The 57,671-nt window shown below is 47.2% G+C and carries 42 protein-coding genes (1 of these 42 running past the window's edge); 27 read left to right on the forward strand and 15 right to left on the reverse strand.

Going from position 1 to position 57,671, the window contains the following annotated elements; all coding sequences use genetic code 11:
* Positions 1-159 precede the first annotated feature (159 nt).
* The 4 genes from D9Y29_RS20245 to D9Y29_RS20260 all read left to right on the forward strand — a co-directional run bounded on the left by D9Y29_RS20245 (position 160) and on the right by D9Y29_RS20260 (position 7,138).
* On the forward strand, positions 160-744 hold the full coding sequence (locus tag D9Y29_RS20245) for a sigma-70 family RNA polymerase sigma factor (RefSeq protein WP_127131670.1): 585 nt from the start codon (positions 160-162) through the stop codon (positions 742-744).
* Between the two features lie 65 nt (positions 745-809).
* Entirely contained in the window at positions 810-2,024 is a 1,215-nt protein-coding gene (locus tag D9Y29_RS20250) for a FecR family protein (protein ID WP_127131672.1), read from the forward strand.
* A 35-nt stretch (positions 2,025-2,059) separates the two neighbouring features.
* Positions 2,060-5,449, forward strand: a complete 3,390-nt coding sequence (locus D9Y29_RS20255) for a TonB-dependent receptor (protein ID WP_127131674.1) — start codon at positions 2,060-2,062, stop codon at positions 5,447-5,449.
* Positions 5,450-5,467: 18 nt separating this feature from the next.
* A complete protein-coding gene (locus D9Y29_RS20260; protein ID WP_127131676.1) occupies positions 5,468-7,138 on the forward strand; it encodes a RagB/SusD family nutrient uptake outer membrane protein in 1,671 nt (556 codons plus the stop codon).
* Positions 7,139-7,192: 54 nt separating this feature from the next.
* Here the strand turns inward: D9Y29_RS20260 and D9Y29_RS20265 are convergent, their stop codons facing one another.
* Positions 7,193-8,317, reverse strand: coding sequence for a glycoside hydrolase family 88 protein (locus tag D9Y29_RS20265; protein ID WP_241237996.1), 1,125 nt, complete (start codon positions 8,315-8,317; stop codon positions 7,193-7,195).
* A gap of 181 nt (positions 8,318-8,498) precedes the next feature.
* Between D9Y29_RS20265 and D9Y29_RS20270 the strand changes: the two genes are divergently transcribed.
* The 5 genes from D9Y29_RS20270 to D9Y29_RS20290 all read left to right on the forward strand — a co-directional run bounded on the left by D9Y29_RS20270 (position 8,499) and on the right by D9Y29_RS20290 (position 17,464).
* Positions 8,499-9,113 (forward strand): DUF6252 domain-containing protein, encoded by a 615-nt coding sequence (locus tag D9Y29_RS20270; protein ID WP_127131680.1) that lies wholly within the window; start codon positions 8,499-8,501, stop codon positions 9,111-9,113.
* Between the two features lie 132 nt (positions 9,114-9,245).
* A complete protein-coding gene (locus D9Y29_RS20275) occupies positions 9,246-12,155 on the forward strand; it encodes a triple tyrosine motif-containing protein (protein ID WP_127131682.1) in 2,910 nt (969 codons plus the stop codon).
* A gap of 245 nt (positions 12,156-12,400) precedes the next feature.
* Complete coding sequence (locus tag D9Y29_RS20280) at positions 12,401-15,466, forward strand: SusC/RagA family TonB-linked outer membrane protein (protein ID WP_164735495.1); 3,066 nt, start codon at positions 12,401-12,403, stop codon at positions 15,464-15,466.
* Positions 15,467-15,492: 26 nt separating this feature from the next.
* Positions 15,493-16,899 (forward strand): RagB/SusD family nutrient uptake outer membrane protein, encoded by a 1,407-nt coding sequence (locus D9Y29_RS20285; protein ID WP_127131686.1) that lies wholly within the window; start codon positions 15,493-15,495, stop codon positions 16,897-16,899.
* Between the two features lie 154 nt (positions 16,900-17,053).
* On the forward strand, positions 17,054-17,464 hold the full coding sequence (locus tag D9Y29_RS20290) for a hypothetical protein (protein ID WP_127131688.1): 411 nt from the start codon (positions 17,054-17,056) through the stop codon (positions 17,462-17,464).
* 87 nt (positions 17,465-17,551) lie between these two features.
* Here D9Y29_RS20290 and D9Y29_RS20295 read toward each other — a convergent pair whose 3' ends face one another.
* Positions 17,552-19,354, reverse strand: a complete 1,803-nt coding sequence (locus D9Y29_RS20295; RefSeq protein WP_164735496.1) for a hypothetical protein — start codon at positions 19,352-19,354, stop codon at positions 17,552-17,554.
* Between D9Y29_RS20295 and D9Y29_RS20300 the strand changes: the two genes are divergently transcribed.
* The 6 genes from D9Y29_RS20300 to D9Y29_RS20325 all read left to right on the forward strand — a co-directional run bounded on the left by D9Y29_RS20300 (position 19,338) and on the right by D9Y29_RS20325 (position 25,741).
* On the forward strand, positions 19,338-19,541 hold the full coding sequence (locus D9Y29_RS20300) for a hypothetical protein (protein ID WP_127131692.1): 204 nt from the start codon (positions 19,338-19,340) through the stop codon (positions 19,539-19,541). The two genes, D9Y29_RS20295 and D9Y29_RS20300, sit on opposite strands and share 17 nt — an antisense overlap.
* A gap of 82 nt (positions 19,542-19,623) precedes the next feature.
* Positions 19,624-20,586: a DUF2157 domain-containing protein gene (locus D9Y29_RS20305; protein WP_127131694.1), complete on the forward strand. Its 963-nt coding sequence runs from the start codon at positions 19,624-19,626 to the stop codon at positions 20,584-20,586.
* Positions 20,570-21,643: a DUF4401 domain-containing protein gene (locus D9Y29_RS20310; protein WP_127131696.1), complete on the forward strand. Its 1,074-nt coding sequence runs from the start codon at positions 20,570-20,572 to the stop codon at positions 21,641-21,643. Before D9Y29_RS20305 ends, D9Y29_RS20310 begins: the two co-directional genes overlap by 17 nt.
* Positions 21,640-22,122, forward strand: a complete 483-nt coding sequence (locus D9Y29_RS20315) for a GDYXXLXY domain-containing protein (protein ID WP_127131698.1) — start codon at positions 21,640-21,642, stop codon at positions 22,120-22,122. The genes D9Y29_RS20310 and D9Y29_RS20315 overlap by 4 nt, the downstream gene beginning before the upstream one ends.
* A gap of 48 nt (positions 22,123-22,170) precedes the next feature.
* Positions 22,171-23,247, forward strand: coding sequence for a helix-turn-helix domain-containing protein (locus D9Y29_RS20320; protein ID WP_127131700.1), 1,077 nt, complete (start codon positions 22,171-22,173; stop codon positions 23,245-23,247).
* Positions 23,248-23,359: 112 nt separating this feature from the next.
* Entirely contained in the window at positions 23,360-25,741 is a 2,382-nt protein-coding gene (locus D9Y29_RS20325) for a TonB dependent receptor (RefSeq protein WP_127131702.1), read from the forward strand.
* Positions 25,742-25,748: 7 nt separating this feature from the next.
* Here the strand turns inward: D9Y29_RS20325 and D9Y29_RS20330 are convergent, their stop codons facing one another.
* Positions 25,749-26,660: a PLP-dependent cysteine synthase family protein gene (locus D9Y29_RS20330; RefSeq protein ID WP_127131704.1), complete on the reverse strand. Its 912-nt coding sequence runs from the start codon at positions 26,658-26,660 to the stop codon at positions 25,749-25,751.
* A gap of 243 nt (positions 26,661-26,903) precedes the next feature.
* On the opposite strand from D9Y29_RS20330, the gene D9Y29_RS20335 reads away from it, so the two are divergent.
* Complete coding sequence (locus D9Y29_RS20335) at positions 26,904-27,515, forward strand: peptidylprolyl isomerase (RefSeq protein ID WP_164735497.1); 612 nt, start codon at positions 26,904-26,906, stop codon at positions 27,513-27,515.
* A gap of 40 nt (positions 27,516-27,555) precedes the next feature.
* The gene (locus tag D9Y29_RS20340) at positions 27,556-27,741 is read left to right on the forward strand and encodes a hypothetical protein (RefSeq protein ID WP_127131708.1); all 186 of its coding nucleotides are present in this window, start codon (positions 27,556-27,558) and stop codon (positions 27,739-27,741) included.
* Here the strand turns inward: D9Y29_RS20340 and D9Y29_RS20345 are convergent.
* A complete protein-coding gene (locus D9Y29_RS20345) occupies positions 27,738-28,268 on the reverse strand; it encodes an STM3941 family protein (protein ID WP_127131710.1) in 531 nt (176 codons plus the stop codon). The genes D9Y29_RS20340 and D9Y29_RS20345 overlap by 4 nt on opposite strands.
* A gap of 156 nt (positions 28,269-28,424) precedes the next feature.
* Positions 28,425-30,434 (reverse strand): serine hydrolase, encoded by a 2,010-nt coding sequence (locus D9Y29_RS20350; RefSeq protein WP_241237997.1) that lies wholly within the window; start codon positions 30,432-30,434, stop codon positions 28,425-28,427.
* A gap of 148 nt (positions 30,435-30,582) precedes the next feature.
* Between D9Y29_RS20350 and D9Y29_RS20355 the strand changes: the two genes are divergently transcribed.
* The 10 genes from D9Y29_RS20355 (at position 30,583) to D9Y29_RS20400 (ending at position 44,200) form a co-directional block, all read left to right on the forward strand.
* Positions 30,583-31,173: an RNA polymerase sigma factor gene (locus D9Y29_RS20355; protein ID WP_127131711.1), complete on the forward strand. Its 591-nt coding sequence runs from the start codon at positions 30,583-30,585 to the stop codon at positions 31,171-31,173.
* Between the two features lie 84 nt (positions 31,174-31,257).
* On the forward strand, positions 31,258-32,442 hold the full coding sequence (locus D9Y29_RS20360) for a FecR family protein (RefSeq protein WP_127131713.1): 1,185 nt from the start codon (positions 31,258-31,260) through the stop codon (positions 32,440-32,442).
* 159 nt (positions 32,443-32,601) lie between these two features.
* Positions 32,602-36,234 (forward strand): SusC/RagA family TonB-linked outer membrane protein, encoded by a 3,633-nt coding sequence (locus D9Y29_RS20365; RefSeq protein ID WP_127131716.1) that lies wholly within the window; start codon positions 32,602-32,604, stop codon positions 36,232-36,234.
* 11 nt (positions 36,235-36,245) lie between these two features.
* Complete coding sequence (locus D9Y29_RS20370) at positions 36,246-37,682, forward strand: RagB/SusD family nutrient uptake outer membrane protein (RefSeq protein ID WP_127131718.1); 1,437 nt, start codon at positions 36,246-36,248, stop codon at positions 37,680-37,682.
* 86 nt (positions 37,683-37,768) lie between these two features.
* Positions 37,769-38,710, forward strand: a complete 942-nt coding sequence (locus tag D9Y29_RS20375; protein WP_127131720.1) for an ABC transporter ATP-binding protein — start codon at positions 37,769-37,771, stop codon at positions 38,708-38,710.
* Positions 38,707-40,911, forward strand: a complete 2,205-nt coding sequence (locus tag D9Y29_RS20380; protein WP_127131722.1) for a Gldg family protein — start codon at positions 38,707-38,709, stop codon at positions 40,909-40,911. The genes D9Y29_RS20375 and D9Y29_RS20380 overlap by 4 nt, the downstream gene beginning before the upstream one ends.
* 237 nt (positions 40,912-41,148) lie before the next feature.
* On the forward strand, positions 41,149-41,514 hold the full coding sequence (locus tag D9Y29_RS20385) for a phosphoribosylpyrophosphate synthetase (RefSeq protein WP_127131724.1): 366 nt from the start codon (positions 41,149-41,151) through the stop codon (positions 41,512-41,514).
* 40 nt (positions 41,515-41,554) lie between these two features.
* Complete coding sequence (locus D9Y29_RS20390; protein WP_241237998.1) at positions 41,555-42,130, forward strand: redoxin domain-containing protein; 576 nt, start codon at positions 41,555-41,557, stop codon at positions 42,128-42,130.
* A complete protein-coding gene (locus tag D9Y29_RS20395; protein WP_127131726.1) occupies positions 42,127-42,666 on the forward strand; it encodes a DsbA family protein in 540 nt (179 codons plus the stop codon). Before D9Y29_RS20390 ends, D9Y29_RS20395 begins: the two co-directional genes overlap by 4 nt.
* 118 nt (positions 42,667-42,784) lie before the next feature.
* Positions 42,785-44,200, forward strand: a complete 1,416-nt coding sequence (locus D9Y29_RS20400; protein WP_127131728.1) for an MDR family MFS transporter — start codon at positions 42,785-42,787, stop codon at positions 44,198-44,200.
* On the opposite strand, the gene D9Y29_RS20405 is transcribed toward D9Y29_RS20400, so the two are convergent.
* From D9Y29_RS20405 to D9Y29_RS20450, 10 genes are all read right to left on the reverse strand, one after another.
* Positions 44,201-44,686: an energy transducer TonB gene (locus tag D9Y29_RS20405; protein ID WP_127131730.1), complete on the reverse strand. Its 486-nt coding sequence runs from the start codon at positions 44,684-44,686 to the stop codon at positions 44,201-44,203.
* Between the two features lie 120 nt (positions 44,687-44,806).
* Complete coding sequence (locus tag D9Y29_RS20410; RefSeq protein WP_127131732.1) at positions 44,807-47,125, reverse strand: Gldg family protein; 2,319 nt, start codon at positions 47,123-47,125, stop codon at positions 44,807-44,809.
* A 16-nt stretch (positions 47,126-47,141) separates the two neighbouring features.
* Positions 47,142-48,074, reverse strand: coding sequence for an ABC transporter ATP-binding protein (locus D9Y29_RS20415; protein ID WP_127131734.1), 933 nt, complete (start codon positions 48,072-48,074; stop codon positions 47,142-47,144).
* A gap of 7 nt (positions 48,075-48,081) precedes the next feature.
* Positions 48,082-49,611, reverse strand: coding sequence for a PKD-like family lipoprotein (locus D9Y29_RS20420; protein ID WP_164735498.1), 1,530 nt, complete (start codon positions 49,609-49,611; stop codon positions 48,082-48,084).
* Positions 49,612-49,630: 19 nt separating this feature from the next.
* Positions 49,631-50,335 (reverse strand): DUF4843 domain-containing protein, encoded by a 705-nt coding sequence (locus D9Y29_RS20425; protein ID WP_127131738.1) that lies wholly within the window; start codon positions 50,333-50,335, stop codon positions 49,631-49,633.
* Between the two features lie 23 nt (positions 50,336-50,358).
* A complete protein-coding gene (locus D9Y29_RS20430; RefSeq protein ID WP_127131740.1) occupies positions 50,359-51,762 on the reverse strand; it encodes a RagB/SusD family nutrient uptake outer membrane protein in 1,404 nt (467 codons plus the stop codon).
* Between the two features lie 18 nt (positions 51,763-51,780).
* Entirely contained in the window at positions 51,781-55,128 is a 3,348-nt protein-coding gene (locus tag D9Y29_RS20435) for a SusC/RagA family TonB-linked outer membrane protein (protein ID WP_164735499.1), read from the reverse strand.
* 109 nt (positions 55,129-55,237) lie between these two features.
* Positions 55,238-56,455 carry a FecR family protein gene (locus D9Y29_RS20440; RefSeq protein WP_127131744.1) on the reverse strand — a complete coding sequence of 406 codons (1,218 nt, stop codon included), beginning with the start codon at positions 56,453-56,455 and terminating at the stop codon, positions 55,238-55,240.
* A 104-nt stretch (positions 56,456-56,559) separates the two neighbouring features.
* On the reverse strand, positions 56,560-57,150 hold the full coding sequence (locus tag D9Y29_RS20445; protein ID WP_127131746.1) for an RNA polymerase sigma factor: 591 nt from the start codon (positions 57,148-57,150) through the stop codon (positions 56,560-56,562).
* A gap of 11 nt (positions 57,151-57,161) precedes the next feature.
* Positions 57,162-57,671, reverse strand: partial view of a MutS-related protein gene (locus D9Y29_RS20450; protein ID WP_127131748.1) — the 3' end only. Its footprint extends 804 nt past the window's final position; the window shows 510 of its 1,314 coding nt (coding positions 805-1,314); its start codon lies beyond the right edge, outside the window; the stop codon is at positions 57,162-57,164.

The following is a 57,671-nucleotide window of genomic DNA, read 5'->3' on the forward strand; positions in this document are numbered from 1 at the left end:
AATGACATTGCTCGCCGGGAGGCGAGCGACTGGCCGCACCCTGCTACAATCCAGCATATCACTATGCTCAAATAGCTGAATGATTGGTAAACAGATATTGACCCCGTCCATTTGCTATTCCCTAATTTTCTGGTTGCTTAGTAACCGTCAGTAAATACCTTGTTGCTTGAACTCCCATATGATGAAAAAATCCTGCTGCAAAGGATCGCAACAGGTGATGAAACTGCTTTTACCACTGTATTCAATCACTGGCATCAGCAACTGGGAGATTATGTTTTCAGACTTACCGGCTCCGTCTCAATTGCCGAAGAAATTGTGCAGGAGGCCTTCGTTACACTCTGGACAAAAAGGGAATTACTAAGGGAAGTGGATAATATCGGCGCTTATATTTACCGGCTTTGCAAGAACAGGACCCTGAACCAGCTTCGCAACCTGGCCAGGGAAAGACTACGAAACGCAAGCTGGGTGAATATTACAGAACAATCATCCGGCGGACCGGACCTGGAGCCCTTTTTCCAACTTATCGAGGAAGCCGTGAACAAACTCCCTCCACAACAACAAAAAGCCTGGATCCTCAGCCGTCGCGAAGGTCTTATGTATGAAGAAGTGGCCAGGCAAATGCAACTGAGCCGCGAAACAGTCAAAAGACATATCCAGCTCTCCGGCCGCTTCATCAGTAATTACGTGAAACAACATGCGGAACTACATACGGCTACCGCAGTAGTGCTTTACACCCTTCTCTGATTTTTTTTCGAAACTGATTGACCCTTTCTTTCAATGGCGGTGTCTGTTACCTATACGATTGCCATATGACACCGGAAAGACAAACATATCTTTTCAATCGATACTTCCTGAAAACTGCCACAGAAGCGGAAGAACATGAGCTCATGCAATGGCTGGCAAGCCAGGCCCGGGACAAAGAGATCGGAACATTGATGGACGAGGCCTGGGAAGAATTTCAAACCAGTCGTCAGCTCTTCACAGAACAGCAGTCCGGCAGGATGCTCAGGCAGATCCTTCAATCAGGCCCCACAGAAGATAATATCATACCGCTACAAAAAAGGAAACCCTGGCTCCGCTTTGCGGCCGCTGCGGCAATACTGGTATTGCTCAGTGCAACCATTGGCTGGCTTTTTATAAGGGAGGAAAAAGTCTTAAACACCCAGGCCCAAAATGCCGTTGTCCCAATTCCTCCCATTGTTGAACCGGCAAACGATAAAGCCATCCTCACTCTCGCAAACGGAGAACAGATCGTACTGGATGATGCCGCCAATGGTAATATCAGCAACCAGTCAGGCATCACCGTTATCAAACTCAACGGACAATTGAATTACAATACACCGGGCAGCAATGATTCAAAAGAAATCGTTTACAACACCATCACCACTGCAAAAGGAAAACAATACAAACTGGTGCTGGAAGATGGAAGCTGCGTTTGGTTGAATGCAGCCAGCTCACTCCGGTTCCCAGTCAGCTTTCCCGGCAACGAGCGCCGGGTGGAACTTAATGGCGAAGGTTATTTTGAAATTGCCAAAGACATCAAACGCCCATTCCATGTTGGGCTCCGCAGCAGCAATGATACAGATAAAGGAACTGTAACAGCGCTGGGAACCAGCTTCAATATCAACAGCTACGACAATGAAAGTAATATCAAAACCACCCTGCTCAGCGGAAGTGTGGGAGTCAGCAATCAGTCGGGCAAATCCATTGTGCTGAAACCCGGACAGCAGGCCAGTTTCAACAGTACGCAACTCCGAATGAATCCCGAAGCCAATACAGAGCAGGTACTCGCCTGGAAGAACAATCTTTTCAATTTCGATAATGAGAACATCGAAGATATCATGAGAGAACTGACGAGATGGTACAATATCGATGTGAGATTTGAAGGCCCGGTCCCTGACAAACATTATTTCGGCTCCATCCGCAGACAGGTAAAACTCACTGAAATTCTCGATATGCTTGGGATAGCAGGAGATATCGGTTTTACCCTCGAAGGAAGGACCCTGTTCATCAAACGCAGATAGTAAATCCCCAATAAACATCAAACATTGCAAGGCTTATGAAATTGACAGCCAACATTTTTGTTCGCGCAGGAACCCCGCTGCGCTTACTAACCAAAACAGTTTTCTTTTTTTCCATTTGTGCAGCATTGCAATCTTTTGCAGGAGGCTATGCACAAAAAGTGAGCATCAACCTGAAAGAAGTTTACCTGGACAAAGTATTCAAAGAGATCCAGCGGCAGACGGACTACCTCTTCCTTTACACCGGAGAAGAGATCAAAAAAGCGGGAAAGATCTCCGTAAACGTGAAGGATGTGAGCGTTGAAGAGGCGCTGAAACAAAGTTTACGATCAACAGGTTTCAAGTTCCGAATTGTAGACAAGACCATCGTGCTGGATGCTAATCCACAGCAGGCAGCGCCGCAAAAACAGGTATCCATCGAAAGAACAAAGATCAGGGGCATAGTCAGTAACCAGGCCACCAAAGAACCCATGCGAGGCGTGAGTGTTGGTGTGAAAGGGAAAAAAACTGTAGTGGTGACCAATGATCTGGGAGAATTCGAGATCGAAGCAGATCCTGGTCAAACGCTGGTGTTCACCTATATTGGATTCGGCACCAGGGAGGTGCTGGTGGGTGCAGACAATGATCTTTCCGTACAACTAACGGAAAAACCAAAAGATATGTCGGAAATAGTGGTGATTGGATATGGCACCAGCCGGAAAGCAGACCTGACAGGCGCTGTAGGGACCGTAAATTCCGCCGCATTGGGTAAGGTTAGTTCCACCAACCTCGGCCAGGCCATCCAGGGCAGGATGAGCGGTGTACAGGTAACTCAGTCATCCGGACAACCCGGATCAGGCGCAGAGGTAAAAGTTCGTGGAGTCGGCTCCGTTAAATCAGGCAACAGTCCGCTCGTGCTCGTTGACGGTTTTGTTGGAAGCTTGAATGAGCTCGATGCTGACGATGTGGAAAGCATCACTGTATTGAAAGATGCATCCGCCGCCTCCATCTACGGATCGAGAGCAGCCAATGGTGTACTGCTGGTAACCACCCGGAAAGGCAAAGCCGGTAAAACAAATGTGGAATTCAAAACAGAATACGGCTGGCAAAGCCTCACCAAACAACCCAATTACCTCAATGGTCCGGAATGGGCCGAACACCAGAACGAAGCAAGGTCATTCAATGGCAAATCGCCTTTCTGGACCGGCGCTCAGGCTCCTGAAACCATTACCGAATGGACAGACTGGAGTGATTTCGTTTTCCGTACCGCACCTTTCCAGGACTATCACCTTGGGATCACTGCCGGCTCAGAAAAAACAAAAATGGCGATGGGGCTTGGTTATACAGACCAGACAGGAACCATCATCGGAACAAAATATAACCGGATCAATGCGCGTATCAACCTGCAACACGATATCAGCAAACGAATCCGCGCAGGTATCAACATGAGTTATATCCGCACCAATTACTATACAACCATCACTCCCTTCTCTTCATCGGGACCGGCAGCATTGAATGGCATTACGGCTGCACCGCCTACCATTCCCGCGTACAACCCGGATGGCCTGCCCGGCGCCCCCAGGCCCGGCTTTCCCGGAGAAGCCTATATCACCAACACAACCTGGAAAACTCCCAGCATCGCCCACAATATTCTTGATAACAGGAATCGCTACAACAAAACTTTCGGCAACCTGTTTGGAGAAGTGGACATCATCGACGGCCTCAAATACAAACTGGTAGTGAACGGTTCACTCGCCACCATCCTCAACGATGAATGGCAGGGCAAATGGGCCATTTATTCACCCACTGACCTGGATCACACTACACCACTGGCACAGGGAGCAACCGCTTCACTGAACAATGTGGCCCGCGAATCATATATTTGGGAAGTACAGAACCTCCTGACTTATTCCAAATCATTTGGCAAGCACAATATCGATGTACTGGCTGGCGCTTCATTTGAAGAAGGCGATGGCTACCAGTTCAATGCCTCCAAGAACGACTTTCCGAATAATGATCTCCGCGCTATCGGGGCAGGAAATACAATGGCCAGTATTGGCGGCGGGTTCGTTGATCCTTATTCGTTAGTATCGCAGTTTGGCAGGATCAACTATGCTTATGATAGCAGGTACCTGCTGCAGGCCAATATCCGCAGGGATGGTTCCTCTGTGTTTGCTCCCGGCAGGCAGTATGGTGTATTCCCATCGTTCTCCGCTGGCTGGAGGATATCAGAAGAAAAATTCTTTGAGCGCTTTACCGGCACCGTTAGTACACTGAAACTCCGTGCCAGCTGGGGGCAACTGGGCAACGCCAATATCCCGGCCTACTCCTGGATCAGCACCATCGATGTTACAGGAGGCGCTGTATTCGGCAATCCGCAGACAAGGTTGCCAGCCTATTATCCCACACAGATGTCGAATGAAAAAGTGAAATGGGAAACCACTACCACCAGCAACTTCGGTATCGATCTCGGCCTGTTCAACGACAAACTCACAGTGGAAGCAGATATCTACAACAAACGCACTACAGATATGCTCCTGGATGCCACCATTCCTTACACGGCCGGGTATACTGCAGGTCCCGTAGTGAATATCGGCGAAGTAAGGAACAAGGGATGGGAGCTGAATCTCCGCTACCAGAACAAATGGAATGATCTTCGCTACAGCGCGTCTTTCAATATCTCTGAGAACAAGAATGAGCTCACCGATCTTGGGGGCGTAAAACCCATCATCAATGGTCCGCTCAAGTCAGATGTAGGGCTTCCCCTCTACGCCTACTGGGGCTTCCAGACCAATGGCATCTGGAAAAGCACAGAAGAGATCAACAGCAATCCCCACAGAACAGGCGACAGGCCCGGTATGATCAGGTATGTTGACCGAACCGGCGACAAACAGATCACAGATGCCGACAAAACCATGATCGGCAGCAACCTGCCCAAAACTGTTTTCGGTTTCAATATCGAACTCGGCTGGAGAGGCTTCGATTTCTCCATGCTCATCCAGGGAGAAAGAGGGAAAGATATGCTGGTTGAATCCGTGTTCGGAGGCAATGGTGAAGGTGAAGACAATAATATCGATCGATACTACTGGGACAATCGTGCTATCCTGGACAACAATGGCAATGTGATCAGCGGCACCACTCCCGCAGCAGGCGCCGTGAAAGGCGATATGACCTGGAGCAGCTACCTGGTGCAGGATGCTTCCTATACCCGGATCAAGAACATGCAATTCGGTTATACATTGCCGAAATCCTGGACCAGCAGGGTGAAAGTACAATCATTGAGGCTGTATGTAAATGCCACTAACCTGGTTACCTGGACGGACTTCATCGGTTATGATCCCGAAATGCGTCCTTCCGAACCATCGGGCATCAATGCCTACTCAAGGGGTGGTGTGGATGCCTATCCCGTTGCCAAAACCGTAACCATGGGCATCAGGCTCGTTTTCTAATCTTCAAATCTGTGTAACATGAAAAAGTTACTTTCCATAATCGCGCTCCTTTCTTTGTCGGGCATGTATAGTTCCTGTAAAAAAGACTTTCTGAAATCACTTCCCAAAAACAATTTATCGGAAGGTTCCTATTACAAAACAGAAGCAGATTTTACCAGCGCCGTCAACGCTATTTACGATGCCTTACAGGCCGACCGTGAGCTGAGCTTCTTCCCGATGTCTGATATTGCCACACCATTCGCCGGGTTTGGATCAAGCCGCTTCGGCCAGTATAACGATGGTATCTTTGGCATCACGGATGGCTGGACGATGGGGCAAACCATCTGGGCCGCCTGGTACAAAGTGGTGTTCCGCGCCAATCTCGTACTTGATCATATCGATCAGCCCGGAGTTACCATCAGTCAGAAAGCACATGACAGGCTGAAAGGCGAAGCACTCTTCCTTCGTTCCCTTTCCTATTTTTATCTGACCTATCTCTACGGCGATGTACCTCTCATCACCAGGGTGTTGAAATACGATGAACAACAGATACCGCGTGACGGGCACGATAAAGTGATAGCACAACTGATAGAGGACCTCAAACAGGCAGAATTATTATTACCCTCCGTAACCGAATACAGGAATGCAAAAGCATTGCTGGGAAGAGCAAGTCGCGGCGCCGCCAAATCACTGCTCGGCAAGATCTATGTATACGAAAAAAGATGGCCCGAAGCGGAAGCCAAGCTCAACGAAGTGGTGAACGTGGATAAGGATTATGATCTCGAAGGGAAATTCCTCGACCTGTTCTGGCCCACCAACGAAAATGGTAAAGAATCCATTTTCGAGATCCAGTATCACAGCGGCGTGAAAGAGGGCAATTCCTTTGTCCGTTTCTGCTCTCCCAATACACTATCACAGATCCAAACCGCAGGTTTCGGGTATATCACGCCCACAGAATACTACCTGGACCAGTTTGAAACAGTGAATGGTTTTCCTGTGACCAGTAATTTCGTAAGCCGCGCTTCAGCAGGTAGTGCTTACCGTTATACTTTCACTTATTCATCCCCAGATCCGGCCTATGATCCCGCACAACCTTACAATTTGCGTGATCCACGCCTGGCCTGGACTGCCTGGTACGAAAACACGCCATATATCACCGAGTTCCAGAACCGTACCGGTCAAACCGGCGTTAACTACCTGCAACAGTACTCCAACGAGAACGGCCACAATACCGTGAAATACATCATCGGAAAGCTGGACCCAACGGCAGGGGACAGCCCCGGCAATATGATCCTGATCCGTTTTGCAGATGTACTTCTACTTTATGCCGAAGCATTATTGCACAACAATAAGCTCTCCGATGCAACCACCGTTATCAACCGCGTTCGCCAGCGACCCAGCGTGAACATGCCAACCGTACAGGCAGTGGAAACGGCAAGAGGAATCAATATCTCAAACGACAAAGACGCTCTCTTCCGTTACCTGCAAAAAGAAAGATACCGCGAGCTCGCATTTGAATGGGGGCATATGTATATGGACCAGATCCGCTGGGATGTATTTGCCGATGAAATTGTGAACTACTGGACCGCTCAAAAATACGGACATAATAATCCTGCACTCGGTTCATTCGATAAAGACCATTATCTCTGGCCTATTCCCGCAGAAGAAAGGAACAGGAACCCACAGCTGGGACAGAATGATGGATATTGATCCACGAAGTTAGTTAGCATCGCAATCATACAGCAGTCACCAACCAGATACTGCTCATGGCTGGCCAACAAGGCCGGCCATTTCCTTATATCTCTTTAGCGCCTCCACATAATAATAATCCGCATAACTGATACCTACATCAATCTCCGACTTCGCCGGCAGATGCCCTACACTATGCATCAAAATAAATCCGCCATTGGCGCCTGGCGCAGCTTTATATGCAGGCGTAGATAAAGATTTCAAGATTTTTTCCGCAGCCTTATGATATTTTTTTGCCTCCGCCGCATCCACATAGGTGCAAAGCTCCAGCAAACCAGCCGCCATCACAGCTCCTGCGGAAGCATCGCGCGGAGCATTTGGAATATCAGGCGCATTGTAATCCCAGTAAGGGATCAAGTCGGCAGGAAGGTTCGGGTGGTCCAGCATATAAGCAGCGATCTTCTCCGCCATTTGCAGGTAACGCGAATCCTTCGTTTCGCGGTAGGTCATGGTATACCCATATAACCCCCATGCCTGACCGCGGGACCATGCTGACCCATCTGCATAACCCTGCGCCGTTCTCCGCTGTATCACTTCCCCGGTATGTTTATTATAATTAACAACATGATAGGAGCTGTTATCATTTCTGAAATGATGTTGCATGGTGGTATTGGCATGCGTCACGGCGATCTTGTAGAAAGATGAATCGCCGGTGACCTTCGTGGCATAGAATAATAATTCCAGGTTCATCATATTATCGATGATCACAAGAAACTCCGATGGATCAGGGGAATTCCAGGATTTGATACAACCAACAGCAGGATTGAACCGGGTACTGAGTGATGCTGCACTTTTCACCAGTACATCCCTTGTACTGTCAGATGATTGCAACCTTTGCAAATTGCCGAAACTGCAATACATCATAAAACCCAGATCATGTGTGCCGGTATTGAACTGTTGTGATTTCAACAGCCCCAGCATGCGCTCCGATTCATTCCAGAGCTGCTTGTCTTTGGTCTGCTCCCAGAGATAAAGCAAAGTGCCGGGATAGAATCCACTGCACCACCAACCCGGTCCGCTCGCTTCAAACTTCATTGCCGAAGGATCATAGTTGCGGGGAAATTTTCCGGAGGGCAGCTCCTTCATCATCACTTTATATTGTGAACCGGCATTGGCAAACTCAGCATCGATCTGCTTCAAAAACTTTCTATCAGCAGTGAACCTTGCTTGAGCGGAGGAATGGAAAGCAAGCAGGAAAATCAGGCATGAGGCTAGAAGCAGGCGATAAAATGAAGATCTCATGTAAATTGAATTATAGTGTTGAAAGATAATTTTTTCTTTTTTAAATATCTTTACCTGTCAAATAAAAAATTATTCAGCAATGCATATTATGAAAGCGGCGAAAGGCTTACTACCAGCGGTGTTCATCACCATGATGATGGCATGTAACAACAATACAAACCCTAAAGAACAGACGAAAAATGCAGACAGTCTTACAGCAACCGGGGCAGTAACTACCCCTACAGATAGCAGCAATACCAGCACTGCTGCTGCATCTCCTGCCCCTACAACCGACTGTATGATCAGGGCCACACTCGGCACCCGCGAGTGGAAGGCTTCAGGAGTAACGGTGAACCGGGTGAATGAACATTTGACCATTAGCCATGACGGCGACTATACCGATACTACCGATATTCACAATATGCAGATCGTCATCAATAATTATAATGGCCCCGGCACTTATACTTTCGATGGCAGTGGCAGCGTCACCTTCTCCTTCGGCTTCACACAAACAGACAATTACCTCACTTCATCGCAGGGCAGCACAGGTTCCATTGTTGTTACAGAGCACACCAGGACCAGTTTCAAGGCCAGTTTCAATTTCACCGCCGGAAATTCTGACGGCGATGGGAAAACGATTGAAGTCACCAACGGAGAAGTCAGCGCCAAAGACGGCGATAATTGCCGTGTACAGGAATATGTGAATCCCTCATAAGCATACCAGGTAAAAAAATTAAAGGCCCCGGTAATTGCCGGGGCTTTTGCGCAAATAGTGTTTTTATACTAAATTCATTCTCCAACTAACGGGCATCCCTGTTTCGTTCACTGAGAAAAATGTATCATTCCGATGAAGACGCTGCTGTGTGCTCTCTTTTGCTTGCTGCTGACCCATCTCCGCGGTCAGAATCAGATCGGATTACCCCAGATCGTCAATTACCATAGTTATGATTATAAAGCAGGGGTACAGAACTGGGCTATCGGCCAGGATGTGAATGGTATGCTGTATTTCGGCAACAGCGAGGGACTGCTCTGCTTCGATGGCAAATTCTGGAAACGATACAAACTGCCCAATCAGACAGTGGTCCGTTCTTTAAAAATCGATGCCGCCGGCCGGATCTTTATCGGCGGCCAGGCAGAGATCGGTTATTTCTTTCCCGATGCCTCCGGCAAACTCAGGTATACCAGTATGAATGCATTACTTCCCGAAGATGAAAGAAGGTTCGCTGATATCTGGAACCTTGTAGTAGTGGATGATCAGGTATTCTTCCGCTCGCGCGCCAAAATCATTCAGTACAAAGACGGATTGATGAATGTGTTCAAACCCGGCACTACATGGGATTTCATGGGAGAAGCCGGCAACCGCGTGTACGCGCAGGAAAGCGGAAAAGGCATTCTGATGTACGACAATGGCGTATGGCGCCCCATTTGCAACCACCCCGTACTGGACCAAACTCCCATTACATCAATGATGGAATACGGGAAAGATACAATACTGGTAGCCACCATGCGCAATGGTCTCTTTCTCCTTTATAATAATACGCTCGTTCCCAAAAAAACAATGGCCGATGATGTATTTCATAACGATCGACTCTACTGCACCGCCAAAGTGAACAGCAACTGGTTCGCCTTCGGCACCAACTCCGCCGGCGTGGTGATCCTCAACAAAGAAGGCGAACATATCCAAACCTATTCTTATCGCGAAGGCCTGCAGAAGAATAATGTGCGCAGCCTTATGCTGGACCGCAACCGGAATCTTTGGATCGGATTGGATGATGGCATCGATCAGTTAGCCATCAACAGCGCTGTCAAGTTCATCTATCCCGACAAAACCAAACAGGTCACCGGCTACGCTACACGACTCTACCAGAACAAGCTCTACATCGGAACCTCAAACGGACTTTATGTTGCCCCCGTAAATCCCGGCATCAGTGATTTCAGCCAGGCCGCTGGCGCTTTCACAGAAGTGCAGAATACCACCGGACAGGTCTGGAATCTTGACGAGATCAATGATCATCTTTTTATCGGGCATGAGGACGGTGGCATGATCGTGAAGAACAACGGCGCAAAAAAAATTTACAAAACAGCGGGGTCCTGGCTCTTCAAACCCACTTCTGCTGTTTATCCTACATCGAATATCATTGCAGGAACTTATACGGGACTTAGACTGATCAGTTTCGTGAATGATCAGTTCAGGGACCGCGGAAATATACAGGGACTGATGGAATCCCTGCGCTTTATGTCGTTCGACAACAATACACGCACACTCTGGGCATCACATCCCAACAGGGGCATCTTCAGGTTACTGCTAACGCCCGACTTCGCCAGCATTGCACAGATGAAATTGTATGGAAGCAGGGACGGGCTGCCAGATGATAACGGCAATTATATATTTCGTGTAAAGAACCGCGTGGTATGTACTTCCGTGGATGGTATCTACGAATTCGATCCGGCCAGGAACAGGTTCCAGGTTTCGCCCGCTCTCAATGTCATCTTTAAAGGAATGAACATCCAGTATCTCCACGAAGACAATAAAGGCAATCTCTGGTTCATCTCCAATAAACGACTGGGTATCGTGGATTTTCAAAAGCCGGTCAATGGCAGGGATTACAGCATTCAATATTTCCCCGAGCTGGATGGTCTTGTTCTGGCAGGTTATGAATCCATTTACCCGCTGAATGAAGAGAATATTTTCATCGCCGCCAATAAAGGGATCATACACCTCAATTATAAGAAGTACTGCGAACAACCGACCAAGCCCGATATATTGCTTAGCCAGGTGAAGGCTGAAGGCAAAAGAGACAGTATCCTGTTCGGCGGCCATGCGCTGGAAGGCGGAACAGTAGTACCTTTCAAGGCAAATTCCGTGCAATCACTGCCCGCCCATCTCAATTCACTTCACTTTGAATATTCCAGTACACTCTTTGAACAACTCCGCAATATCGAATTCTCATATATCCTCCGTGGATTCGATAAAGAGTGGAGCCATTGGAGCAGCAGAAGTGAAAAAGATTATACCAACCTTCCTCCCGGCAGTTACACATTTTCCGTAAAGGCGCGCAACAACAAGCGGAACGAATCAGGCATCGTCAATTATAATTTCGAAGTGAAGAGGGCCTGGTACAATAGCTACTGGATCTTTACACTTTACGCATTGCTGGCCCTGAGCATCGTGTACCAAATGCTGCGCTGGCAGCAAAGGAAACACCAGAAAGAACGGGAACACCAGCGATACCTCCACCAACTGGAACTGGACCGCAATGAAAAAGAGATTGTGGAACTGAAGAACAGGAAACTGGAAACCGATCTCAATTTCAAGAACAGGGAGCTGCTTACCATGACCATCAACCTTGTGCAGCGCGGCGAAGTACTTAAAAAGATCAGGGAGATCATTTCCTCGCTAATTAAAAAAGAATCCCCTGCTGACAATGCGGCTTCCCACAAGAATCTTCTTCGGTTAATACGTGAAGTGGAAAAGAGCAATGAAGACTGGGACAAGTTTGCCATTCATTTCAATAGCGTGAACATGGATTTCTTCAATACGCTGAAATCCATGTATCCAATCCTCACTCCCAATGAGCTCAAGCTATGTGCATACCTTCGCATGAACCTCAGCTCAAAGGAAATTGCGCAATTGCTCAACATCACTGCCAAAGGCGTGGAGGTGGCCAGGTACCGCCTGAGAAGAAAATTAGGGCTTCAACCTGATGTAAACCTCGCAGACTTCCTTGCCGGCGTTTCATCTTCCAAATCCATCTAAGTTTTTACCAATCAGCAAATTGATTACTTGTTGTAGGGGCATTGTAGTGCTCAGGCAAAGTAGTATTCCATGAAATTTCTACCTGTAGGGTTTAAGTAGTGCCCTACTCTTTCGCGGCCATATTGGACCGTGTATATTTTTATGCTGCACCAACCATCCAGGTAATTTTTTAACGATTAAGACTAATTGCCATGCTTCAACCATTTAGCCTATTAAATCATGTTGCAATCCGTAAGCGTCCCCGCTTGCAGGTTGTATTCCGGCATCTTTCGATTGTTTGGCTGCTGACCATTTTTTTTGCCGGTTCGCTGTCTGCACAGGAAACAGTTATTTCAGGAACAGTTAAAGACGCTAAGGGAGCGCCACTAGCCTGGGTAACCGTGCAGGTGAAAAGCACCAGTGTCAGTACCAGTACCAATGCACAGGGAAAATTCCAGATCAATGCCGCTGCCAATGCAACACTTGTATTTTCCCACGCTGGTTTTGCCAACCAGGAGATCGCGCTGAACAACAGAACGTCGATCAATGTAACACTGTCCCTGTCTGACCAAGATCTCGACCAGGTGGTGGTAATCGGTTATGGAACCGCCCGTAAGGGAGATATCACAGGGGCCATTTCCTCTGTAAGCGGGAAGGATCTCAAGGCAGTGCCTGCTGCATCCTTATCGCAGGCATTGGCCGGTCGCGCTGCCGGTGTAAGAGTGAGTACTTCCTCCAATATGCCCGGTGGTGGTATCTCCATCCGGATCCGTGGCGGCAACTCCATCCAGGGTGGTAATGAGCCGCTCTACGTAGTGGATGGATATCCGTTATACAATGAGAACGGACCAGCCATCAACCCCAACGATATCGAATCCGTGGAGATCCTCAAAGACGCCTCCGCTACTGCTATCTATGGTTCACGCGGCGCCAACGGAGTGGTGATCATCACTACAAAAAGAGGAAAGGCAGGCAGGAACCAGATCCAGTTCGAATCATACTATGGCATTCAGAAAGTAAGGAAGAAGATCCCCATGCTCAATGCAGAACAACTGGCCACAGTGATCAATGAAGGCGTTGCCAATGTAAACAAAGACAACCAGGGTAATGCCGGCTATCCCAAACCGTTACCCTTCACCGGAGAACAGATCAAAAGCCTTGGCGCAGGAACAGATTGGCAGGATGAGATCTTTCGCGAAGCACCTATACAGAACTATCAGCTAACCTTTTCAGGCGGTACTGATAAATCACAGTATGCTGTATCCGGTAACTATTTCGATCAGCAAGGCATCGTGATCAATACCGGTTTCTCCAGGGGATCGGTCCGTCTCAATCTCGACCAGGAGATCAATAAGCGTTTAAAGCTCGGCGTGAGTGCCACTATTTCGCGCACCAAGGGTACGCTCGTGAACACCGATGGCGATGGTGGTGCAGGGGCAGGTGTGGTATACGGTGCGCTGAACTTTTCACCCACCGTACCCGTTCGGAATCCCGATGGCACTTACACCCTCAACAACAGGTCCGGTGGTATCCTCATCAGTAATCCTGTGGCCATGGCCAATGAGACCTGGAATACGAATGTGGCCACCCGCGCTATCGGTAATGCCACACTCGAATTCAAGATCATGGAAGGGTTGTACATCAAAACCCTCCTGGGTACCAATATGAGATATGAAAAGAGTAGTACCTATCTCCCCAGAACTATTTACTCCGGTGTTGCCAATAACGGAACAGCCAGCATTTACAACGCACAAAATGCAGAATGGCTGAACGAGAACACGATCTCGTATCGAAAAACAATTGCAGATGTCCATCGCATCAACGCTGTGATAGGTTATACTTTCCAGAATGGCAATTATGAAGATGTGCGCGCCAACGCACAGAATTTCGCCAATGATATCCTGCTGTACAACAACCTCGGCACAGCGCAACAAACCAATACCGGCGCTTCCAACAAGAATGAATGGATGTTGCAATCCTGGATTGCCCGTATCAACTATGATTACGATGGAAAATACCTGCTTACACTCACAGGCCGCCGTGACGGATCATCACGTTTTGGTACAGGTAACAAATATGCATTCTTCCCTTCAGGCTCCGTGGCCTGGAGGATCTCCAATGAAAATTTCATGAGCGGTATCAACGCCATCAACGATCTGAAGATCCGGGCAAGCTATGGCCTTACAGGTAACCAGGAGATCGGTCAGTTCCAGTCCCTCGGTGCATTGGGGACTCAGAACTACAATTTTGGAAATACACTGTCTGTTGGGTATGCACCCAATCGCGTAGGCAATCCCAATCTGAAATGGGAATCTACTGCGCAGATGGACTTCGGTCTTGACCTCAGTCTTTTCAGGAACCGCATCCAGATTACTGCAGACTGGTATGAGAAAAGGACCCGGGACCTGCTCTATAATGTAAGCCTGCCGATCACTACCGGCTTTTCCACCTCTTTGCAGAATGTAGGTAAAGTGAAGAATTCAGGTGTTGAGCTTACGCTGAACACCATCAACTTTGCCGGAAAGGATTTTGAATGGAGCACCAGCTTCAATATCGCCTGGAACAAGAACGAGATCCTGGACCTCGGCAATGTAACCGGCGATATTCCGGTTGGTGGTGCCAGTGGCCACCTGCAACTCGCCAACTCCGGGATACTTCGCGTAGGCTCCCCCGTTGGCGTATTCTTTGGATTGATCACAGATGGTATCTTCCAGAATACTGAAGAGATCGCCAAATCTGCACAAAAGAATGCCAAACCCGGCGAACGCCGCTACAAGGATGTGAAAGCTGATGGGGTGATCAACTCTTCAGATCGCGTGATCCTCGGTAAAGCACAGCCAGACTATATCTATGGCTTCACCAATAATTTTTCTTACAAGGGCATTGACCTGGCCGTATTTTTCCAGGGTGTATATGGCAACAGCATTTTCAACATCAACAGGTTTGAACAGGAATCCATGACCGGCGTGAGCAATCAATCAACAGCCGTGCTGGACCGCTGGACCCCCACCAACCCAAGTCAGACCATACCCCGCGCCGCTTCTGTAGGGCAGCCCTACCAGGTTACCAGCAGACAGGTAGAAGATGGCTCCTACCTCCGCCTGCGAAATATCCAGCTCGGTTATAACCTGCCGGGAAAATGGCTGAAACCTGCAGGACTTACTGCCGTGAGATTGTACCTGAGCGGACAAAACCTCTGGACCAAAACCGACTATTCCGGTTATGATCCGGAAGTGAGCCGATTCAACCAGGAAACGCTGAGCCAGGGAATCGACTATGGCAGCTACCCTGCCAACAAAGCCATCCTGGTTGGACTGAACATCACACTTTAATTGCTCACAGCATCAAAACTATTATCATGAAACGCATTTTATTCATTTTCGGAATGTTGCTGGTAGCGTTTACAGGTTGCCGTAAGCTCAACGAGAACCCTGCCAATTTCATCTCTCCCGAAAACTTCTATCGTACCCGCAGCGATGCCATTGCAGCTGTAACTGCAGCCTATGCACCCGTACGCACCAACGGCTTCGTCACCAGGAACTATGTCATTCTCGGAGAGATCACAACAGACAATATGTTCCCGCTGCCCAACAACAACGATCGTGTGCAGCTCGACAACTATGTTCATACACCCACCAATGGCATCCTCCGCGAAACCTGGACTATTTTCTACCAGGGTATCGCTTATGCCAATAACGTGATAGACCGGGTGCCCGCCATCAATATGGATGAGAACCTGCGCGCAAGACTGGTAGGTGAAGCGCATTTCCTCCGCGCTTTCTATTATTTCCATCTTGTCCGTTTATTCGGCGATCTCCCGCTGGTGACCAAAGCATTGAAATCCCTGGCAGAACTGGAGTATCCCAAACGCAGTCCTAAAGCCGATGTGTACAAAGTGATCATCGACGACCTCAAGGCAGCAGAGAGCGTGCTTCCTCCTACCTATTCTGGTGCAGACCGTGGGCGCGCCACCAAAGGTGCTGCCAGCGCTTTCCTTGCGAGTGTGTACCTCACGCTGAAACAATACCAGCTCGCTGCGGATAAAGCAGCGGAAGTGATGGCGCCGGCATCGGGATTCGGATATGGCCTCTGGGATGATTATGTGGATGTGTTCGATATCAAAAATGAATTCGGCAAAGAAGCCATCTTCGATGCACAATTCATGAGCGGCCCCGGTGGACAGGGAGGAAACCTCATCGCCTTCTTTGCACAGGAGAACAATTCAGTGGGTGGTCGTGGTTTCGGATCTTTCCAACCTACACAGGAACTCTATGATGCTTTCCAGGTGAATGACAAACGCAAAGCCATCTTCTTTACAAAAGGAACAGACAATAAATACTATTGCAACAAATGGATCGATGCGGATGCAAAAACGGAAAACCAGTCGGACAACAATTATCCGCTCATGCGTTATGCTACAGTGGTGCTCACTTTCGCAGAAGCTTACAATGAAGTACATGCGCCAGCTGACGACAATGATGCTTACAAAGCCATCAACAGTATCCGCCAGCGCGCAGGACTTCCTCTATTCTCCGGGCTAACGCAGGAACAGCTCCGCGATTCCATCCGAAATGAACGCAGGCTGGAACTTTGTTTTGAAGGAGAACGCTGGTTCGATCTTGTAAGAACAGGACTACTTGAATCCACGCTGAAAGCAAAGGGAACAGCCAATATCAAGCCCTATCATGTTTTGTTTCCCGTTCCGCAATTCGAGATCGATCTCAATCAAAATCTCAAACCACAGAACACGGGTTACCCGGATTAAGCGAGCAATCAGTTATAGTTTCAATGAAGAAGGGAGAGAATAGACATAAATATTTTCCCCTACTCCAACTACAGATTTTCTGGTAATTCTCCAATTGCCAATAAGATCGCTGAACTATAGTCTTGCGTCCTTCGTTAGTGAAAAAAACTTAACTATGAAATTTCTGTTTCTTATTACACTTTTGGCAACTACGATTGCACCAGGTATTCAGGCTGCAACTTTCCCAACTTCTATTTGCAATAAAAAAGCACCGGATCCAATCCCGCTGGTAACCTGGGGAAGCAGCTCTGTCACATACATACCCAACCCATCTGCACAAGCCGTTCAATTTAGCTTTACAACTACGTTTGAGTTCGATGTGGAAATTTTTGAGATTCAGCGCTACCACTGGGCAACCGGCTGGCAAACCATTGGTTTTGTTTTTGCAGGAAGTGGAAGTTATAGCTACACTGATGTAGGATTGGTCTTAGGAGAAACTTATCAGTACCGGGCCGCAGGTGTTTCCCTTGATGAAAGCAGAACGCCATGGTCCTACCCTTTAACAATCACCCTTCCGGTTGAATAGGGATATATCAAATTTACCTGGGGAGTGGTAGTTGCTCTCCAGGTAAATTCGAATCCCTGTTACCGGGCTTTTGCGTAAGGAGTGAATTTATTTTATTTGCCATTGGCAATAAGCTTTCCAGTTGGCGGCTGTTACCTGCAATTGATACCTCTTGTTCAGTTTTTCAATTTCCTGTTGCAATTCCATTTCAGGCAAATGCTTTGCCAGCGCCTGCAGATCGATGCGCATCAATGCTTCTTTGGTGAAGGTCCTTTTAGCATCGCAAAAAGTGATGCTTTCCAGGAAACCCTTTGCAGCAGCGGAATTCAGCAATATCAAAGTATAAACAGCATAGTCCTGTTCATCGAATCCCAACATATAACAGGTATCGTCCAGCATGAGAGGTTTTCCATTTTGTGGTAATACCAGCGCAAAACGGAAAGACTTATACAATCCAGATATTGCCACCTTGTAAGGCTTGAAAGAATAATCGCCAATTCCGAAAATGGAAAATGCTGGTTTGTTTTTGTAGATCGATGAACGGCGGTTCAGGAATAACTGGCGGTGCTGTTGCAGGTAATCCCAGGTGGCCGGGTACTGCCGGATGAAATCCGTATCAGCTCCGGGCCTTTGCTGAGTAACGATGGTGAATTTCCGGGCGGAATCCACCAGGTCCTGCTGCAGGTCGGAGCTTTTGAGCAATCCGAAAACCAACTCATCTTCCAGCCGGATGGTTTGTTGCAGGGCATTCCGGTAATCCTTTCCGTTTTTCTCTAATTCCATCACCAGTGTGCAATCATGCTTCAGGCCCTGCCGCCATTCCAGTGGTGATCTGCCATCTATATAACGATGCTGAATATACGAAACTGTATTTGAAACGAATTTATCCTCCACCCACCCGAATGCAAGCGCTGCTTCTTCCGGCCTGTAGAAACTCCTTTGAGTACAGGTAAAGTCTGCTTCACTGTTCAGTTTACAGGAAAACAAAGAAGCTTCTGCTTTCACTTCAAATTCCTTCAGGCAGTTGATCTGGTATTGCCGCATCTCCCCGATACTGAACCGTAACCTGAATTGCTCCAATAGGATATTCCTGATCACGGAATTTTTCACCAGCATTGTCATCTCCCCGGAAAAACCGTGAAAAGCCTTCAGTAGCATCAGCGTGATATTCTCGGCAATATCGAAATTGCCCTTGCCCGTAACGGCTGCAATCCCTTCGTGCTGTTTGAAATTGGATTTCTCCGGCAGGTTGGAAGACGCCAGGCTGCCAAGCATTGAATTGGTTACCCATGGAGGATTACCGATGATCAGCAAAGACTGTTGCTCATCAGGCGCCAGGGTTTCGAAGCTGAAATCGAAAACATTTGCATGATGTAAATGAATGACTGGTTTGTTCAATGAAGGGTTTTCAAGATAAAGTTCGATGAGAGAGAATTTTGTTTGCCAGAGATATGGCAGGTGAATATCCAGACCATGTACTTCCCGGATGCTTGGAAAGATTCGAAGAGCGGCCATGATGAAATGCCCCTTGCCACAGGTGGGCTCTATCAACGTTCCGGGAAGGCTACCATTCCTGGATACTAACTTCGTGATCTTTTCAGCCAGTTCAGGGGGCGTTTGAAAGTCCCCGAATTCAGCCCGATCAGTTTCAGTCTTCATTTCCCCTTCAGAATGCAGGGCAGACCTGAATTGTAACCACTCCTCTTCATCTTTGAAACAATCCCGTATGCCAGTAATTGCTTCCAGCTCCTCATTCACTTTGTGAAAAGAAGCCATTTGCTGCATCCTGAGAAAGAAAGCCAGCACAGCCGGAGACATATGGGCGCCAAAGACGTTCAATTGCGAACCTGACTGGTTTTTTATATTTTTATCGGCACCATTCAATTCACCCTGTATGAGAGCCTGCATCATTTATCTTTTCCCTTTAATCCTGACGAGCTGCATCACCAGCTCTGTACTTGAAAAAGCCGCCACAGACCGGAAGCCACAACAGATCCATCAGATCAGGGATGCCTGGAAGGATACCTCAGGCAATATTATAGTAAACTTCACTGCAAAACTATCGGGAACAAAAAGAAAATTACAGCCGGGTATATGAGGTGCTGGCATGGGCTATGCGCTTTTGAGCCTGTCCTTGTAAATATTGCCTTTAATAGATAACTTCATTAAAACTACCACTGATGACTACTCCTGACAGGGAAGACATTCATCTTTTGAGCAGGCATAGCAACCTGCCTGTTGCTTCGATCCGGTCTGCATTGCGCGATTTCGTATACAGCGGAAAGGATGCCTGGCAACAGTTCCTTAAAATCTTATTCCTGAGCCTGGGCGCCGGCTTCATGCTGGCAGGCGTGATCTTTTTCTTTGCTTATAACTGGGATGGTCTGCACAAGTTTGTGAAACTCGGTATCATTGAAGGGTTGGTGGTCCTGTTTACACTAACAGCACTGCTCATGCGAAACAATTTACTGGTCCGGAATATACTGCTCACTGCAGCATCTGTAATGATCGGCGTTTTGTTTGCCGTATTCGGACAGGTATACCAGACAGGCGCCGATGCATACGACCTCTTCCTTAACTGGACGCTCTGCACTATCCTTTGGGTGATCGTTTCGGGCTTCGCGCCACTCTGGCTGATCTGGATTGCATTGGTGAACATCACTGTCCAGTTATATCTCCGTCAAACAGGTTCAGACCTTTCTGAAATGACGGGCCCGCTCCTGCTCTTCCTGGTAAATGCCATCAGCCTGGCAGTGACGCTGTTGCTGAAACATTCCGGATCGCGAACAATCCCGCATTGGTTCATCATTGTTCTGGCGCTCGCCGCAGCAACGGTGGCCACCATTGGCGTATGCACAGGCATCTTTGGCAGGATGAGTCTTGCTTTTACATTTTTACTGGCTGCCGTGATCATCAGTTATGCCGGCATCATATTTTATGCTTTCAAACAACAGAGCGTTTTTTTCATTGCCGTGACCGGCTTCAGCATAATGATCATCCTCTGTGCAGGCATCCTGGAAATAGCTAATCCCACTACCGGCTCTGTATTGCTGGTTTGTATTTTCCTCGGAGCCGGCACCACGATGCTCATCAAATCATTGCTCACCCTTCAAAAACAATGGAGCCATGAAAAAGCAGCCTGAGATCAATGCAGTCCTGGAAGTATTCCGCGCACGTGAAGGAGCGACCTTACAGATAGATGAACCGGCGCTTCTCACCGCTTACGAAAAAGCAAACGTCAACAGGTCTGGTATTGCCATTAAAGTACTTACTGTTGTTGGAGGCTTCCTTGTTACCTGTGCATTTTTGGGTTTCCTCTTTTTAGCGGAACTGTACAATTCCGGTATTGGTATGGCCATTAGCGGTTTCATCTTCGTGGCAGGCTCCCTGATCGTAAAAAGAGTGTATGACATATTAATACTGGACACATTTGCCGTTTCCTTTTTTATTTGTGGTTGCCTGCTGATCCTGCTGGGAGCCTTGGAAAGCAGGATGGACGAAACAGCTGTATCCCTGATGTTCATCATCATAGCGCTCATCTCGATGCTGTTTGTTCAGAACTACATGATGTCCTTCGCTGCCACCTGTATCCTGCATGCAGCTGTCATCGGGCTCACCTTAACCTTCCGTTACAATTATTCTCTTCCCATACAATTGTATACCGGGCTGGTGATCCTTTTTTTCACTTTCTGGATTTTAGAAGAGTCACGCATCACTGCCGGCAATACCAGGCTTTCCCGGTTGTACAACCCTGTTAGATTGGGATCGCTTGCAGCCATACTGTTTTCAGGGATCTATCTATCCGGCAATGGCTGGCTGCTCCGGCTATGGCATCCCGGTTGGATATCTGCACTTATTGCCATTGCCTGTATCCTGTTACTGATCCCGAAAATCCTGAAGAAGCTGGAGTTGCATCAGCCTGCTGCGTTTGTTATTGCTTTCACTGCGGCTATCCTCACCCTGGTCCCTGCCATCTGGGCGCCCAGCATTGCCATTTCACTGCTGATCATCCTGCTTAGTTTTTATGTGAATTATATAACAGGGACCGTGGCCGGAATCCTGGCGCTGATCTGGTTTGTAAGTGAATTCTATTATTCGCTCAGCTTTACCCTGCTTACGAAGTCGCTCATGATGATGGGTACAGGCTTCTTCTTCCTGCTGCTCTATTTGATCACCCATAAGAAACTGCAATCAAAATGAAAAGATACCAGCTCATCATCATCCTGTTGAACCTTGTACTGGCGCTCGGTATCTACCATTTCTCCGTTATGGAAAAGGAGAAAACACTGGCAACAGGCAAACTGGTTTTACTGGAACTGGCGCCTGTGGACCCCCGCTCACTCATGCAGGGAGATTACATAAGTCTCCGCTACGCCATTGCCGGTGAGATCAATGAGAACGTTCCGCGCAAAGGCTACTATGTGATCACCCTCGATTCCGGCCTGGTAGCACACAGACAGCGAATTCAGGCAGGGCGTCAACCGCTGAACTCCGGGGAATACCTGATCCAATATCATTCTGTTTCCTGGCGGCATTCCCTGGGCGCGGAGGATTATTTTTTTCAGGAAGGACGCGCCGATACGTTTGCTCTCGCCCGGTATGGCGGCCTCCGGATAGATGATAAAGGAAACAGTATACTTGTTGGCCTATACGATGAAAAAAAGAATCTCATTCAATAGCATCGTTGGTAAATGCAAGCAATAAATTGCTAGTTTTATGATATAGCCATGAACATCGGACAACAGATATTATTCTTCATCAGCGCCCTCGGGGCTTTCAATGGCATTTTGCTGAGCCTGTATTTGTTCTTCAACCCAAAAAGAAGAACGGTCCCGGCCTTTCTTCTTGCTTGTCTGTTACTGGCCATCAGCATCCGCACAGTGAAATCTGTGTTTGTGGTTTTCAATCCCGATCTCCCGAAGATCTTTCTGCAGATTGGGCTCAGCGCCTGTTTCCTCATCGGCCCCTCGCTTTACTATTTCATCAGATCGGGCATTAGTCCTGTAACAAAAATTCCTTTATCCTGGAAGATCATCCTGAGCAGCTGGCTGTTCCTGCTGATCATTGGAGGAATCATTGTTCCCTATGACACCAATCGATTCGCCTGGAACAATTACATTGCCCAGGGCATTTACCTGCAATGGATGGTATATGTGCTGGCAAGCGGCTATTTGCTGGTCCCAACCATAGTGAAGTTCTTCAGGAAAGACCCAATTACGTCCGGCAGCAAATTCCTGTTGTTGGTTTACTTCGCTGTTTCCTTCATCTTTATCGTTTACCTGCTGGCGCTCACCGGATGGGTAACAGGCATTTATCTCAGTGGTCCTATCTCGTTTTCCTTCTTCCTGTACCTTACTATTTTCTATTATTTTTATAATCGAAAAGTGGACAGCCTGCTGAGCGCCGTTCCGGTTGATAGTCCCGCAAAAACAGAAAAGAAGAAAATTGCACAGGAAGATGCCGATCTGCTGATGGAAAAACTAAACAAGGTGATCCGCGACAAAGCGCTTTTCAAAGACCCCAACCTGAAGCTCAACCACCTGGCATCACATGTGAACATAACACCTCATCTTTTATCCCAGCTACTGAACGATAATGCCGGTAAAAGTTTCTCCACCTACATCAACGAGTTCCGCATTGAGGAAGCCTGTTACCTGATCAGCACCAACCACCGGCTTACATTTGAAGCCATCGGGTACGAAGTGGGCTACAACTCCAAGTCAACTTTCTATACTGCTTTCAAAAAAGTGAAGGATACCACACCAGCCCTTTTCAAAGAAAGCCTGAGCAAACCCACTGTATAGTTTTCCATTTTCTTCGCTTCATGTGTCCGGATTTATAATTCCGTATTCCTGAATTCCGGAATCGGTACCCCTCAAATGTGCTCTGCGTGTAGGTTTGCTGAAACTGGAATCCATGAACAGGATCAAAACGCTGGTAGTAGCCGCCAGCCTGCTTTTACTGCAAATGACCACCAGGTCCCAGACCATCAGTGGAATGATCACAGACGAAGAGAATATGCCCGTATCGTTTGCAACGCTCCATCTCCACCATCTCCCTGACTCATCCATCGTAAAGGAGCTGGTTTCCGATTCTTCCGGAAAATTCAGCATTGGCCCGGTTCCGGCAGGCAGGTATTTCCTGCGGATCTCCGCAATCGGATTTACAACAATAGACAGGGAGATCAACCTGGTAATAAATGCACACGATCTTGGACAATTGGTCCTGCCCACCGATCCATCATTGCTGAGCGCCGTGCTGGTAACTGGTGCACCGCCTGTTTTTCAGCGACAGGCCGACAGGCTGGTGGTGACCGTAGCAGGCAGTCCATTCTTCAAAACAGCAGGCAACGGATTAGATGTATTAAGAAAGATACCCGGCCTGGAAATAAACTACGATGGCAGCCTGTTGCTCTCCGGAAGAATAACACCTGCTGTTTTCATCGATGGAAAACCAGTCCCTATGAACGCAATAGAATTGCAGCAATTCCTCCAAACACTCACGCCGGAAATGATCGCTTCCATAGAGGTAGTGAATAATCCATCTGCGAGATTCGATGGAGAGTATAAAGGCATTATCGATATCAAATTAAAAAAAGACCAGGCATTGGGCTGGAAAGGATTACTGAGCAGCGGTCTACAAATGAACAACTATATGTTATCCGATAATAGTTTGTTACTTACCCGTAAAACCAAATCCACCGCTTTCACGCTGCGTGGTGGCTATACCGTAGGCTCCAGGATCTACCGGTATGAGGCATACCAGCAACTGGCCAATACCAATTTTATGCGAACGAAGAACGGCGTGGCCACCCGTTTCGACAATTATAATTTTCAGATCGGGGCCGATCATCAACTGGCAAAGGACCATCGCGTGGAACTCAGTGTAAGGACCATGCAAAACCAACGTCAACCTGATGCATACGGTACCCTGCACACTACCGATGCCACAACCAAAGAACTGGTATCCATCACCGGCACCACCAATACCAGCAGGCCGGTCCAACGCAGTTATGCGGCCAGTTTTAACTACTCGGGAAAATGGGGCAACCATCATTTGCAGTGGTTGAATAATTACCTGGATATCCGAACCAGGCAACAAGAGAATATTATCAGCTCGGATCTGATGGAACCCGCCCTGTTGTTGCACTGGAAGACCAGGCTCCGCAATGATATGTCCATCCGGAGTACGCAGGCAGATTACAGACTGGATGCAGGTGCAGGAAGGATCAATGCAGGTGCCAGGTTTGCCTACAGTAATACGTATAATAATTCCCGTTATGACACTCTGGACCAGCAGAACAATTTCCTTCCTGACGAGAGTCGCACCAACCAGTTCCGCTACCGGGAATATATCAGCGCCGGCTATCTATCCTGGGAATCCACATCCGGCCGGTTCACCTATACGGCCGGTCTGCGGGTTGAGAATACGAACACCATCGCGGATGCACTTAGTAACAAAGAAACTACCAGGCGAAACTTCTGGCACTGGCTGCCTTCTGCCGGCATCAGCTTTGAAGCCAATGATAAGGATCAATGGCAGGTCAATTTCTCCAGGAGACTTACCCGTCCCATCTTTTCAGAGCTGTACCCATTCCGTATTTACAACAGCCCCCTGAACTATTTTATCGGCAATCCATACCTGACTCCCGCATTGACCACTTCAGTGAATATTACCTGGACGCACCGCAGGATTAATTTTGCTTTCAATATCGGCAGAGAGTCCGATCCGCTGGGCCGCTACCCGAAATATGATCCCGCAACTAACGTGCTGGAATACCTGGGAAAAAATTTCAACTACAAAAGTTTTGGCCATTTCGAGGCAAGCCTGCCACTGGAACTGAAAAAATGGTGGCGAATAAGCCATACCGTTGGATTGTATTACATGAAGGAAAACATACCCTATTTCGATTATACTTTTTCTACCCCCGTAAAATACGTTACCATCAATGGTAGCCAGGTGTTTACTCTTCCGGGCCGGTTTACGCTTGACCTCACCTATTTTTATAAATCAGCTAACGGGAACAGTTTGTACACTTCCAGGTACAATAGTAATATCGATATAGGTGTGCAAAAGAGCTGGTGTAATGGGAGGGTCAACACAAAACTATCGGTGATGGATATCCTCAATACTTATAAAGTTGTTTTCACATTCCGGGAAAAACAGATCATCAACAATACATTATCACATTGGCCGGGCATGCGGCGGGTGGCGTTCACGCTGAGCTATAATTTTGGAAAATCCACTTACAAGGCTAAGCAGCAGAACAGGAGCGAGGAAGAAACCAGAGCGATGTAAAAAGTAATTACCTGTACAGATCTCCGTTGAGGTATTTCAATCCTGTGTCCGGCAGGATGGTCACAATTTTTTTTCCTACCCCAAGCGCCCTGGCGCGTTGCAGGGCCACCCAAACATTGGCACCGCCAGTTATGCCAGCGCAAATGCCTTCCACCCTGGTGAGTTTACGGGCCATTTCATAAGCATCTTCGTCAGAAACTGCAACGATCTCATCAGCAAGATCGAGACGGCAGATGGATGGCACAAATCCCGCACCAATCCCTTCCAGCCTGTGTTTCCCGGAGATATCGCCACCGGAGAGCGCGCGCACATGCAGTGGCTCGATGGCAATGCAACGAATACCCGGCAGCTCGCGTTTCATGATCTCTGCATTGCCGGAAAAACTGCCACCTGTTCCTACCCCGGTAATGAATTCCGAAATATCGGGCCCCATGGCGCGAATGATCTCGGTCGCCATTTCATGATAGGCATTGCGATTGTCTACGTTATTGAACTGGTCTGTCCAGAAAGTATTTGGTTGTTTACTCAGTTCCCTGGCCCTCTCTACCATGGAAGCGATCAGTGCCGCAGTGATCATGCCATTATCCGAAGGGAAAATTTCCAGCAAGGCGCCGAAGGCTCGCATGGTACGCAATTTTTCATCCGCGAATGCATCGGAAGAAACAAAATGCGCCTTGTATCCTTTCGCTGCGCATATCATCGCCAGTGAACTGCCTGTGCTGCCTCCCGTATATTCCACTACGGTACCTCCGGAACCCAGGTCACCCCGCTTCTCTGCTCCTTCGATCATCGATAAAGCCATCCTGTCTTTCATACTGCCTGTAGGATTAGCGCTTTCGACTTTTACAAATACTTCAGCCGCACCGTGCTCCTGCAATCGCGACAATTTGATCAATGGCGTATTTCCGATCGGTAACATGCTAAATTGTTTAATGGCGAATGGTTGATGTAAATTAATGAAATGTTACAGATTCCGGAAATCGTAGCCCGCAGGCCACGGTTGATGCCTTTTTCTTGTCTTATCACAATTACAACCCGGTGAACAGCGCCGATTAAAAAATTTTAACGGGAAGCTGTTGCCGGTATCAGGCCCGGGAAATGTAAAAAATAGTAACTTCAGACAGACGTCAATAACTCAATGAAAAAGACTAAAAATCAGTGTATGAAAAATTGCCTTTCGGCCTTATTGCTGTTCATTTCGGCATCGGTATTTGCTCAGGAGACAGTGGTAGAGAAATTCCAGAAGATCGTTACCGTTCAGCAGGCGCAACAATATATTGATGCCAATCCGCAACTAAAACCGGCACTTCTCAAATTGTCCGCCGGAAAGGATACCACCCTGATCGACAAAAGATTGCTTCGTCAGAAACAAGGCGATATCTTCTCCGTAGGCTATGTGACTTACAAAGTACTGGAAGCAAAAGAATCCATTCAGTTCCGCGCCAGCTATATCTTCCTGGATGGTGGTTCCCTCACTCCTTCTGAAGTTGAGTCCCTGAAAAAGGAAATCATGCAGAAGATCAATGCAGGTGAATCATGGGAAGCCCTCTCCGACAAATACACAATGGATGGCAACAAAACAAAAGGCGATACCGACTGGTTCTTTGGCGAATACAGTTTCCCCAAAGAGTTCCAGGATGCTGTGCAGAAACATAATAAAGGAGATGTATTCTTCCTCGATGTGGCTGATAAAGACTGGCACTATATCATCAAGAAGACTTACGACGATGATGTAAAAAAAGACATTACCGTTCTGCGCGCCAATGGCCGCTAAATAAAGCGTGAAAATCCGGTGAAGACCAGCACAAGGAAATATGAATGCCATCATCACCACAGAGAACTTGTTATCGCCTTTCAAATCCGCGCTGGGCGCAGATTATGAAAAGTACCAGCCGCACCGTCACCAGTTTGTTGATCGCTTCCTTCGTGGGCACCAGCACTTTCCTGGCTGGTGCACTTCGGATGCTGGAGCTGAAATTTTTTTCATGGAAGCAGTTTAGACTTTATTCCTCTCCTCCAGCAGTTTCAGCAAATCCGGCAATTTACAATTCAACGTATTGGTAGAGATAGCAATCGGCGAACCGTAATTACTCAGATTGTGCTGCATTCCCTTTTTCTTCAAAATATTTTTCTGGCTATCGATATAGAATTCCGGATTCTTCACAGCAATCACAAGGAATTGTTGTTTCATCACTTTCGCGATGGTGAAGTCTTCTATTTCCGCCCAGGGGATAAATCCTGCAGCCAGTCCTCCGGAATTATCGATGATCCCATTTTCATTAATTACCAATCCAGGTTTTTTGTCTTTCAACTTGATCAGGTACATCAAACCCATGAACCCGAAAAAGACGATCCCGGAAACGGCAATACTGTATTTGATCATTGGACTGGATAGTATGCCCCTGCCGGAAGATGGAGCGGTTGTGAGCATCCAAATGGAAGCGGCAACAAATATCACAGAGCCGGCAAGACCTTTGATCAGTTTTCCTTTGCTCAGCGGTATCTCTACAATTTTGTTCGGATTCATATTCAGGGAAAATAGACAAAACTTATGGAAGAAGGAAACCAGGCTTTTTTATTTCCTCTTCTACAACTTGCATCGCGCGTTCGCGGAGCGCCGGATTCCCCTTGTCCATTTTTTTTAGAAGGGCATGGCATTCCCGTAGGAACACATATGTAATATCTATTCCTCCTTCCCTTCTACCAGTAACTGCCGCATTGCACTAATGAGCGGGTAGGCCGTATTGGCATTCGTAAAGATCACATATCCCATTTTCAGATCTTTGTACACTTCAAACTGACAAAGGAAATCACCATTGTTCCCTCCATGACCGAATGATTTTCCATAAGGCGTTTCCCTTATCTCCAGGCTCATGCCCATGTAGGAAGGGTACCTGGGTTTGGGATCGCCCGGATCGAGTTTGAAATCGGAATGCTTTGTAAACATGGAATCATATGTGGCGGCGCTCAGACCTTTTTGCTCCAGCATGTACTGCATGAAACGGGTGAACACTTTTGCCTCGGTATGCATGGAATAAGCCATACCCGGAACTTCAGGCAATGGATTATATGTGGGAAGCATATCGTAGTGTCCATTCGATTTCACCTGCTTCAGTGAATCGTTGGCAGAAAAGAAAGTATGATACAATCCAACAGGGTCCAGCACTTCTTCCTTCAATACCTGTTCAACATTTTTCCCGGTGATCTTTTCCACTACTTTCTTTAAGTATTCAAATCCTTCTCCTGAATAATTGAAATCAGTGCCGGGTACAAAAAGCAGGTTCAGTTTTTTATCATCATTCATCCAGCGCCAGTTGGGAAATCCGGTGCGATGTGTTAGTACATGCTTTGCCGTTATGAGTTTATATCGATCATCATACGCAATATCCGGATATGGCAGGTATTCATACAGTGGTTTATTGAGATCGATCACACCACGCTCTGCCAGCCGTTGTACTACAAATGCAAATACAGGCTTGGTAATGGAAGCCGCTTCGAACAAAGTATTGCCATCTACTTTTTCTTTGGTAATGGAATTCTTATAACCGTATGTTTTGTAGTATACCAGTTTCCCATCTTTGATCAATGCCATTGAAACACCCGGAATGCCATAATATGCCTGGTAGGTTTCTATAAAATGATCGATTGTTTTTGCAGAAGCATCGCTGAAGTTATGCAGGATGCCTTTTGCCGGGAGCAGGTCAGGTACCGGCGTACCGGGGATGATGATGGAAGGTACAATGTTCTCTTTGTTCGATACCACGTTGATGGTTACCTGCTTATTCATTTTGGAGGCGTACAATTTTTCCCCACTATAGAAAAATGGCCTGATAAAATCCACTTTGTATTTACCTGCCGGCAGCTTGGCTTTGTAATTTCCATTGCTGTCGATGGCCGCAGCTACCCAGCATTTAGGGTTTTGAACAGCAGTAAGCATAATGCTTGCCGGCAAAGGAGTTGTCATTTCTCTGTCCCAGCTCAGCTTTCCTGAAACCTTCCCCAACTGGCTCAGGGAGGGCATGAGGATGATATCGCCCAGGCTTTTTGCATTCCGGTATTTGGAGTCTCCTTTGCCCCAGCTATGAATGGCGAAATTGCCGTTTGAATCTTTGTCGAATACCGCAAAGTCGAGACCGATGGATTTGCCAACTACCAGCTGATCATCCAGCCGGATCTTCCATTCAATGAATCGCGTGTTACCTTTCCTGGAAGTGGCCACTTCCATGATTTCCCAGTTGGCAGTTTTGGCAAACGGATCGAATGCTGCATGATTGGTATTCCGCAATTTCCTGCTGTACATGAATCCCGCCACGCCCGATCCGAAACTCAGATGGCGTGCATCGAGCCCCAGTTCCAGGCAATCCTGCGTATTGTACGCAACGTTTGCAGATGTATCTTCAATAAAATCATTATCGGTGATGGTAAAAGCCAGGTATAAGGATTTTTCCTCAGCCCGGTATCCCACATTAAAATAACCTGAAAAATCTTCCGCATTCAGGGGCTTTCCGGACAGCACTGTTTTGATATGATATTTGGTGGCGGAAATTGGCCAGTCTGAAAGATTGCCATCAACAGTGATCCTGCCAAGCGGATATGCATGCGCTATTTCACCATTATGCGCCAGGAGGGAATTGGCTGACAGGAAGGACAGTATCAGGATGCAAAAGGTTTTGCCCACAGTATACATATTCATAGTGGAAGGTTTGATTTGTGCTCGTATTGACGTTTATAAAAATAAAGATGTTACAATCTTCCGCAAAATGATACTTTCCATTACAGGATAAAGAAATGTCCGCTAAGCCTAATATCCTTAATTTTATAAATATTACTAAGACGAACTATTGGCGGCTGATCCAACATACGATGAAAACGAACTGCTTCAGGCTGTAGTGAAAGGTTACGAGACAGCGTTCCGCGAGCTCATGAGCAGGTACTGGGATAAGATGTACAGTAATATATTGTACCACTGTAAACAGCAGGAACTGGCGGAAGAACTGACGCAGGACCTCTTTGTAACCGTATGGCAGAAAAGAGAACAGCTTCCGCAGATCAGGCAGTTTGATGCCTGGCTCTTTGCCATCGCTAAAAACCTGGTGCTGGGAGCCTTCCGTAAGAAAGTATTACCCCTTCTCGATACCGGTACATTCGATCCTTTGTTCCAGGATGATGGCCTTACAGGCATTGATCTCCTGGAACTCAAAGAACTCCATGCCGTTCTCAACAATGAAATTGCGCAACTTCCTCCCCAACTGCAACGCGCCTTTACGTTACACCGCATCCAGGGACTATCGCACGAGGAAGTAGCTGCACAAATGAATATTTCCAGGTTCAGCTCTCAAACCTATGTTGCCCGCGCTACCATCATGCTGCGAACTGCCCTATCGAAATACAGTGGCAAAGCAGGTTTCAGCTTTTTCCTGCTTTTTCTGTAAAAAATCTCTCCGGCAACGTATTAACCCTTCCCTTTTCTGTATCTCTATAGGTTCAGCGCATCACAAGCGCCAACATAAACCACTATGGAAAACGAAAAACTGGCCATATTATGGGAACAATATCTTTCAGGAAGGATGAGCAGGGCCGAGAGGACTGAGCTCCGCACGCTGCTGGAAGATGCTAACAACCAGGACCTGCTGGAGATCCTGCTGAACCAATCGATGGACAATCCTGATATTCCGCTGCAAAAAGATGGAAAAAAGGACAAACATATCATTCAGGTGCTGGATGCGGTCCGCCCCAGCACCACCCCAACCCTGAACCAGCCTCAAATCCGCACCAGGAGCTGGTTTCGTTACGCAGCTGCCGCAACACTGGTACTGTGCGCCGGCGCGTACTTCCTGTTCAGGCCAACCGGTAAGGATATGAAAACAGAACAGACAACTGTTGCTGTTCACAATATCCAGCCGGGCGGCGACAGGGCCATGCTAACCCTGGCGGACGGTTCCGTGATCCTGCTGGACAGCGCCGGCAATGGTTCCATTGCCCTGCAGGGCAATACCCAGATCATGAAACAGGCAGATGGAAGGATCGTGTATGGCTCCGGTAATTCAACAAGCGCCGCAAGTATGACGAACACCATGCGTACGCCAATCGGAGGAAAATACCAGCTCGTTCTGCCGGATGGCACAAAGGTCTGGTTGAATGCAGCCAGCTCCATCACCTTCCCTGTGGCATTTCCGCAAAAGGAGCGCAGCGTAACAATCAGCGGTGAGGCTTATTTTGAAGTGGCCCAGGATAAATCAAGGCCCTTCTCCGTCACAGGTGGTAACGCCAATGTACAGGTGCTCGGCACACATTTCAATGTAAATGCTTATCAAGATGAAGAAAAACTGAAAGTGACCCTGTTGAATGGCAGTGTGAAAGTATTGAACATTCAATCGAAACAAGCCACCATCCTGGTTCCCGGCCAACAGGCACAACTTGGTGCAACGCAAATCTCATCAAGTGGAAATATCGACATGAACAAAGTGATGGCCTGGAAGAACGACCTTTTCAATTTTGAAGATGTGAGCCTGGATGAAGCCATGAGGCAGATCAGCCGCTGGTACGGAGTGAAAGTGATCTATGAACAAGGCATCCCAAAAACACAACTCTGGGGTAAGATGAGCAGGAATACCAGCTTCGAACGCGTATTGAGAAACCTGAAAGATATAGGTGTGAATTACAGACTCACAGAAAAAAAGGAGCTGATCATTTTACCATAACCTTATCCACAGCATTTAAAGAAAAGCGAAAGCCGGGAAATATTTAAACATGCTAAACGAAAACCGGATTCTGCGGGCAGGCAGAACCCGGCGAAGTCTAGTAATGTAAAAGTCGTGTTGCTTAACGATTATTTTTTACAACCTAAACCAGTGCAATTTATGCAAAAAACTGTTTATGGGCGCCGGTCCGTTTATGCGAGGCCCCGGCACCTGGACCAACTGCTGATATTGGTGCGAACGCTTTTTTACAGGCTGCATCCATCCACCAGCAGGCCATTTATGTTAGCGATGAAATTAACTATCGTATTTCTGACTGCCGCTTTTCTTCAGGTTCATGCAAACGCCGTATCGCAATCCGTTACGATCTCGGGAAAGAACCTGTCCCTGAAGAAAGTTTTCTCCATCATCGAGCAACAGACCGGTTATGTGGTGCTTGCCAACAAGAAAGACCTGGAAGCAACCAAACCTGTAACACTTTCCGTCTTCGATTTGCCATTGCAACACCTGTTAAACCTTGTGTTGAAAGATCAACCGGTTAATTACAGGTTCGATGGAACCACCATCGTCCTTAGCAGAAAAAAAGAAAACAATCCCCTGCCCGGCCAGTTGAACGTTTACCAGACTGGCACTTCGGTAGACGGAAGTGTATATGATGCAGACGGACACCCCGTGCAGGGCGCATCTGTGAGAATTCTTCCCCTCGATAAAGGAATGATCACCACCCAGTATGGAATCTTCTCCATACTCAATGTGCCCGCTGGTACTTATACGCTCGAAGTATCATTTGTTGGATGCGACGTTCACCGCCAGAAAATAACTGTTCCCCCCAATGGCATTTACCGGGTTGGCAGGATCGTGCTGAAGCGCATCAATACCAGCATGGATGCAGTAGAAGTAGTGGTAACAGGTTATCAAACCCTTCCGAAAGATCGCGCCACCGGCTCTTTCAGCACTGTAAGCAGTGAGATCCTCAGCACAAGGGTGGAACCCGGCCTGATGACCAGGCTCGAAGGTTTGGTACCGGGCCTTTTCTCCAAACCAAATGGACAGATCAATATCCGTGGCCTGGCCACCCTCTATGGAGAAACACAACCTCTGATTGTGGTAGACGGCTATCCCTATGAAGGCAATATCAATTACCTGAATCCAGATGACATTTTAAGTGTTAACGTTTTAAAGGATGCGGCAGCCGCCTCCATCTATGGCACCCGCGCCGCCAATGGCGTGATTGTGATCACCACCAGGCTGGGCAGCGCCAGGCAAACTCGCATCAATTACAACAGCACTTTGTTCATCACACCCAAACCAGACGCATCTTACCTGCAATTGATGAACAGTGGTGAAATTGTTGATCATCAGCGTGACCTCTTCAATAAATTCCACACTCCTTACAACCCTACTTTGCTCAGGTATGCCATGCCGAAAGTAACGGAAGCACTGTACCAGTTTGAGCAGGGAGAGATCACACAGGCCGAACTGGATGTTACACTGAATGCATTGAAAGGCCGTAATGGTCTCTCCCAGATTGAGGATATGATGATGCAAAGCAAACTCACACACAAACACAGTCTTTCCGTTTCCGGCGGTAACGACAGGAATCAGTACAGCCTCAACCTGAACTATATCGGTGACCGCGCCTATACCATCAAAACCAATTCAGAAAATATCAATATCAGCCTGAATAACAAAGCGCAGATCTTTAGCTGGCTCAGTGCTGATGCGGGTGTCTTCGTGAACTTCACAGAGAATAAAAGCGCTGCTGTTTCCGCTACCGGCCTCTACCGGAACATGCCTTATGAGATCCTGAAAGATAAAAATGGTAATTATGTTCCCTGGAATTACCTGAAATCACAATCAGAGATCGAACGCCTGAAAGATCTTGGCCTCCTTGATGAAACTTATAACCCATTGCAGGAATTGGGACGCTATGATATCCGAAGTAATTCCAACTATGCCAGGGTACAGGGCGGTTTCAATGTCAGGTTCAGCAAGGCGCTCAACCTCGAAGTAAAATACCAGACAGAACGCGGTAGTGGGTTCTCCAAGAACTATGCAGGTCCTGATTCCTGGAGAACCGCCAATATGATCAACAACGCTACCCAAATTGTCAATGGCGAGATCATCAAGAATATCCCCGATGGCGGACAAATCAATGAAACCAGAAGCAGCAGCAGGTCTTATACCGCAAGAGCACAATTGAACTTTGATAAGAAGTTCGGACGCGATCACCAGTTGACCGCTATTGCAGGTACTGAAAGAAGGGCCATCGTAAATGCTTACACTTCCGTACACAGGTTGGGCTATAACGATAACAACCAGGTTTTCCTGCCCGTTGATTACAATATCATTGCCAATCTGACCAATACACAATCCATTGAAGGAACTTATAATTACAGGTATAACGACAATAATGATTTCAACGAAGATGAAAACCGTTATACCTCCTTCTATGGCAATGCCGGTTATAACCTTAAAGGGAAATACAACCTCTCCGGAAGCATTCGTGTAGATGATTCTAATCTCTGGGGTACAGATCCCCGTTACAGACACCTGCCCAACTGGTCAGTTGGCGCAAGCTGGCGCATTTCCAAAGAAAATTTCATGGACAGGCTCATCTGGTTAAACAACCTCAATATCCGCACTACCTACGGAACAGGCGGTAATGTTGCCAGAAACTCAGGCCCCTACCTCATTGCTTCCTCAGGCTATTTTTATGAAACGGATAACATCGCCACCAATATCATTCAGCCACCCAATAGCATGCTGAGATGGGAAAAGACCACCACCACCAACTTTGGACTGGATTATGCCATCCTCAATAACAGGATCTCCGGCTCTTTCGACTACTACATCAGGAAGACCACCGACCTCCTGGGAGAAAAACCTGTTGACCCAACCAATGGTTTCCAAACTGCACTGATCAATTATGGAAGTCTTTCCAACAAAGGTTTTGAGATTGCACTGAACACTGTTAATATAGATCAGAAAGATTTCAGCTGGAACAGCCGCCTATCTTTTTCGCACAACAAGAATAAGATGACGGAAATAGCCGCATCCTCAGAAACTATCTATGGGTATGTGAACGGATTCGGAACCAACAGGAAGGGTTATGCGATGAACGCCCTGTTCAATTTCCGTTCCGCCGGCCTCGATCCCACCAACGGTACACCAATGGTATATGATAAAGATGGGAATATTGTGAAGAACTACGACCAAACCGGCGCCATCGTTGCCAATATGATGGACGTGAATGGACTGGTGTATGCAGGCACCATGGACCCTACCTATACAGTAGGCTTCATGAATTCCATCCGCTTCAAAAAATTCACACTGACCATGATGATCATCGCCAATGGAGGTAATGTGTTCCGCGATGCCATCCCTTCCTTGAATAATGATTTCAGGGTGAGCAGAAACCAGGACAGAAGAGTGCTGAACTATTGGAAAAAACCAGGTGACGAAAGCCTAAAAGACGTACAACCCGCACCGGATCTCAAGAATACCGGCGGCGTGTACCTCGACTATATCTGGTTCTCTACAGACGCCAATACCATGAAGGCTGATTATGTGAAGGTGAGAAATATCGGACTGAATTACGACTTCGCCTCTCATATCAACAGGTTTGTTAAGATCAATGCAGCCAAAGTGCTGTTCCAGGTCCAAAACCCATTCAGTTGGTTCAGTAATGACCGTAACCTCGACCCCGAAGCTTATTCAGTAAGCACCAATGGCGCATCCCGCACTTTACCCGTGATGCCTATGTATATGTTCGGTCTTAACCTCACCTTCTAAATTGAGAAAAAATGAAACTTACATTCATACTCCCGGTTTGCCTGCTGGTATTGTTTGCCGGTTGCGACAAATTCCTCGACATAAAACCACGGAACAAGATCATTCCACAAACCGTGGAAGAGTTTGAGAACATGCTGAACAATGCAGTGATCGTGAATTCCGGCGATTATTTCCAGGACCTCATTACAGATGATGTGTTCTTCCCCGAAGCGATGCCAGGCAATCTTTATCAGAATCAGCAGGTCCATGCCAGGCGCATCTTTACCTTCAATAATCAACCCTATGATGAAGGCACCAATGACTATCTGTGGAGCGAAGGATACAAACGCATATTCTACTTCAATACCGTTGCCAATAATATCATGTCTGCAACAGGCTCCCAGTCTGAACAATACAAAAAAGCGGTAAGGGCTGAAGCATTATTGGGCCGTGCCTATGAACACCTGGTTATGGTGAATGTTTATGCTAAACATTATGACCCGGCCACTGCAGCAACCGACCCCGGCATTCCATTGGCCCTGGTGGGAGATATAGGCGCCAAATATTCCAGGAATACTGTGGCGGAAGTTTATGAGCAGATCATTGATGACCTTACCACCGCCATCCCTGATTTGCCGGCGTCACCCAAAAAAACCAGCTTCAGGGCCAGCAAGCCTGCCGGCCTGGCCCTGCTGAGCCGTGTGTACCTGTATATGGGCAACTGGGAACTGGCCAAAAAGAATGCAGAAGATGCGCTCGCATTGAAAGGTGAACTGTTTGACATGAACAATTATTCAGTGGTTGTTCCCGGCCCCTTTCCGTATGTACCTGGCGCACCGGTTGGCTGGACAAATATCCCGCCCACGCAGCAACATCCCGAAACCCTCTATGCACGCCACTTCCTGCGTCCATTCGGATTGGCTCAGCTGGTTTGTGCATCTTCCGATCTCAGCGCCTTGTTCACCAATGAAGACCAGCGTTGGGTATTGTACTATGCCAATGGCTGGCCCCCGGCTCCCCCATTCAATTATTGGAATATGTACCAGGTGAAGATCTTCCTCAGGGGCGAATTTTATAACAATGCTATCGGTATTGGCGAAGTATACCTCAACGCTGCAGAAGCAAAGGCTCGCCTGAATGACATGGACGGCGCCCTGGACCTCATCAACGAACTGAGAAAACACCGCCTCACGCCGGCGGCATATGTTGAAAAAACAGCAGCCGACTTCGATAATGATCCGGAAAAAGTACTGCGCTTCGTTCTCGAAGAAAGAAGAAGGGAACTCGCGTTCATGAATATGCGACATATCGATCTCAAACGTCTAAACAAAGAAGCACGATTCCAGAAAACCGTTGTTCACAATGCGGAAGGCATTGAATACAGGCTGGAACCTAACAGCGACAAATACCAGCGCCAGATCTGGCCCGCAGCTTCCGCTTTCAATCCCGAATGGGAACTCAATCCATAAAGATTTTCTGATTATGTATGCGGCAAAAGCCGGTTGGACGGTCCCGTTCCGTTCCAACCTGGCTGATGCCTTAATTCAAAGTATCCATGCAGCAAACGATCGTTAAACTAGAAAACCTATCCCACCGGTATAGCCAGCAATGGGCGGTAAAAGATATCAGTTTCGAAATAAACAGGAATGGCATATTGGGGTTGCTCGGCTCCAATGGCGCAGGCAAATCCACCACCATGAATATCCTCTGCGGCGTATTGAGCCAGACGGAAGGACAGGTGACCATCGATGGGATCGATATCCGGCAAAATCCCGAAGAAGCTAAAAAAAGGATCGGCTTCCTGCCACAACAGGCGCCTCTCCACCTCGAACAGACAGTTGATGAATACCTCACTTTCTGTGCACATATCCGTCTCCTCCCCAAACGCGATATCAAAGCAGCTGTTGAAGCCGTGAAAGAAAGATGTGGCGTTGCACATTTCAGCAACAGGCTGATTGGAAATCTTTCAGGCGGTTATCGCCAACGCGTAGGCATTGCACAGGCCATCATTCACAAACCCCTGCTGGTGGTGCTGGATGAACCCACCAACGGCCTCGACCCCAACCAGATCCTTGAAGTAAGACAACTGATCAAAGAAATTGCGGCAGAACGCTCCGTGATCTTTTCTTCCCATATCCTCGCAGAAGTACAGGCCACCTGCCACGACATCATCATGATCGAAGGAGGACAGGTTGTTTTCAAAGACACCATGCAGGCCTTCAACAACTACATCGCACCTGACAGTCTCATCGTTTCTCTCGAAAACCCTCCTTCGATTGAAGTGCTGAAAAGCATTCCCGGTATCACGGCAGGCGAACAGGTGGAAGACAAAACCTACAGGCTGCACTTCAGTGATGCCCGCCAGATCAGCGAGAAAGTAGTGCTCAAAAGCGTGGAAGAAGGTTGGAGACTCACTGAGATCAATCTCGAGAAAAGTTCACTCGACGCCATCTTCGCTCAATTATCTAACAAAAGATCAAGTCAAAAAATATCATGAGAAGCATATACAGAATAGGACGGCAGGAACTCAGTATCTTATTCCATTCGCCGGTGGCATGGCTGATCCTCATCGTATTTCCGATACAGATCGGAATGGATATCACAGAGTACATCCTCATGCTCGGGCGATCACAGAGAATGGGCACGCCTTTTCAGCAGGTAACCAATATCGTTTTCGCCAGTCAGAATGGTTTTTATGCAGGTGTGAAGAATACTTTGTATTTCTATATCCCATTGCTCACAATGGGATTGATCAGCCGTGAATTGCACAGCGGCTCCATCAAACTATTACTCTCCTCCCCTGTAAAAGTGAGAGACATAGTGCTGGGCAAATATTTATCCATGATGGTTTACGGCCTGATCCTTATTGCCATCATCGGCATGTATGGGGTGGCCGGCTCATTCTTCATTCCAAATATCGATTACCTGATGGTGATCTCAGGAGCTATTGGCCTGTACCTGCTGATCTGCGCTTATGCCGCCATTGGGCTCTTCATGTCAAGCCTGACTTCCTACCAGGTGGTGGCAGCCATCAGCACACTGGCCGTGCTGGCCCTGCTAAATTTTGTAGGAGGACTTTTCCAGGGAAATGATGTGGTGCGCCATATCACCTATTTCCTAAGTATTTCCGGAAGAACAGAGCAATTCATCAGCGGATTGATCAGTTCCGAAGATGTGATCTACTTCCTGCTCATCATCACTTTCTTTCTCAGTATTACCGGTATGCGACTGCAGGCCGGCAGGGAAGCAAAGTCAACCCGCTTGAAATTCACCAGGTATGCCGTGCTGATTGCCGGTTGCGTGATCATTGGCTACATCAGCTCACGCCCACGCACAACCGGTTATATTGATATGACCGTTACGAAGTCGAGAACATTGAGCCCGCAAAGCATAGCTTACCTGAAACAAATGGACAAGCCGCTCAAGATCACCACTTATGTGAATATATTGGGCGATAACTTCTACCTCGGCGCCCCGGAGAAAAAAAGTTTCGACGAACGCCTGTTCAACCAATACAGGCGCTATCTCCCCGACCTTCAGATGGAATATGTTTACTACTACGATGCGGCTGACAACAGGAATCTATTGAAAAGCAACCGTGGATCAACTATTGAAGAGATCGCCAAAAAAGTGGCAGATATCCAGAAAATGGATTTCGATAAATTACTGACACCTACGCAGATCAGGAGGATCGTTGACCTGGCCCCGGAGCAGAACCGCATCGTTCGCCAACTCCAATACGGCAACCAGAAAACTTTCCTCCGCTATTACGAAGATATCAGGATCTACCCAAGCGAGCAGGAGATAACGGCGGCGATCAAACGATTGATGGAGCCTGACAAGATCCCGGTGATCCGGTATGTAACGGGGCATGAGGAACGAAGCCCCTTCAAATCTGGCGACTCTGATCTTCGAAAATCAGCATCCGAGCTCAGTTTCAGGTATTCGCTCATCAACCAGGGATTTGGAGTGGATACAATTGACCTTGCCAAAGGTAACATCCCGGCCAAAACTGCTGCATTGGTACTGGCTGACCCCAAAACAGCTTACAACGATGCTGAATTGCAACAGATCAAACAATATATCGATGCCGGCGGCAACCTGCTGATCCTGTCTGAAACAAATTCACAGCCCCATCTCGCACCTGTTTGTGAATATATTGGTGTGTCTACCGGCACCGTAAACCTTACCCAGCAAAGCAGGGACTTTGCGCCAGACATGCTGCAGGCATTGTTTACAGAAGAATCGGATAACTTCTCGGATCGTTACAGGGCTTACAGGGCAGACAGCGCTATCGTTACAATGCCCGGCGCCGCCACCGTCAGCTACCTGCAGCAATCCTTCAAGGTAATGCCCCTGTTGAAAAACGAGGAGGGGAAGCCTTTGTCTGTAGCACTTTCGAGAAAGATCAACAACAAAGAGCAGAAAATTGTAGTAGCCGCAGATGCGGATTTTCTCAACACAGTGGAACTGAGCAGAAGGAATCCGGCCAACAGCAATTTCATTTTTGTGACCGGACTGTTCAGTTGGTTCAGCAATGGAGAATTTCCGGTGAACACACAAGGCAAACGTTCAAAAGATGTGATCGATAGTGATGATGATGGTGTAATGATGATGAGGTTATTCTTTTTTGGTATCCTGCCCGGTTGCGTCCTGATTGCCGGTGCATCTCTTTTGATCTACAGGAAGAGAAGATAATTTCTTTCCCTATGTAATTACTGATCACTGCAAGCTGCTGTATGGTTTTCCATTCAGCAGCTTTTCCTTTTATCCTCCCTCCTTTTATATAGTGAAATAACTCATGCTTTCACGAAATACAGTGAAATAATTCTTCCCGGAAACACTGTAATAACCTGTATTTCAACTTATTAAACAATTGGCATTTAGTTGGCTTCTATTCTGCATTAACCATTTGCTCAATACAAACTGACCAGCATGTCATTACAGGAAAAACAAATTCAATCAGTGCGGGATATTCCCATCAGGTTTTTTCGTCCTCATTTACTCGCTCAAATATTGGAAGACTTGAAGCACCGTGGTTACCGGCTTCAGTTCAGGAGGGAAGCTACCTGTCTTTACTGCAATGAACTGAGTCAATGGATCAGCCCTGAAAGTTTTGTAGTGGACGAATATTATCATTTCGAAGATGCTTCTTCAACCGATGAAGCAAGGACCCTTTATGCCATCACTGTTGAGGAAGGGAAAAAAGGATTCCTCGTTGATGCCTGCCTGGTATATGAGGATAATATCAGTAATGAAATGATGCAGAAATTAAGATGGGAATATGAAATCAGGGCCTGACAGGGGATCATTCCTGCATTAAACTATAAAACCATAAATCATGAAAATTGTAGTTGTTGGCGGAACCGGACTGCTCGGTTCAAAGCTGGTCCCACCATCAATTACTCAATCAACAATAGTCACCCAAAAAAACAATAGTATGTTACCAAGAGGAACTACTGCTCCGGACTTTGAGCTCTATTCAACGCCGGACCAGAAGCTAAAACTAAGCGATCTGAAAAACAAAAAAGTGATCCTGGCCTTTTACCCGGCAGACTGGAGCCCGGTTTGTGATGATCAGATGAATCTGTACAACGAGATGGGCAAATTCTTTTCCAGGCATAATGCACAAGTGCTGGGCATCAGTGTAGACAGTAAGTGGAGCCACCTGGCCTTTGCCGATCACAATAAATTCCATTTTCCATTATTATCCGATTTCGAGCCAAAGGGGGAAGTAGCCCGTTTGTATGAAGTGTACAACGAGAAAACAGGAGAGTGTCAAAGGGCCCTGTATGTATTAGATGAAGCAGGTCTCATACAATGGAGCTACCTCTCCCCTGTTGGTATCAACCCCGGTGCAGATGGTATTCTGAATGCCCTGGAAGAATTAGATAACGTAAAAATCATTAATCAATGAGCCAGTTATATCAACCTATCAGCAACATCGACCATTTTTACGGAAACCCGGATGCAACAGTATCCCTGGTGGAATACGGAGATTTCGAATGCCCCTACTGCGGTCGTGCATATCCGATAGTAAAAGCCATCAAGCAGGAACTGGGAAAAGACCTGAAGTTCGTATTCAGGAATTTCCCCCTGACAAAGATCCATCCGAATGCCTTCTCTGCGGCTGTTGCAACAGAAGCTGCGGCATTACAGGGAAAATATTGGGAGATGCATGATATTGTTTTCGAACATCAGCATTCACTGGACCCGGAAAATGTATTCCTGCTGGCGGGCAGGATCGGGCTGGACCTGGAGAGATTCAAACATGATATTCACGATGAAAAGTTGATCGGTAAAGTGGAAAAGGATTTTGAAACCGGCCTCAGAAGTGGTGTGAACAGAACGCCCAGTTTCTTTATCAATGGAGAAAAATTTGAAGGCGATTGGGGAGAAGGTCAATTGATGGATCGATTGAAAGACGTTCTCGCAGCAGGTCCGCTGGTGTAGTAGCGTTATGATCATTCAACAGGATCATCAAAGGGCCGCCCGGGAAAAGATTCCGGGCGGCTTTTGCATCGGACATATGTTGCAGGTTTTCTGAATATCTTTAAGCAAAAATCCGCCTATGCCTCCCAAGAGGTCGCTGGTATTGATCACGCTCATGATCGGCACTTCGATGGCTGCCATTGACAGCAGTATCGTGAACGTGTCCCTGCCGGTTATTCAGCGGGAGTTCAATGTTCAACTGGATGCCATTGCCCTGGTAGTAACAGTATACATGATCACCTATAGTTTGTTCATTCCTCTTACCAACTGGCTGAAGAACCGTATTGGGTATTACAATCTGTATATGACCAGCATTTCGCTGTTCGTGGCAGGGTCACTGTTATGTAGCCTCGCAGACAGCCTTACTTTCCTGATCCTTGCGCGGGCGGTGCAGGCCATCGGTGGCGGCGCCATTGCACCTACTTCGCTGGCCATCCTGAGTGAGACATTCCCCAAAGAGGAAAGAGGAAGCGCCGTTGGCTGGTGGGGAATTGGTAACGTGATGGGACCAGCGCTGGGCCCCACTTTGGGCGGTATCCTTACTCAATACCTGGGATGGCAATCGATCTTTTATGTAAACGTTCCTGTAGGTATCATTACCATCTGGATGGCGGCCAGGAACCTGCAATTCCTGAAACAGATCCCGATCACCAAACCACCGCTCGATCTGAAAGGCTATTTGATGCTGGCAGGATTCGTGCTATTGTTGCAGGCAACCATTATACCCTTTGCATCCCGCTACGGACTTACATCCTGGCAGTTCCTGGGTTGTTTTGTGGTCACCGTCACTATCCTGGTTCTTTACATACGTACCTCAAGACGGCCTGAGCCATTACTTGATCTGTCTATTTTCAAGATCCCGGATTTCAGAAGACCGTTCATTATCGTTGGCATCCGTTCTGTGGCACTGTTCGGCGGCATGTTCTTTCTTCCCTTCCTCCTACAGGGCTATCTTGGGTATTCCGAGATCGGGAGCGCCATGCTATTATTACCCAATGCCCTGATCATGCTGGTCACCAGGCCGGTTTCAGGAAAGCTGGCAGATAAAGGGATGATCAGATATATTTCGGTTATCGGTATCTTGCTGGTATCAACCTCCTTTGTGTTGTTTTCCATTATCGATATTGGTGCAAGCGCAGCATTTATTGTAACAGCTATGATCATACGCGGATTGGGCATCAGTTTCCTGATAGCGCCTGTATCAACGGCAATGCTGAACTCGGTAAATTCAGAGCAAACCGCTACTGCTACTTCGTTGAATACGCTGATGCTACAACTTGGAGGTTCAGTAGGTATTGCTGTAAGCAGCGCTATCCACACGCACCTGTTAGCGCATTATGAAGCTAAAACAGGTACACATCAGTTGGCAGAACATTATGCATTGCAGGATGGATTCCTCACCACGGCGGGATTGATATTACTTGCGTTATTGCCAGCAATACGGCTGCCGCAAAAAACGAGGAAGCGATTAGTGGATAAGAATGTGTTGGGATAATTATTCGTTTGCTGGCATTACAGCATTCTCCCCTTCCATCCTGAATATCACAGGTAAGATTTTGTAGGAAGCTACCGGCTTCCCTTTTAACAAAGCTGGCTCCCATCTGGGCATGGAAGATATAACCCTGATAGCCTCTTCCAATATACCATACCCTGGTACAGGGTCATTTGGTTTCAGATGAACATCTCTTACAGCTCCATTCTTATCAATAGTAAACCTTACATTCACTGTTGCCTCGATTTCATACTTCAAAGCAGAGTCCGGGTATAGTAGATTCGCTGCAATAAATCGTCTCAGTGAATCCATACCACCAGCGAACATTGATTGCCGCGTAATTTTTTTTATGCTGCCAGGCCCCCCCGGAATAGTATCATATTGTACTTGAACAGGAATGTTCTTTTTCATTTCCCCGCTGGAGCTATTTGAGAAGAAGGATAAAAAGAATGCAACAAGAACAGATAGCTGAACAATAAATTTCATCATGACTATATTAGAATATCGCCAATATATTCAATTTCCATCGGAAATAAGCAAAAAGCAGGAATGTTATTCCTGCTTTTTGAACCAGCGCCTTAGCCAGTTGTCAAATGAAATATTACAATTTTATTGCCTCCTCCTCCTGAACCAGATCAACAGGTAACTCACCAGCATGATGGCGGGCAAAATAAAAGTGAAGATGATCCTGGAGATCTTGAATCCACTTTTGCCGATATGAATATCATTATCGGTAAAAGGCGGGCGGCTGACATCCACCGGCGCATCATAATTGGATAGCCAGTTGAATGATCCCGCGATCAGGAGGAAGTTCCCGGCAAAGATATCCTTGCGTGAATGCCCCAGCTCACCATTGCTGATACAATCAGCATCTCCGAGGATGATCACTTTTTGTTCTTTCTCACCTACTTTCCGGCTTAGTGCAACAGCAGTAGCCAGATTCCCTGCTGCTGTTTCCCCTGCCGCAGGATTGAATACTGCACTATCGTCAACAAAATCTGTTGTTTCCAGTTCATTCCAGGCGCCAGCGGAATCTGTCACCAGCCAGGGTGTTGCCGTATATCCATTGGTGTTAGCATTGCTGTACTGAAGACCAACGGCAGAAGGCATCACTACTACCTGGTTATTCTTGCGGAGGATACGGAACATCTTTGAAAATTCACTGGCTGCTTCCGTAGTTTGCGAAAAGATCAGGTCTGCCTGATAGTCTTTATTAGGTTTTACCAGTCTGCCTTCCATCAATCGAACGCCAAAAAGTTCGGTTATGGGATTCATCGTTTCCTGTCTTTTGGGTTCTCCCGCAATGAGGAGATTACCACCCCTGGCGATATATTGTTTCAAATGTTCCAGGTGCAAATCTGGCATGGCGGTTTTCACATCGGCGATCACCAGGATGCTTATATAGGCGGGTACTTCCTGATCCAGCGTGAGCTGCTCAAAGTCGAAGCCCTGGTTGATGAGAGAGTAACGGAATGTATTTTCTTTTGCAAACTTGTTGTAATCACGGTCACCTTCCCCGATGCAGTCGCGCTCTCCATGACCTCCCACAAAACCCACTTTAGGCAAGGTCATTACCAATCTCTTGATGGCTGCGCTGATCTCTGCTTCGGAAGGAAAGCCCATGGCATCATTGAAAACCCGCAGTACAGAACGTTGCCCGCTATCGCGCTCGAGTACTTTGATATACCTGAAATTTTCTTCAGCGAGTGTGGTTTGTATCTTCCCCAACTCACTCACAGGTTGGAAAATCGCTGAGTCCACACCGTAAGTCTGGGCTACTTTGGCCATTCTTTGCCTGTCGTTCAATTTAGGGAATCGCTGGTTCAGGGACTCCTCGTTATTGCCTTTCGCGAAGTAGCGAACATAATTCATTTTGATCTCCGGCTTGAAGCGCTGGTATTCCCTGAAGCGGCGCATATCATCCAGTTCGGCCCTGGGCATTCCCATCCACAGCCAGCGGTCTTCGTCCAGCGCATTGGAATAAGTGGTGATGGTCAGTCCACCTTTGGCTTTGCTTACAATATCCTGGCTGGCTTTGGTAAGCGTTCGCAGTTTTGTTCTGGTGGCGTCATAGTAAAACATCATGGCGGGTCTTGAGCTCAGGTAGCCCACCATCACGGCAGCGCCGATAACCAGTGCGTAACGTCCCAGCGAAACTACTGTTCGTGTTTTCTGCCGTATAGCGCGGAAACGGTAAATGCAAAGCCCCAGGAAGAGCCCCACCACCGTGATGAAATAGATCACATCTTCAGTGCTCACGATGCCGCCAATGAATTCATGCGTTCTTCCACCCATGGATAACCAGAACATGATATCACGCACGAAAGCAATATCCTGCCATAACTGGCTTGTATAATTCAGCACGGCAAATACGGCGAATGTACCCATGGCCGCCACTACCTGGTAAGAAGTAAGGCTCGACATAAAAAGACCTACCGCCCCATAAGCGCAGATCAACAGGAAAATCCCCAGGAGCCCTGGCAGGGTTGCCGGGAAATCGAATTTGTCTACCACAAATGCGCCGTATAATGTAAAAATGAACACGATGCCTGTCATCAGCAATGCGTAAGCCGCAATGGACATGAATTTCCCGAAGATGATCTGTGCATCACTGATCGGAGAGGAATACAATAATTTGATGGAACCGCTGCTGATCTCACGGCTCATCATCCCCATGGTGAGGAGGGGAATATAGAAATACAGGTAACCGAGCAGTCGCGTATAAAACCCTCCCCAGGGATCAGTATATAATTTCAGAGTAACACCTTCCAGGTTATATCCCATTTCCTTGAACTGGACCATACCTTCCAGTACTCCGGAAAAAACGATACCGGCCTGAATGGTAAAAACAATAAGGATCAGCCAGGCAATCGGTGAAAAGAAAAGCAGCTGCAATTCGGTACGGGCAATTCTTATAGTTTGTTTCATTATTTTATTTTCTACGTTAGGAGCGTGACTGTTTTTTAGACAATTCAGCAAAAATGGTATCCATCGAATTCTTCTCTGCATTGATCTCCTTCAGGCGCCAACCATTGTGAACGCTCTGATCGATGATCTTTTCCAGCATATCATCCACACTGTCTACTTTCACGCGATAACGGGAACCACCTAATGTTTCCACCGCTACCACATTGGGGATCCGTTTCAATTCTTCTGCCCCGCGCGGTTCCAGCATCGTCATCAGAATGGTGCCGGGAGCTGCATAACGGTCAAATTCATCCACACTACCGGAGAACACTACCCGACCGTCTGCCAGCATCAGGATATAATTGCAGGCTGCCTGTACTTCAGACAGCATATGCGTGGAAAGGATCACTGTTCTTTCTTCCGCGATCTCTTTGATCAGGTTACGGATCTCCAGGATCTGGTTGGGGTCAAGGCCATTGGTGGGTTCATCCAGTACCACCAGCTCGGGATTGTGAATGATGGCCTGTGCAATCCCCACACGCTGCTGATAGCCTCCGGATAAATTCCTGATCAACCTTTTCCTGAAATGAGTGATACCGCATTTATCAAGCACTTTGTTCACAGCATTTGCCTGTTCTTTACGCGGTATCAATCTCAGTCCGGCGCAGTGAGTGAGGAACTCATCGATGGTAAGGTCGATGTGCAGTGGCGGCCGTTGCGGGAGAAATCCCATCAGACCTTTGGCAGCGATAGCATCCTTGCGAATGTCCACGCCATTGATAAACACATCCCCTTTGGTGGGTTTCAGCACTCCGCACAGAATGTTCATCATGGTTGACTTTCCCGATCCGTTGGACCCCAGCAATCCGTAGATTCCGCGAACCGGTATCTCGAAATCGATATCACGGATTGCCCATTGAGCAGTATAGCGGTGCGATAGCTGAACTGCTTTTACTATTGGTTGTTTCATATGTTGTTTACATCATTTGATTAAAGCCGAATCCCATTTTGTACATACTGCTTACGGGGACTCCCTTGTTGAGCAGGATCTTCTTTTTCAACCTGCGTGCAGGATCGGCTATTTCATCGGACAGGATTCCGAGAATGTATACATCACCGTTCTCAAGCCCCACCATGATCTGATCATGTGTGAACACCCCCATCAACTGGTTCTGGCAGGCCGTGATAGTTTTCACAGGTGAATCGAATGAATAATATTCCGAGCTCCTTGCAGGGCCATGCTCATACAGGTAAAGCGTTTTGTTACCGCTGCCTCCAGAATAGAACATGTAATTCTCGATGCGTGGCAGCTGGTAGAAGATACTCTGCGCGTTAGCCGTACCGGAGCCGAAAGGCATTTCTCCCATGAATACGGCCTGTGCAGTGTAGAACTGGTCCATCACCATGATCTTTTGAACATAATGCTGTGTGCCATTGAAGAAGATCAGGTTATAAGAAGTGGTGAATCGTCCCTGCTTCAACGGCCCTACATAAACCAATTCCTTGTCCATGGCATCTATCAGCGTAGTGCCGGGAGGAATGGGCGGGCCGGGCATATAATTGATGGGCAGTACCTGGCCGTGATCTGATCCTTCAAAGAGTTTGCCTTTGGTCTTATCATAGAGAATGGTCTGTCCACTCATATATGTACCGCTCCAGCCTTTATCGAATTTCACACCACCGGGAATGAACATGGGCTTATTAGGATATACACCTGATTGGGAATAAGCATTATTGACATGCTTTCTCGTATATATATTTCCGTTATCATCCAGCATAATGCTGTAGTCCCACATGTAAAACTCGCCTCTCGGCCTGAAATCTTCCGGAACGGTATTGCCAAGAAAGAAGGTATTGGTCTTGTAGATGGGGTTCAGGGTAGTGCCGTCCAGCTCAATATTCCCCGCTGCATCATTCCTGATGATAAGTACATTGCCGGGATTGCTCAATCCTCCGCCAGCCATCCAGTGCTCTCTCACTTCAATGGCATTGGGCCCGAGCTCTTCACCAGACATGGTAGTATAAAAATCTGCAGTGACCTCAAAGGTTACGGGATCGATAAAGGAAACGATACTCCGGTTATCCTTTTTCGTTAGCATCACCCAGCCTAACAGGTAAGCGGGAATGGCATCTACAGTGAAACCATCCAGGAATGTAGCTTCATTTTTCTTGTTTACCACTTTCAACTTTACATAAGGGCGGATGCCGGTGAGATCGCGAACGGGATAGTCGAGGATGGGACCTGTGGCAATTTCTTTCCCGTTACAGTACCAGGTAAATGAAAAACTTTCTGCCACTGTATTGGCTCTTACTGTATCTCCGCCAAAAACGAGTTTGGGATTGATGTCGAGTGTATCGCTGGATCGGGGATTGATGAACCTGCCGCCATCAAAGATGATCTCCACCTTACTGAGATCTTCATATGTATAATTTCCTTTGTCTTTATGGCAGGAGGATGCCAGTAATAACAGCAGGGCGATGATACTATATTGTGTACATTTTTTCATGTTCATGCGGGGTTACTTATCAGAATAAATTCGGTGATACATTGATCTGGCCGTTCTCATCTTCATATACTTCTCCGTTCTCACGGCCGCGGGCGAGGAAATCTCGGAAGATGATCGCATAGGCGCGTTGTTCGGTTTCAGAAAGACCTGTCATGTCTGCGATGCCTGTTGCCTCTATGAACAAACGGTATTTGTTGTCGGAATACTTTGCCAGGAAATTGGTTTCCACCACAGGGGTCCACCAACCGGGCCGGGCGATCATGTCTGAAAAAGTAATATCGATAAAACGATTGGCAGGCGGGCCTAATTTAAAATTTTCATTTTCCTGCAAAGCGAGCCTGATCTTGAATTTTCCTGTCTTCAGCCGGTCTGAATGATGCAGCACCAATGCAATGGTATCCACAGCGCGGCCTGCACGCAATTCAATATTGCCAGGCAAATCGTAATCTCCTGCAATGGCCGTGGTTTGCGAAGGATCAACTGTGAGGGCGACCGTCCTGTTCTGTTCCTTTAATTTCCCCATCAATTTGATCAGGAGTGGTACAGTATCCCTGATCTCGCCGGGATGGAAGGCAAAGGAATATTCGATGGGTTTCATTGCACTGGTGTCTGTTGGTGTATTCACCAGGTAAACAAAGGAAGTATCCCCATATTCGTCCACAGCGTCCTTGCTGCAGGCAGCAAGTAAACAATAAAAGATGGTGATGATATATAATCGGTTCATGAATGCTTTTTTTTATTAGACAACTATCGTTCTGTTACTGGCAATACGAATTTGTCGGTCAGTGTTTGGTTGCCATTGATTTCGTCCAGTATTGTTTTGTTGAGCCGCTTATAGAGGAAGAATAGCTTTCCTTCGCCTATGAATTCCCTTCTGGCATCATTGATAATGGCATCGAGGAAGGCAGATTTATCGGGAACGGAAGGTAGCGGAGCGGTACAGCCTCTTTTTGTGCGAAGTGTATTGAGTAACGCAAGGGCTCCGTCAGGATCAGTGTCATACTGGGTTTCAGCGGCAATATGATACAATTCACTCAGCCTGAACATGGGAATGGCGGCAGTGATCTCCCCTTCCCTATCCTGTGTGGTATCGAACTTCAGCAATTGCCTTCCGTTCGTTGTGAGATAACATTTCTTCCTGTAGTCTGAGTTCAGATCACTACCAAAGATCTGGTTGGTGTTAGGTAATAGGAATGTAACATGATTGAATTCGCTCTCATATCTTTTCCGGTACAATGCGAAGATGAGGTCTTCAGAGAGCAGCCTGTCGTACGCTCCCACATCAATAACAGTTGACGCAGTAAACCCTACTGTAGGTTCATTACCTGCAGTTTTATCATTGATCACTTCCATGGCATTGGCATGCGCCAGTTGACTGTTGTTGGCGTATAAAGCAACACGCGCCATTAAAGCAGTTGTAGCATAGTAGCCCATACGGAATCCTCTCTTACCTGTTCCAAAGAATGTCTGGTCCAAACCGAAGCGGAAGCGGTATTCATGGAAGTCCTTTTTTGCTTCGGTGGGTGTATCGAAAGGTTTCTGCAGTTCTTTGCTTCGTGTAAGGTCAGCAATGATCAGTTGCAATATCTCGCTGGTTGGCTTTTCCGGCATGGGAACATGCGTGAGTGTAGTGTAGTAAGGAATAGCAGCCGCATCCTGTACAACAGGGGCAGGGGCATACAAACGCAGCAGGTCGAAATGCAGCATACCGCGGATGGCTAGTAATTCTCCTTCCAGTTTGGCGCGCTCCTGTTCTTTGAAGAAACCAGGTCCTTTTTTATTCATCTCTTCCAGCAAGCCATTGCAGTTGGCGATGGTGGTATAGGCGAGGGACCAGATCCCATTGATACGTTGCTCCATTCCGGCAGAAACATAATCGTAGGTCTTCAGCTGATCGTATTGTGTATTCTTCAGATCATAGCAACGGGCCAGTACGTCAACGAAGCCATGTGTGAGTTCGCCGCCGTACAGGGTATAGGTGGAGAGATTGGCGTAGATGCCATTGAGCGCTATCGAAAACCCTTCCGGAGTTTCCAGTAACACATCAACGGACACTTCTGCTTTCGGTTCCAGTTCAAGCCAGTCTTTCACGCAACCCGTGGAGAGAAGCGCAATGCCGGCAATAATGAACAACTGTATTTTTTTTATCATCGGGAATGACTTTAATGTTTAGAAACCCAGGTTAAGCGTGAGGTTGACAGTTCTTGCATAGGGATAATCCGTTCCGCGTTCGATATCGATACTGGATATCCGGCCCAGTTCATTACTGGTCAGCTGCACCCTGCAATTGTTCACTTTCCAGCGCCTGAGGAATTGCTGTGGAAGATCATAACCGATGGTTATGGAATTGAAATCGATATAGTTGTTACGCTGAACAAATCGTGATGTCACTTTTGTGGTCTCATTCCAGAGACGAACATCTTTCAGGTGTGTAATATCCCCGGGTTTCTGCCAACGGTCGGAGAACACACGGCTGTCTACGTTCGTATACACATTTGCGTTTTCCACTTTACTCACCAGTGTACTGTTGTACATGTCGCCGCCGTATTCATAGAGAAATCCGGTAAAGATGAAGAACGACTTATAACTGAAATTGAATCCGAATGCGCCCCTGAGTTTGGGCTCGGAATCACCTACCACTACGTGCTGCGACTGGTTCCAGGTATAAGTGGTCTGACCATTCTGGTCAAGGAACACTTCACGTCCATCTGCCGGATTGATGCCCAGGGATTTCATTGCATAGATGGCGGTCTGTGAAGCTCCTTCAAAGTATTTGTTGAGGGGCTTGTTCACTACGGAGTGGTCCTTGTAATATTGCTCAACACGGTTATTGTACTCTTTCAGTGCATCGCCGATCTTCAGGAATTTATTCCTGTTATGCGCTGCAGTGGCATACACATTCAGGTTGAAATTCTTCCGGGTCAGCACCTGGTACCTTGCACTGATCTCGTACCCTTCATTCAAGATCTCGCCCAGGTTGCTTTTATAGGATTTGAAACCGGTTGAGAATGGCAGCGTGATATCACCGATCAGATCCACGGTTTTTTTATTGTAATAATTGACGGTAAGACTGAGCTTGTTGAAAACCGTGATATCGAAACCTGCATCGAACATGGTAGTCTTTTCCCATTCCAGGTCAGGATTGGCGATGGTTACCAGGTTAGCGCCGATTCCGAATGCATACCAGTTATCGAAATTGTACCTGTAAGTGCTTTTTGATACGCTTTGTGAGAACCCTGCTTTACCTACCTGCCCGTAGTTGGTACGTACTTTGAAATTGGTCAGCCAGGGATAATTCTCCTGTACGCCTTTGTAATTATGAATATTGATACCGGCGCCTAACGACCAGAAAGGTGCGAAACGAACGTTGGAACCGAATTGTGATGCACCATCGTAACGACCGGAGAAATCGAGCAGGTAAATATTATCGTAGCTGTAGTTGGCGGAAGCCATGAAACCCAGCAGTCGTGATTTCTCATTATCTCCCGTTGGTTTGTTGAGGATATCTGCGGCAAAATTCACATCGTCTGTATTACCTGTGAGGAAGCCAACAACAGAATAGCCTGAGCGCGTCATATTCTTTTGTGCAGCATTGGCGCCGATAGTTGTATTGAGATAATGTTTGCCGTACCCTTTACCATAAACAAGCAATGCATTGAAATCCCAGGTCTGCATTTCATCGTCAAGAATCGCTTTTGTTCCTTTTTTGGTGAAATCAAGTCTGTCGAACTGGGAAGATGCCGGGTCTTTGAAATTCTGCTGCTGGCTTTTCTGTAACATTACAGCAACACGGGTATCGAGGCGAAGTCCATCGGTGATGGTCCAGCGAAGATTGAAATTGTTGGAGAAATCGTTCTGCGTTGTGCGATTGTAGCTTTTCAGATGTGCGTCGTACAAAGGATTGCCGCGATCACCGGGATGCCCCCAATCTCCCAGAAGCTTTTTGTAATTACCTTCTTCGTCCCGGATGGTTTCGTAAGGGTTCTGTCTGGCGTATGTGCCGAAGGAACCGAATGGCGATTCCTGCGATTGTATATTATTCCATTGTATATAATTCCTGAACATCAGGTTATTCTTCCTGTAGGAAATGGAAAAACCGATGGAGTTGTTGCCTCTTTCTGAGCCTTTCATGATACCCTGCGTACGCGCGAAGTTGAGATCGGCGCCAAAGACGAATTCTTTGGATCCGCCTTCCACCAGGATATTGTGCCGGTGGTTCAGATCAGTGCGAAGAGGTTGCGATAGCCAGTCAGTTTCAACACCGCGGTTCACTTCAGCCAGTTTTGCATAATAGCTGCGCTCCCGGATCATTGCCTGTTCAGGAAGGTCATTCTGACGGGGATCGAAAACTCCGGAGATCCTTTCCAGCTCCAGCTTCTCTCTTGCATTGAGCAGGTGATAACCAGAAAGGTCAGGGACCGATACGCTTCCATTCATTGAATAATTCACGCGTAATCTTCCACTCACGGGTTTCACCGTTTCTATCACCACTACCCCGTTTGCAGCGCGCGAGCCATAGATGGCCGTGGAAGCAGCATCCTTTAGAATGGTGATGGACTCTACGCGAGTAGGGTCCAGATCAAAGATCCTTTGCACCGGCACTTCATAACCATCGAGGATGAAGGTGGGAAGATTGGGATCATTGCGAAGTTGCGTGGGAGAAAGCGCAGCTTCATCATCGGGGAGTGTAACATCTCCCAGACCGGAACGGCCGCGGATATAGATAGGATTGATATTATTGGGATCAGAACCGAGGCTGTTATTATCGATCACCTTGAAAGAAGGATCGAAGATCTGTAAGCTGCGCAACACATTATTGGGCGACACTTTCAGCAATTCTTTCCGGCTGATGGTAACAGCAGATCCTGTAAAATTATTCTTGTTGATATTGGAGTAACCATTCACGATCACCTGGTTCATCTGGTTATTGCTCGTTTCCAGCACGATCTCAACACTTACGATCTGCCCGGGCGTCGCCTTCACGTTCTCATCAAGATCTTTCTTCACGGAGTTGGCCGTATAACCGCCAGACACTTCGCGAATGCGGATCTCAATGGGCTCATAACCGATCATGGACAATTGCAGGATCGTGTTCTTTTCGATATTTCCCAACCGGAAAGATCCCTGTGTATTGGTAACGGTGCCGATAGTGGGAGATCCTTTTACACGGATCGATACGCCCACCAGTAATTCCCCTGAGGCAGAGCGTACAGTTCCGGTAACGATGGCCGGAGGAACCACCGCGGGAGCAGAAGGCGGTTGTTGCTGATTGGGAGATGTTTCCTGTTTGGAGAGAAAAATATTTTTTTCCCTGAAGCGATAAGTGATGCCCTGATCTTTGAAAACGAGCTGGAGGAATTGTTCCAGAGGAACGTTATCAACAGATACGGTCACGGGTTTGGATGCGGTAAGAATGTTCTTATCTCCTGAAACTACATACCCGGTTTGTTTTTCGATCACCTGGAAAACCTTCTTCAGGGGTGTTTCCTTCCCTGAGAATGTAATGGTCTGTGACATTCCGGATATGCAAATAAAGAGCAAGGCCGCATTAATGAATAAAGCAGTTAGTCGCATGTACGCGGTATTTTGGTTTTGGGTTTGGCTTCTGCAAGCCTATTGAAAAGTCTTAATCCACTCCAGTGACAATCAGTTTTCTTCCTTCCAGTCTTAACCGGACACCCCAGTCTTTCATCCCCTCCATAAAATCGAACAGGGAAAGATTCCTGTTCACTTTTCCAAAAAATGTTTTTGAGGGGACTCCGTTCTCGTAGAGGACCTCTACATCATACCATCGTTCTACTTCCCGCATCAGTTCTTCCAGTGTAAGGTCATCGAAACTGAAATAGCCATTTTTCCATCCCATCACTTTTTCGATATTCACCTGCTGCACTACTGTGAATGGTTGAATGGCCGGTATATTTTTCCATTGTGCCTGCTGCCCTGGTTTCAGCACAACACTTGTGCCTGGCTGGTCCTGGCTTTGCATCCTGATAGCCCCGGTAAGCAATGTTGTACGCAAGATCTTTTCATTCTGATAAGCGTTCACATTGAATTCCGTTCCCAATACTTCGATGGAGGTCTGGTGACCTGCCTTTACCAGGAAAGGTCTTTCCACGTCTTTCTTTATCTCGAAATATACCTCACCTGTGACCTCCACATTCCTTTCACTGCCTGCAAAAGCTGTTGGGAAACGGATGGAGCTAGCCGCATTCAACCAGACCCTTGTACCATCAGGAAGCGAAAGTTTATAGATCCTTCCTTTGGGAGTAGACAGGGTATTGTAAAGAACTTTTGCGGAAGGGTCAGTGCCATTGTAGGAAAGCAGTCCTTCCGATTTGGTGATCTGTGTATTTCCTTCCTGTGCAATGGCGCCATCCTTTGTTTGGTCAAGAATAATTTCTTTTCCATCGGCCAGTTTGAGGATAGCTCCTTCTGAAGCAGGTTGCAGGTTTTGCTGTATAACGGGTTTGGCGGCAATTTCAGTAATCCTGTTATCATTCCTGTTCACACTCCACCAAACCAATGTCCCACCTGCCACCAGGATAGAAGCTGCAATAGCAGTAAGTCTTCTGGGATTCAACCACCTGATGCCTGCGCTTTTTATGTTTGATTCCCCGCTAAGCGGGATCGCTTTTTTTATTTTCTCGAATACGATGTTCCTGCTTGTCTCATATTCACTGATAGTGGCAGCCAGACTCTTCTCATCGGTGAGCTGATGAAAGAACAGCCGGTGTTCTTCAGACTGTTGTACCCAATTATCCAATTCCTGTTTTTCCTGATCATTCAGCTCATCGTTGAGATGCTTACGGATCAGGTCCGCAATTGTTTTTGAAATGTCGTTCATAAAATCAATGTTGATAAGGCTGTGAAACAGGAACCCGGGTAAACCGGCGCTTGATGGTCCGCCGGTTGAGTATATAACCCGCAGGGAATCCTGTTTGTCCCGATTTAATAGAAAAAAATTATGGAAGTCAGTGGGAATCCGATTTTCACGTTCCGGTTCAGGAACACCATTCTCACTGTTTTCAATGCGATGGACTTCGCATTGCGGACTGTTTTTTCACTGATCTGAAGCATGTCAGCGATCTCCTGGTTATTGTATCCCTGGAAATAGGACAATTGAAGGATCTTCCTGTAGTATTCAGGAAGTTTTTCCACTTCTTCGCGGATACTGGTGATCAGTTCAGATTCTATACCGGAGAAGAGGATCGACATCTGTTCTGCATTGGAGAAATCACTGATCTCTTTGTCAATAGCAGACCTGTTTTTTTGATTGCGTAAAAAATTATAGCATTTGTTCCTGGCATTCAGGAACAGGAAAGCACGCAGGTGTTTGTGGGAATCCAGCGTTTCCCTTTTTTCCCAGAGCAGGATAAAGATCTGCGCCGTCATATCCCTGGCGTCCTCAATAGTTGGGAGAAGGTATTTGCAGAATGAAAAAATATTATTGTAGAAATGATTGTATATGGCGGTAAAGGCCGGTTCATCCCCGTTCCTGAATTTCAGTATGGTGTCATAGTCAATTTCAATATTTGACATGAGCCGGCTGTTTAATCTTCTATCATTTCGAGTATCCTTTCGTTCTCAATGATCAGCATGCCATGACGATCATTGGTGATACCTGTTGTAAGTGTATAAGTGTAGCGCGGTACGCTGCCTTCCATGATGGTGGGAAGATAAGAAAATTGCAGGTTATCACAATCATGTTGCAGAACATCGCCCACTTCAATGATATGCGTGGAGATCACGAAGAAGCTATTGTGCCAGGTTGCAAACTCTTTGGTAACAGCGAGCGTTGCATCATATGCATCCTTCACATTGGTTCCCTTGAAAAGTTCATCGAAGATGATCACAAGATCATTGCCCTTTGCCACTTCTTCCGCCACCTTCCTCACGCGCAATACTTCTGCATAAAAATGGCTGTACCCGAGATTCAGGTTATCAGGCACATTGATGGAAGTATAGAGTCCATCCCTCACGGAAAATTCCATTTCCCGGGCAGCAACAGGAAATCCCATATGTGCCAGGTATACGGCGATGCCCAGGGACTTCATGAAAGT

It is taken from the genome of Pseudoflavitalea rhizosphaerae (genome assembly GCF_003991355.1).
In the GTDB taxonomy this organism is placed as follows: Bacteria; Bacteroidota; Bacteroidia; order Chitinophagales; family Chitinophagaceae; genus Pseudobacter; species Pseudobacter rhizosphaerae.

Bases quoted from the DNA above. Each gene is read 5' to 3' on its own strand.
- D9Y29_RS20270 (WP_127131680.1), top strand. From the start codon at position 8,499: ATGCATATTATGAAAGCGGCGAAAGGCTTACTACCAGCGGTGTTCATC.
- D9Y29_RS20385 (WP_127131724.1), top strand. From the start codon at position 41,149: ATGTCATTACAGGAAAAACAAATTCAATCAGTGCGGGATATTCCCATC.
- D9Y29_RS20370 (WP_127131718.1), top strand. From the start codon at position 36,246: ATGAAACTTACATTCATACTCCCGGTTTGCCTGCTGGTATTGTTTGCC.
- D9Y29_RS20325 (WP_127131702.1), top strand. From the start codon at position 23,360: ATGAACAGGATCAAAACGCTGGTAGTAGCCGCCAGCCTGCTTTTACTG.
- D9Y29_RS20275 (WP_127131682.1), top strand. From the start codon at position 9,246: ATGAAGACGCTGCTGTGTGCTCTCTTTTGCTTGCTGCTGACCCATCTC.
- D9Y29_RS20285 (WP_127131686.1), top strand. From the start codon at position 15,493: ATGAAACGCATTTTATTCATTTTCGGAATGTTGCTGGTAGCGTTTACA.
- D9Y29_RS20360 (WP_127131713.1), top strand. From the start codon at position 31,258: ATGGAAAACGAAAAACTGGCCATATTATGGGAACAATATCTTTCAGGA.
- D9Y29_RS20340 (WP_127131708.1), top strand. From the start codon at position 27,556: ATGAATGCCATCATCACCACAGAGAACTTGTTATCGCCTTTCAAATCC.
- D9Y29_RS20410 (WP_127131732.1), bottom strand. From the start codon at position 47,125: ATGAAACAAACTATAAGAATTGCCCGTACCGAATTGCAGCTGCTTTTC.
- D9Y29_RS20305 (WP_127131694.1), top strand. From the start codon at position 19,624: ATGACTACTCCTGACAGGGAAGACATTCATCTTTTGAGCAGGCATAGC.
- D9Y29_RS20300 (WP_127131692.1), top strand. From the start codon at position 19,338: ATGAGAGCCTGCATCATTTATCTTTTCCCTTTAATCCTGACGAGCTGC.
- D9Y29_RS20380 (WP_127131722.1), top strand. From the start codon at position 38,707: ATGAGAAGCATATACAGAATAGGACGGCAGGAACTCAGTATCTTATTC.
- D9Y29_RS20365 (WP_127131716.1), top strand. From the start codon at position 32,602: ATGCAAAAAACTGTTTATGGGCGCCGGTCCGTTTATGCGAGGCCCCGG.
- D9Y29_RS20395 (WP_127131726.1), top strand. From the start codon at position 42,127: ATGAGCCAGTTATATCAACCTATCAGCAACATCGACCATTTTTACGGA.
- D9Y29_RS20250 (WP_127131672.1), top strand. From the start codon at position 810: ATGACACCGGAAAGACAAACATATCTTTTCAATCGATACTTCCTGAAA.
- D9Y29_RS20425 (WP_127131738.1), bottom strand. From the start codon at position 50,335: ATGAACCGATTATATATCATCACCATCTTTTATTGTTTACTTGCTGCC.
- D9Y29_RS20430 (WP_127131740.1), bottom strand. From the start codon at position 51,762: ATGATAAAAAAAATACAGTTGTTCATTATTGCCGGCATTGCGCTTCTC.
- D9Y29_RS20330 (WP_127131704.1), bottom strand. From the start codon at position 26,660: ATGTTACCGATCGGAAATACGCCATTGATCAAATTGTCGCGATTGCAG.
- D9Y29_RS20290 (WP_127131688.1), top strand. From the start codon at position 17,054: ATGAAATTTCTGTTTCTTATTACACTTTTGGCAACTACGATTGCACCA.
- D9Y29_RS20350 (WP_241237997.1), bottom strand. From the start codon at position 30,434: ATGAATATGTATACTGTGGGCAAAACCTTTTGCATCCTGATACTGTCC.
- D9Y29_RS20335 (WP_164735497.1), top strand. From the start codon at position 26,904: ATGAAAAATTGCCTTTCGGCCTTATTGCTGTTCATTTCGGCATCGGTA.
- D9Y29_RS20400 (WP_127131728.1), top strand. From the start codon at position 42,785: ATGCCTCCCAAGAGGTCGCTGGTATTGATCACGCTCATGATCGGCACT.
- D9Y29_RS20420 (WP_164735498.1), bottom strand. From the start codon at position 49,611: ATGAAAAAATGTACACAATATAGTATCATCGCCCTGCTGTTATTACTG.
- D9Y29_RS20405 (WP_127131730.1), bottom strand. From the start codon at position 44,686: ATGATGAAATTTATTGTTCAGCTATCTGTTCTTGTTGCATTCTTTTTA.
- D9Y29_RS20435 (WP_164735499.1), bottom strand. From the start codon at position 55,128: ATGTCACAGACCATTACATTCTCAGGGAAGGAAACACCCCTGAAGAAG.
- D9Y29_RS20375 (WP_127131720.1), top strand. From the start codon at position 37,769: ATGCAGCAAACGATCGTTAAACTAGAAAACCTATCCCACCGGTATAGC.
- D9Y29_RS20315 (WP_127131698.1), top strand. From the start codon at position 21,640: ATGAAAAGATACCAGCTCATCATCATCCTGTTGAACCTTGTACTGGCG.
- D9Y29_RS20390 (WP_241237998.1), top strand. From the start codon at position 41,555: ATGAAAATTGTAGTTGTTGGCGGAACCGGACTGCTCGGTTCAAAGCTG.
- D9Y29_RS20295 (WP_164735496.1), bottom strand. From the start codon at position 19,354: ATGATGCAGGCTCTCATACAGGGTGAATTGAATGGTGCCGATAAAAAT.
- D9Y29_RS20255 (WP_127131674.1), top strand. From the start codon at position 2,060: ATGAAATTGACAGCCAACATTTTTGTTCGCGCAGGAACCCCGCTGCGC.
- D9Y29_RS20310 (WP_127131696.1), top strand. From the start codon at position 20,570: ATGAAAAAGCAGCCTGAGATCAATGCAGTCCTGGAAGTATTCCGCGCA.
- D9Y29_RS20445 (WP_127131746.1), bottom strand. From the start codon at position 57,150: ATGTCAAATATTGAAATTGACTATGACACCATACTGAAATTCAGGAAC.
- D9Y29_RS20440 (WP_127131744.1), bottom strand. From the start codon at position 56,455: ATGAACGACATTTCAAAAACAATTGCGGACCTGATCCGTAAGCATCTC.
- D9Y29_RS20320 (WP_127131700.1), top strand. From the start codon at position 22,171: ATGAACATCGGACAACAGATATTATTCTTCATCAGCGCCCTCGGGGCT.
- D9Y29_RS20260 (WP_127131676.1), top strand. From the start codon at position 5,468: ATGAAAAAGTTACTTTCCATAATCGCGCTCCTTTCTTTGTCGGGCATG.
- D9Y29_RS20415 (WP_127131734.1), bottom strand. From the start codon at position 48,074: ATGAAACAACCAATAGTAAAAGCAGTTCAGCTATCGCACCGCTATACT.
- D9Y29_RS20345 (WP_127131710.1), bottom strand. From the start codon at position 28,268: ATGAATCCGAACAAAATTGTAGAGATACCGCTGAGCAAAGGAAAACTG.